This window comes from Tateyamaria omphalii, from assembly GCF_001969365.1.
Taxonomy (GTDB): domain Bacteria; phylum Pseudomonadota; class Alphaproteobacteria; order Rhodobacterales; family Rhodobacteraceae; genus Tateyamaria; species Tateyamaria omphalii_A.
Genome location: NZ_CP019312.1, coordinates 1,131,994 through 1,188,568, shown reverse-complemented (window position 1 = coordinate 1,188,568; position 56,575 = coordinate 1,131,994). Strand labels below are relative to the sequence as shown.

Genomic DNA, 56,575 nt, shown 5'->3' with positions numbered 1-56,575 from the left:
CTCCGGCGCTCGCTTCGATCTGGGCCAGGCCTTCCTGCACACGCTGGGCTATACGGTCAGCTGGGCCGTCGCGCCGCTGCAGCTGGTTTCCATTGTGCTGATGGCCACGTCGAACCGCGGCCAGGGATTGACCGACATCGTCATGGGCAGCGCAGCGCTGAACCGTCGCGCGCGCGCTTGACGGAACGTTACACACTTGTCAGCACAATTGGCGCTGGTATCATCCGATCAAAGATATATTGGACCGAGATGCGCCACACGCTTCCCCTTGCTCCGCAGTTCTATGTGACTGCCCCACAGCCCTGCCCGTATCTTGACGGGCGGATGGAACGGAAGTTGTTTACTGCGCTTCAGGGCGAGAATGCCGAGAAACTGAATGACAGCCTGAGCCAACAGGGCTTTCGCCGCTCACAGAACGTGCTTTATCGCCCCTCCTGCGCGGATTGTTCGGCGTGCCTGTCGGCGCGCATAGATGTGTCGGCGTTCCAACCGTCGAAAAGCCAGAAGCGCACGATCAAGCGGAACGAAAACCTGGAGCGCCGCGCGACGTCGCCCTGGGCGACCGAGGATCAATACGCGCTCTTCCGCGACTATCTCGACAGCCGTCACGCCGATGGTGGGATGGCCGACATGGACGTGTTCGAGTTTGCCGCGATGATCGAGGAGACGCCGATCCGCAGCCGTGTGATCGAGTATCTGGACAAGACCTCGGGCGATCTGATCGGGGTGAGCCTCACGGACGTGCTCAGCGATGGGCTCAGCATGGTCTACAGTTTTTATGCCCCGGATATGCAGCGCCACTCGCTTGGGACCTACATGATCCTGGATCACGTTCAGATCGCGATCGAGGCGAACTTGCCCTATGTTTACCTGGGCTACTGGGTGCCGGGCAGTCAGAAGATGGGCTACAAATCCAAGTTTTCGGGGCTCGAAGTCTACCTCGGGGGGCGCTGGCAAAAGATGCGGGATCCGGAGAATTTCAGCCCGGATACGCACCCCCTGTCGACCGATCCGATTGCGGAGCAGGTGGCCAATATTTCGCTGCCCGATACACGGCCGACCCATAAGCCCTGAGGGGCTGTCCCACGCTGGGACAAGCGGTGATATCCGCGAAATCAATGGGTTATAGAAGCTTTTTTACGGGTTGTTAGGGATTTGCCCGGGCCGTTAAGCGGTCTGGGGCTCCGCCCATTCGGACCTCAAATGCCGCCCGTTCGGCAGGCAAACGCCCCACCGGGGCCTTTGCTGATCCGCCTCACCATTTGCCGCTGCGCGGACCGGTCTGGGGCTCCGCCCATTCTCAGGCGAAACTCTCCCCCGGAGAGTTTCCGGGACGCTTTTAGGGCTCCGCCCATTCGGACCTCAAATGCCGCCCCACGGCATTTGCCGCTGCGCGGACCGGTCCGAATTCTCTGGTTCAAAAAAATCCTGGGGGAGGCGCCAAAGGCGACGGGGGCAAAGCCCCCTCATAATGTCGTAAGGGCGGCCCCCGGGCCGCCCTTTCCGTTGGATCAGTTCGGGATCAGGTCCGGGATCAAGGTCACGATGCCAGGGAAGGTCCACAAGAGAGCCAAGCCCGCCACCTGGATCAGAACAAAGGGGATGATCCCGCGATAGATGTGGCCGGTCGTGACCTCTTTGGGTGCCACACCGCGTAAGTAGAACAGCGCAAAGCCAAACGGCGGCGTCAGGAAGGACGTTTGCAGGTTCACCGCGATCATGATCGTCACCCATTTCGGGTCGAACGTGCCGCCGTAGATCACCGGGCCCACGATCGGGATCACGATGTAGATGATCTCGAGGAAATCCAGAACGAAGCCCAGGATGAACAGCACCAGCATCACGATCAGGAAGACCGTGAATTCGTTGTCGAAGCTTTTCAGGAACTGCTGGATGTAATGCTCGCCCCCGAAGGAGATCACCACCAGGTTCAAAAGCTGCGAGCCGATCAGGATGGTAAAGACCATGGAAGTGACCTTGGCCGTTTCGCGTACCACCGGCGACAGAACGCCCGAGGTATACAGGATCCAGCACGAGAACAGCAGACCGAACACCGCGTAGAGATAGGCGCCATAGGCCACGAAGAAGGCGAACCAACTTTGGGCCGACACATCGTTCTGGTTGATCCGCAGGTCAAAGTTTACACCCACGAGGATACAGACAACGATGGCCAGGGTGGACCAGATGATCACCTTGGGGCTGCGGTCCATATCCGTCAGCTTGCGGTAGGCGGCGAGCATGATTGCCCCACCTGCCCCCAATGCGGCGGCGGGTGTCGGGTTGGTGATGCCGCCCAGGATCGAGCCGAGCACGGCGATGATCAGGATCAGCGGCGGGAACACGACGCGCACCAGTTCGTTCTTGGCGCAGCGTTTTACCCCTTCGACCACGCCGTAGAGGATCAGCGCAAACGGGATCACCATGATGAACACGTAGTAGCCCGCGCTGTTGAGCGGCCCGATCAGGATGATATCGGCCAGCAGCGCCAGCACGACCCCGATCCCGCCGATGATGAGCGGCTGGCTTTCACGGCTGGGCGCGATGCCCTTGGCCGTGGTCAGGATCAGGCCCAGCAGGATCAGCAGGATCGCCGTGCCCGTGCCGATGGGTGCGGCCCCGTCGACCTTGGCCTGAATGGCGTCTGTGATCTGCTCTTCCGAGAGCGCCTCGCTTTGCGTGGACACGCCCGAGGCGTCAATTTCGGCCTGTTGGGTGATGGCGGCATCCCACGCCTCTTGCCCGTGCAGTTCGATCATCGACGCCTGGCATTCCGGGCCCACATTGGTGCGCAAGTTGGCCGATGCCCCGACATCCGAGAAGGACGACACCGTGGTGGATTGGCTGCCCACGATGTTGAGGTTGCCCAGCAGGATGGTGCCCACGATGATCAGGACGGGCGCGCCCAGGAACCAGGTGAAGGCTTCGTTCCGGGTGATGGGTTCGGCGTTGGTGGCCCCCATTTCGACCGCCGGTGCCTTGTCCGGGTTCAGAAGGGCAAAGCCAAAGGCATAGAGCGCGTAGAGCAGCGCCAGCAGGATGCCCGGCAACAGCGCCGCCTGGAACAGGGTGCCCACGGACAGGACCGCAGGTTCCCCCAGATAGGTCAGCGCGTCGGTACAGCCCGCAAGCTGCGCGCGGTTTTCCTGTGCCGCGGAATAGAGATCACCCGCGAGCGTGCCCAGAAGCACGATCACGATGGAGGGCGGAATGATCTGCCCCAGCGTGCCCGATGCCGCGATCACGCCTGTCGCAATCTCGGGCGAGTAGTTGTTGCGCAACATGGTGGGCAGCGCGAGCAGCCCCATGGTCACGACCGTCGCGCCCACGATGCCCGTGGAGGCCGCAAGGAACGCGCCCACGACCACGATGGACACAGCCAGGCCCCCCGGCAGCGGGCCAAAGACCCGCGCCATGGTCGTCAGCAGGTCGTTGGCGATTTTCGACCGTTCCAGCGTGATCCCCATCAGGACGAACATCAGCACCGCCAGCAGCGTTTCAATCGACTGGCCCGCCAGCACCCGTTCGTTCATCCGGTTCACAACAAAGGAGACGTTCCGGTCCAGCGCCGTTTCCCAGCCCTGCGGAAACACCGGTTCGCCGATGCGCGGCAATTCGGGGTATCGGAAGATACTGATCGTATCTGGCCTGACCCCGGAATTCACCAGATCGCGGTAGGCTTGCGCGCTTTCGTCGATCGCCTGGTGGATCAGCAGCCCCGCACTGTCGAGTGCGGCGATGATCCCGAAGGAGATGACCCCGGCCCCCGCGATGGCGAACGCCACCGGAAAGCCGGAAAGAATGCCGCCGAAGAGGCAGATAAAGACGATGATCAGGCCGATCTCTACGCCATCAAGTCCAAACAACATGGGTCAGCCCTTACTTTAGGTCTTGGGCGTGCGGCGCACGCGTCTTGGGTGTGTGGGGGTGCAGATTGGTCATCAGTGCGTCCCCTCATAGGCTTCTTCGCCCTCGCCCAGCGTGTCGCGGTCGAGATACTTTCCTTCGCTTTCCTCGCCTTCCTTCCATTCCAGGTAGGAGCGGTAGAAGAACGCGATGGCGTGCAGGAAGACGAGCCCGGCAAAGGCCACCAGCAGGATCTTGAACAGGAAATAGCCGTTGAAGCCGTTGGGGCTGAACCCGATGGTTTCGACGTTCCAGCGCACCGCGCGGGCCGAGCGTTCTGCCCGCTCGAGGTCCCAGCTGGCCGCCGGTTTCGGTGTGACCAGGTGCCGCCAGAGGAAGTACCAGCCATACATCCAGATCAGCGTGGCCGAGGGTGCCATGAAGATGATGCAGCCGACCATGTCGATCACCCGCTTGGTCCGGTGCTTGACCGCCGAATAGACCAGGTCGACGCGGACGTGTCCGCCCTGCACAAACGTGTAGGTCACGCACATGCAGACCACGAGCGCGTTGTAGAGCTTGAGTTCCTCGGCGAACCACGAGATGTCGAATTGCAGCGGGATGCCGAAGCCGATGGAGATGTCGGGCCGGGTAAAGATCCGCTGCATGAAGACGATGATGATCTGCTGGATCACCATCAGGAGCCCTGCCCAGGCGAAGAAGCGCCCGGAGGTGTTGGCGATCCCCTCCATCACCCGCACGCAGCCCCACATGAATTCGTTGCGCCACAGACCGATGGCGGTGACCACCACGAGGACCGCGAGAATAGCAAAGAAGAACTCGACCGACCCGCCGTAGTAGACGAATTTCATCAGCGACAGCTTGTCTTCGTCCGTGTTGGCCCAGGTGACCCAGTCCAGCCATGACCCTGGATGCGTGATCGCGTAGGCGATGTTGTAGAAGGCCAGTGCGAGGTTCTGAAAGAACCACAGAACGCCGTCTACAATCGTTGCAAAGGTGCCCGCGGCGTCTGCCCCGTTCTCGTTTTCCATGGATGTGCCCCCTGCGAACCTGGCCGTTTGCGGGCCCGGGATCGCCTCAGTTCCTCACGTGGACCAGGGGCCCCGATCATCGGGGCCCCTGGTGGTTTTGGGTCGTGTCGGCTTAGCCGCCCAGCACGCGCACGCGCTGTTGGACGTAGTAGCCGTCGGATTTATTGATCCAGCTGGCCGAGGTGGCGAGGCTTTCTTCGAACGAGCCACGGATCTTGGCGAAAAGCTCGTCGCCCATGTTCTCGTCCATGACTTCGGCGGACGCGGTGCCGAACGCATCCCAGACGTCGTCGGAGAATTGCAGCGTCTTGACGCCCTGCTGTTGCAGACGGGCCAGGGCCGCACCGTTGTTGGCCAGTGTTTCGGCCAGCTGGAAGTACGTGGTCGCCTGGGCGGCGTGGCGCAGGATGGCCTGGTGCTGCGGCGTCAGGTCGTTCCAGACATCAAGGTTGACGTTGGCGGCCAGCGCCGAGCCCGGCTCGTGGAAGCCGGCGGTGTAGTAGACCTTGGCCACTTCCTGGAAGCCCGCGCGTTCGTCCGCCATGGGGCCAACCCACTCGAGCCCGTCGAGGGCACCGGAGGACAGCGCCTGATAGAGCTCGCCGCCGGGGATGTTCTGGACGGAGGCGCCCAGCTTGCCCAGCACCTTGCCGCCCAGGCCCGGCATACGGAACTTGAGGCCGTTGAAGTCGGCGGCCGAGTTGATCTCGTTGCGGAACCAGCCACCGGATTGCGACCCGGAGTTACCGGCCAGCAGACCCTTGAGGTTGAAGATCTCGCCCAGCTCGTCGTGCAGCTCCTGGCCGCCGCCGTGCTCGTACCAGTTGGTCACTTCCTGCGCGGTGCCACCGAAGGGCACGGCGGTGAAGTAGGCGTAGCCGGGGTGCTGACCGATGAAGTAGTAGTCGGCCGAGTGATACATGTCCGCCTGGCCCGACGACACGGCGTCGAACACTTCGAAGGCGCCCACAAGCTCACCGGGGGCTTTCTTCTCGATGGTCAGCTGACCATCGGACATTTCGCCCACGAATTGCTCCAGATAGCTGGCCGCGTCATCCAGAACCGCGAAGCCGCGGGGCCAGGATGTGACCATGGTCAGCGTGCGCTTGCCTTGCGCGTAGGCCGGTGCGGCCAGCGTCGTGGCGGCAGCGGCCGAACCACCCAATGCCGATGTCTTTAGAAAAGAACGACGATCCATAGAGATACTCCTCCCAATTATGATGCCCGTCCCCTCCCAGGGCGGGCGGATCGTTTCGAGTGCGGCCACACTAGCGATGGCGTCCGCGATGAAAATACCTAGTACTGCGTAGAAAGCTGGCAATTTGCCAATTTTGGTCAGGATTTTTCACCAATTTCACCCAAGCTTCACACGCGCATCGTGGCGCTGTCATCGTGTTAGCGCGACCAAAACGTGCCCTGCCCCTTTGATTCGAGCGTCATTCCGCGTATCGAATCATACTGTGCGTACTGCTTTTTCCCATATGCGCCTCAGCTATGCGCAAAAGCTGTCCCTTGTGGCGGCTGTGCCGCTGATCCTTGCGGTGGCGGCGATTGCCCTGCTTGTGGCCGGTCAGTCCCGGGCGCTGGCCGAACGGGAGATCCAGGCGTTGGAATCCCAGCTGATCGAGGCCAAGAAGCGCGAATTGCGCAATTACGTCACCCAGGCCCGCAACGGGTTCTACTTTATCTATGGCTCTGCCGCGCCCAACGATCAGGCCGCCAAGGACCAGGTGGCCCAGATCCTGTCGGCGATGATTTACGGGGATGAGGGGTTCTTTTTCGTCTATGATTATGACGGCACCAACCTTGTGAACCCGCGCCAGACCGGCATGATCAACCGCAACCACATGGACCTGACCGACAGCGACGGCACGCCCGTCGTGGCCCGGTTGATCGAGATTGCGCGTCAGGGCGACGGGTATCTGACCCATCTGTGGCCCAAGCCATCGAGCGGGCAAGAGGCCGAGATGATCACCTATGTCACGTCCTTCCCGTCCTGGCGGTGGGCCGTGGGGACGGGCGTGTTCATTGACGATGTCCTGACGTCGGTCGCCGAGGCGCGCGCGGATGTGGAGACGCGGGTGCAGCGCACCTTCTACTATATATCCGGCATTACCCTGGCCGCTCTGCTTATGGTGTTCGGGTCCGGCATGGCGCTGAACATCCGCGAGCGGCGGCTGGCGGATGCCAAGCTGAAGAAGCTGACCCAGCGCGTGTTCGACGCACAGGAAGAAGAGCGCGGGCGTGTGGCGCGCGAGTTGCATGACGGGATCAGCCAGATCCTTGTGGGCGTCCGCTATGCGCTCGACAGCGCGCGCCGCCGTCTGGACAAGGGCAGCGGCGACCCGACCACGCCGCTGACCCAAGGCATCGAGAACCTGGGCACCGCCATTTCCGAGGTGCGCCGGATCAGCCGCGACCTGCGCCCCGGCGCGCTGGATGATCTGGGCCTTGGCCCTGCGCTGAAGGCGCTGGTCGAGGATTTCGCGGCGCGCACCGGGGTGGAGACCGAGTTTAACACGGTCGTCTTCCGCAACCGTCTGGATCAGGACGCCAAGACTGCGCTGTACCGTATCGCGCAGGAGGCGCTGACCAATATCGAGCGCCACGCGGCAGCGAGCCACGTGTCCGTCGACATTCGCGGCCACAAGCGCGGTGCGACCTTGCGCATTTCGGACAATGGTGTGGGCGTGGACCAGACGCTGAGCCGCCGATCCTCTGGCATCGGGTTGCGCAACATGCAGGAGCGTGTCGAACAGCTGGACGGTGCCTTGCGCATTCTGTCGGGTGCCGGCCCTGCTGGCGGCACCGTGATCGAGGCGACTGTCCCCCTGACCCACCTGTTGCCGCCCGAAGCCACGACGACCAAGAAGGAGCGCGTGCGCGCATGACCAATACGATCCGTGTTCTGATTGTCGATGATCATCCGATGGTGGCCCAGGGCATCCAGTCGGTGCTGGAAGATCAGGACGGCATTTCCGTTGTCGGCACGCTGAGCAATGGCCGCATGGTGATTGACCAGCTGGACCGGTTTGACCCGGACGTGATCCTGATGGATCTGAACATGCCGGAAATGGGCGGGCTGACCGCCACCGAACTGGTGCTGGAGAAGCGCCCCGGCACGCGGATTTTGATCCTGTCGATGCATGACAGTCCGGAATACATCTCGTCCGCGTTGAGCCATGGGGCGATGGGATATGTTTTGAAGGACGTCCCCACCGAGGAGATTGCGGAAGCCGTCGAGACGGTGATGAAGGGCGAGCGGTATCTGTGCACCGGCGCCGAGGGCGCGATTGCGCCCAAGCGGTCGGACACGGCGGGCGCGCTGACGGGGCGTGAGCAGACGATCCTGTTGCAACTGGCGCAGGGTCTGTCCAACAAGGAGGTGGCAAATGCGCTGGATATTTCCGTTCGGACGGTCGAGACGCATCGCAAGAACATCAAGCGCAAGCTGGGCATTTCATCGACCGCCGGTCTGACCCGCTATGCGCTGGAGCATGGGGTGTTGCAGGGCACGGGAAACGCGCTGTGACGCGGTGAAGATAACCATTTCTACATCTCTGGCTGGCAAAGGGAATGTATGGTGTATCCCTTGCCTCAGACGACGCGCGCCGTTGAAACGGATGCGGAGCGTTTTGCCCAACGCAGGTTGGCGATTGATCTGATTGCCACGACACGCGCCCGTGCGATCCGCGCCGCGCTGTTCGGCAGCTACCTGTTTCGGGTCAATCCGCTGGGTCCGGAGGATGCGGAGAGGCGCGCGCAATGGCGCGTCATATTGCGCGAACAGTATGATGCGATGGCCCGCTCTGCGGCGCTGGTGCAGGGCAGCGACCCGCTGCATGTCATTCCGGACTGGGTGTGCACATGGATCGGCCAGCACGGGACCCAGAACCCGGAATGCGTAGCCGCGTTTGTCGAGATGCGCGACCTGACCCATGACGTGGTTCTGGCGGCAGACGGCGATGATGTTCGACAGATGCGCGACGCATTGGCGGAACATCTGCGTGTGGGCCGCGGTGGTTTCTTTGAAAATGTGACCGAGTTTTGCGACGGGCTGTGGGCCAATCTGGATGCCACCCGACATCAGGAGGTGGAACATGCCGCCGCCGCCGGTCGGGCCATCACCCAGACGCTGGGCCGCCTGGAGCAGATCGGCAAGCATGTGCGGCTGGTGTCGCTGAATGCGTCCGTGGAGGCGGCGCGCGTCGGGGATGCGGGCCGTGGGCTGGGCGTGATCGCCGTCGAGTTCAAGACGCTGGCAGAAGAGATTCAGGTGCTTGCCACCACCGCCCGCCGCGACATTGCCGCGATGACCGGTCAAAGGGACGCCACCGGGATGGGCGAGCGTCGCTGAATTCAGTTCGTTTCGATGGGGCACCCTGTGGCGCAAGATAATTGCGCATTTTTCCAATCTCAGGACAGTTTTTTCTGGGATTCGGCTGTTGACGCCCTTTCGGACCACGCATAATGTCCGCCCACGCATTCAAGGACCTTTGGCTATGACAAACCTAGTCGTCATCGTAGTGGACACGCGCATGGGCCGGTAACGGAACTCCAGACCGAGACCCATGCGCCCCCGAAACCCGGGGGTTTTTTTATGCGCAACGACAAACCGCAACATCGGAGCACGCGGAACATGACACGTCAAATGACCGGAGCGAAAATGGTCGTCCAAGCCCTGATTGATCAGGGTGTGGACACGGTATTCGGATATCCCGGTGGCGCGGTGCTACCGATCTACGACGAGATCTTTCAGCAGAACGCGATCAAGCACATCCTGGTGCGCCATGAACAGGGTGCCGTGCACGCCGCCGAAGGGTATGCGCGCGCCACGGGCAAGCCGGGCGTATGCCTTGTGACCTCCGGTCCCGGTGCGACGAATGCGGTGACGGGGCTGACGGATGCGCTGATGGATTCGATCCCGATCATCGTTCTGACGGGCCAGGTGCCCACGTTCATGATCGGGTCGGACGCCTTTCAGGAGGCCGACACCGTTGGCATCACCCGCCCCTGCACCAAGCACAACTGGCTGGTGAAGGAAACCGACCGGCTGCCCGGCGTCATGCACGAGGCGTTTCACGTCGCAACCGCGGGCCGTCCCGGCCCCGTGCTGGTCGACATTCCGAAGGACGTGCAGTTCGCCACCGGGACGTATCAGGCGCCCAAGCCGTCGACCTCGCATTACCAGCCGCAGGTCAAGGGCGACATGGAGGCGATCACCGAACTGGTCGCGGCCATCGAGACGGCCAAGCGCCCGATCTTCTATACTGGTGGCGGCGTGATCAACTCCGGGCCGGGCGCCAGCCAGCTTTTGCGCGAATTGGTGGATGCGACAGGCTTTCCCATCACCTCGACCCTGATGGGTCTGGGCAGCTACCCCGCGTCGGGCAAGCATTGGATGGGCATGCTGGGTATGCACGGGCTGTATGAAGCCAACATGGCGATGCATGACTGCGATCTGATGATCAATATCGGCGCGCGCTTTGATGACCGGATCACGGGGCGCATCGACGCGTTCAGCCCGAAGTCGAAGAAAGCGCATATCGACATCGACCCGTCCTCGATCAACAAGGTGATCAAGGCGGATATCCCCATCGTGGGTGATGTGGGTCACGTGCTGGAAGACATCCTGAAGGTCTGGAAGTCGCGCGGGCGCAAGACCAATCAGGCGGCGCTGGCGCAGTGGTGGTCGAAGATCGAGGAATGGAAGGCTGTCGATTGCCTGAAGTTCGAACAGACCGGCAAGACCATCAAGCCGCAACACGCGCTGGCAAGGCTTGAGGCGCTGACCAAGGATCACGACCGTTACATCTGTACCGAGGTGGGCCAGCACCAGATGTGGGCGGCGCAATATCTGGGATTTGAGGATCCGAACCGCTGGATGACATCCGGGGGCTTGGGCACGATGGGCTATGGCTTTCCCGCATCCATCGGGGTGCAAATGGGCCACCCGGAGGCGTTGGTGATCAACGTGGCGGGCGAGGCGTCGTGGCTGATGAACATGCAGGAGCTTGGCACGGCGATGCAGTTCAACCTGCCGGTCAAACAGTTCATCCTGAACAACGAACGGCTGGGTATGGTGCGCCAGTGGCAGGAATTGCTGCACGGCGAGCGCTATTCGCATTCCTGGTCTGAAAGCCTGCCCGATTTTGTGAAATTGGCCGAAGCGTTTGGGGCCAAGGGCATATTGTGTTCGGACCCCGATGATCTGGATGACGCGATCATGGAGATGATCAACCATGACGGTCCGGTTCTGTTCGACTGTCTGGTGGAAAAGCACGAGAACTGCTTCCCCATGATCCCGTCGGGCAAGGCCCATAACGAGATGCTGCTGGGCGAAGCCGAGACGCAGGGTGTGATTGATGCTAAGGGAAGTGTGTTGGTATGAAACGCGCGCTTTTTCTGTGTGCTGTAACCGCAAGCGTCGTTCTAGCTGCTTGCGAAGCTCCGGTGACAGAACCAGCGATGCAAATCGAACGCTTAGCCAGCGTAAATCTCAGCGATGAAGGCCAGCGGAAGTACCAGGAATTCCGGGAAATCGCGACGGTTTACAGCGCAATGTATGTAACGACGGATGGAGTTGGCGGAGGCCGCGCTTGGGGACGTTTGAGCCTTGAAGAAAGCAAGCAACTGGCACTTGAACAATGCCGCAAGTTCAATTCAGGACGCTCTTGTATATTGTACGCTGTCGCCGTTCCAACGAATGAGTAAAAGCGCTTCACGCAAGCAGCCACGGCACCCAATAGCTCTCGCCAGAGCAGACCAGCCAAAAGCTCTCAATTTTGAAAGACCAGTGATATGTCCGCTCTAAAAATCAAAAAAGGCTCCACCAGCCACTCCGCCTATAACCTACGACCCACGTTCTCGGACGTTGAGGAACGGCATACGCTGGCCGTTCTGGTCGAGAATGAACCGGGTGTCCTGGCGCGGGTCATCGGCCTGTTTTCGGGTCGTGGCTACAATATCGAAAGCCTGACCGTGGCGGAGGTGGACCACACCGGCCACCTGTCGCGCATCACCATCGTGACCGTCGGCACGCCGCAGGTGATCGAGCAGATCAAGGCGCAGCTGGGCCGGATCGTGTCGGTGCATGAGGTCCACGACCTGACGGTCGAGGGGCCGTCGGTCGAGCGCGAGTTGGCGATGTTCAAAGTGGCCGGTCAGGGTGACAAGCGGGTCGAGGCGCTGCGCCTGGCGGACATCTTCCGCGCCAACGTGGTCGACAGCACGCTGGAAAGTTTCGTGTTCGAGATCACCGGCGCGCCCGACAAGATCGACGCCTTTGCCGATCTGATGCGCCCCCTGGGCCTGGTGGAAGTGGCGCGCACGGGCGTGGCCGCCCTGCCCCGCGGCGACTAGGTCCCGGGACCGTCACGCCCCCAAAAGCCTAGGCGAAGGGTTCACCCACCTTGAGCAGGCGCCGTTCGAACGGCGCCAATTCGTCGGCTGTGCAGTATCCAGCGCGACGCGCAGCCTCCTTTGCAGCGCCGAAACCGGTCCCAAGATATTCGTAGACCATGCGAACGATTCGGTCGTCGCCGATGGATTCCTTGATCGTGCGGGTCACGTAGCCGACCCAGAAGTTGTTTTCGAAGGACGTGACGCGGCTGAGATAATTGAACGACGCCGTATGGGCGCCGCGCCGCGAGATAAGCACGCTGACCCCGTCCTCCTGTTGCAGCACAAGGCCGCGAAACTCGCGCGCCTGCCGTGTGACCGACATGCCCTGGGTGCTGAGTGCGGCCCGCGTTTCGTAGCCGCGCAGCACGGTCGCGCCATTGTCGCGGAACACGCGGACCAGTCCGGTGACGTATTGGTCCTGTTCCAGAAAGCTACGCCGCGAAAAGCGGTAAAAGCCGGTCGGGAACATATCCTCGTCCACGGATTTGACGCCAACCCCCACATATTCCTTGAGAAATGGGCCTGTGAGCGGGTCGGCCCCTGATGCGATGTTTTGCACCGGTTCAAGCAGCACACGCGCATCGACGTCAAAGAAGTCACAAATTCGGGACAGCACATCAGGTCTGGGGAAGCTCTCTCCAGACAGATAGCGATTGAACTGTGTTCGATTGATGCCGAGCTGTCGAGACAGTTCGGAGATGGAGGGGTAGGCTTCGGCAAGAATCCGCAGATTTTCCCCGAACATGCTGCGCAATTCCGCCGGTGATCTGCGCATTTCGGGCATGGTCGTCTCTTCGTTCGTTCTGTGTCTGGAATGCTAATCGTTAATGTGACGCCATCCCGCGACTAGTACGTCGCTATCTGACGCCATTCAACGTCAACAGTGACGCTAAATTGCAACCACACGATACTGTTGCAGACACAAAATGCAAGCGGACGTTGCTGACTTAACCATGTTCGAAATGTCCAGAATTGAGTTTGATAAAGGGCGTCCAACTCTGGGTAGAACAATGATTGGTGTCATATTGTGGAGCGATCCTGCAACCGAGAAAGCAGTGATCTGGTGCGAGGATCAAGGCGACCTTGCATTTCTGTCCCGTGCAGATTGCGCGGATTTGCCTGACGTGTTTTTTGACGTTGGCGATGTCGTGCAATTTGGTGTGGTTACGAAAAAAACGGTGCGCCGGGTCAATCACGTCGCGCGCTTGCAACACAGTTTTGGCAAGCCGCTGGTTGACAGCCTGGCCAAGGCGCCCGCCCCGCAGCAGCCGCAGGTGGATGTGTCGGATTCGGCCGAGATCATTCCGTTTCGGCTGAACCCTGCCGCGCGGCCGATGCGCGCCACACAGCCCCAGCAGCGTCGCCGCGGCTAGTCCGCGCCAATGTCGGAGACAGCAAAGTGCTGTCGAAAACCTACGCGTTTCGTGTCTGAACCTGCGCTAGCCTGACCGGGTATCGCAGAGGGGGGACATGCATGGACATCACCGACATGGACGCAGTGCGCCAGCCTATTGCGTCGGCCCACGGGCTGCCGAATGCCCACTACATCGACCCAGGCGTTTTTGAAGAGGAACGGTCGGCGCTTTTGATGGCGGGCTGGTCCGGCTTGGCTGTTGCGTCGGATGTGGCGGAGCCGGGCGATGCCGTGCCCCTCACCTTTCTGGGCATGCCCCTTTTGCTGCTGCGGGACCGCACGGGTCAGGTCCGCGTCTTTTACAACATCTGCCGTCATCGCGGCATGATCCTGGTGGATGCGCCCCGCAAGATCGAGGGCGCCATTCGCTGCCCCTATCACAGCTGGTGCTATTCCACCGAAGGCCGCCTTGTGTCCACGCCGCATGTGGGCGGGCCGGGGCAAAACACGGTCGAGGGGATCGACAAGGCGCTTTTGGGCCTCAGAGAGGTGCGCAGCCATGTGTGGATGGATGTGGTATGGATCAATGTGTCAGGCACGGCCCCCGCATTTGAAGACGCCCATGCCGATCTGCTGGCGCGGTGGGCGGAGTTTGACAGGCCGCTACATCATGGTGGGGTGGACAGCCGGTTCGCACTGGCCGTCAACTGCAACTGGAAGCTTGCTGTCGAGAATTATTGCGAGAGCTATCACCTGCCTTGGGTGCATCCGGATCTGAACACCTATTCCCGGCTAGAGGATCATTATCATATCGAGGCGCCGGGCCGATACTCCGGTCAGGGCACGCTGGTCTATCGTCAGCTCAAGGACGGCGCGGGGCGGACATTTCCCGATTTCGAGGGGCTGAATGCGAAGTGGGACAGCGCGGCAGAGTACATCACGGCCTATCCCAATGTCCTGTTGGGTGTGCATCGGGACCATGTCTTTGCGATTATTCTGGTGCCTGAGAATGAGCGGCAGACCACGGAACATGTGCATCTTTACTACGCGCGGGCCGACACGGATCCGGACCTGCGCGAGCGTAACACCGCGCAGTGGAAACAGGTGTTCGAGGAAGACATCTTTGTCGTGGAAGGTATGCAGCGCGGACGCCATGCGCCGGGGTTTGACGGCGGGCGCTTCTCGCCCGCGATGGACGGGCCCACGCATCTCTTTCATGCTTGGGTTGCCGACCGGATGATCGCCCATCGCGCACAGGAGCAGGCAGCGGAATGAGCACGCTGGAGGCGCGGTTGCTGGCCGCCCATGCGGACGGCGACGGCATGGCGATGGTCGCGCTTTACAGGGAAGCGGCGGAGACTGCGCCGACGGAGGCGGAGCGCGCGTTTTTTCTGACCCAAGCGCATGTGTTCGCGATGGAGGTGGCGCATCCCGATGCCCGGACGCTTCGTGACACGCTGGTGCGCATGGGGCGCGAAACGCCGCTTTAGCGCTCGCCTGCGGCCATCTGGGCGTAGATGTGCCAGGAGGCGTGGCCGAGCCACGGCAGCACCACGATCAGGCCCAGAAGCCCCGGCAGCATGGCCAGAAATATCAGAATGACGATTACGGCGGCCCAGCTGAGCATCGGCACCATATGCGCCTGCACATGGCCCCAACTGGCGAGGATGGCGGTCATATAGTCCACTTCGCGCGCCAACAGCAGCGGCAGGCCAAGAACGCACATCGCGAAGAAGATGAAGGCAAAGATGCCCCCCACCACGGTGCCGAGCGCCATCATCATCAGGCCGTCGGGGGTCAGGAACACCTCGAACGAGGAAGTGACGTTGACCATGGGCCGCAAGCCCAGAAACAGCGCAAAGATCATGTGGCCGAGGAAGAACCAGAACAGGAGCGCAACCACCATCAGCATCGACAGCCACGGCATCTGGCGCCCGCGTTCGCGCCGCAGCCGCGACAGGACATCACCGATGCCCGCGCGTTCGCCGCGCCCGATCCGGCGCGAGACCTCGTATGTGCCAAGCGCACAGAGCGGTGCGACCAGCGGGAAACCAAAGACGGCAAGGATCAGCCAGAAGGTGTGCCCGGCCCACAGCGTCAGGCCCAAGAGCGCCCAACCGGCCAGCACAGCGCCCAGCCCCGTGAGGATGCCGAAGCCGGGGGCCGCCCGGAAATCCGCCCAGCCCGCGGCGAGTGCGGCGCGGATAAAACCGGGCTGCGGGGCCTGAAAGGGCGGAACACCGGCGGGCAATGCGGGGTATGGGTCGGCGGCTTGGGTCATCGTCACATCCCAGATGGCGGGCGGCGCGCGGGCCAGTTTGTCGCATCGTGCCACGTCTGCGCCAGCCGAAGCAACATCGCGTCACTGCCCCGCCGCCCGATCAGTTGCAGGCCCATGGGCAGATCATGCGGCCCGCCAAAGCCCGCGGGCACGCAGATCGCGGGCAGACCAAGGAGGCTGGCGGGGATCACCACCTCCATCCAGCGGTGGTAGGTGTCCATCGCCTGTCCCGCGATGCTGCGCGGCCAGTCGAGCGTCACGTCAAAGGGCCACATCTGTGCCGATGGCAGGGCGAGAACGTCGAACTGTTCGAAGAGCGTGGCGGCGGTTTTGAACCATTCCGAGCGGGTCACGCTGGCGCGATGCACCTCCATGGCCGACAGGGCGAGGCCGCGCTCGACCTCCCATATGGCGGTGTCCTTGAGGTGGGTCCGTTTGGTCGGGTCGGCATGGAGCACCCCAAGCCCGCCTGCGACGGCCCAACTGCGCAGCGTGATCCAGGAGTGCCACAGCGCGTCGCGGTCGAAGGGGGCGTTCAGCGCGTCGGTCGTGACGCCGAGGGTTTCCATTTGCGCAAGGGCGTCGGCGCAGAGGTCAAGGATCCCCTCTTCCATCGTCAGCGCGCCGCCCCAATCGCCAAGCCACCCGATCCGCATGCCGTCGGCCCCGCCGCTGATCTGCGGCAAGGTTGGGGGCGCATCGACGCCGTGCGGTTGGCGGGGGTCTGCGCCTGCCATCGTGTCAAGAAGGGCCGCGAGGTCGGCTGGGGTGCGGGCCATGGGGCCGTTGGTGGAGAGTTGGTGCAGGAAGCTGTCGCCTTGCGGTTCTGATGGGACCAGCCCCCAGCTTGGCCGCATGCCGTAGACGTTGTTCCAACCCGCCGGGTTGCGCAGGCTGCCCATCATGTCGGAGCCGTCCGCGACGCTGAGCATGGAGGTGGCCAGCGCCACCCCTGCCCCGCCCGAAGAACCGCCCGCGCTGCGCGATGTATCGTAAGGATTGCGCGTGGGACCGAAGACCGGGTTGATGCTGTGCGAGCCGAGACCAAACTCGGGTGTGTTCGTCTTGCCGATGATGATGGCACCTGCGGCCCGTAGCCGGGCCACCATGATGTCGTCGGACGCCGCAACCTGCCCGGCAAAGAGCGGTGAGCCCATGGAGGTTGGAAGGCCTGCGGCGTTGGCGAGGTCCTTGATTGCCATCGGGATGCCGTGCAACCAGCCGGTGTTGGGGGCGGCATCGGCGGCGCGCGCTTCCGCCATGAGCGTGTCCGGATCGCGCAGGGAGACGATGGCGTTGACGGCCGGATTGACCGCGTCGATCCGCGTCAACGTTTCGGCCATCAGGTCACTGGCCGACATCTCGCCCGCGTCCATCCGCGCCCGAAGCGCCAGTGCGCCTTGTTCGATCATCTGGTGGCCTCCCTCTGGTTTGGCAGGCCGGGGGCGTTAGTCGCCCTGCGCCTCTGCCCGGGACTTGCCCGACACGTCCAAGGCTAGCGTGGCCGCCATGAGCCCATCAAGGTCGCCGTCAAGCACGCCCTTGGTATCGGATGTCTCGAAGTTGGTGCGCAGGTCCTTGACCATCTGGTAGGGTTGCAGAACGTAAGAGCGGATCTGGTTGCCCCAGCCTGCATCCCCCTTGTTCTCGTGCATCTCGTTCACGGCGGCGTTGCGGCGGTCAAGTTCCATCTGGTAGAGACGGCTTTTGAGCGCCTTCATCGCGATGTCGCGGTTCTGGTGCTGCGACTTTTCCGAGCTGGTCACGACGATACCCGTGGGGGCGTGCGTGATCCGTACGGCGGAGTCGGTGGTGTTCACGTGCTGGCCGCCTGCGCCCGAGGACCGGTAGGTGTCGATGCGGATGTCGGCGGGGTTCACCTCGATCTCGATATTGTCGTCCACGACCGGGTAGACGCCCACGGAGGTGAAGCTGGTGTGCCGTTTGGCGGCGCTGTCGAAGGGGCTGATGCGGACCAGCCGGTGCACGCCGCTTTCGGATTTCAGCCAGCCATATGCGTTGGTGCCGCTGATCTTATAGGTGGCGGATTTGATCCCCGCCTCTTCACCCGCGGATTCGGATTGCAGTTCGACCTTGTAGCCCTTTTTTTCGGCCCAGCGGACATACATGCGGGCGAGCATGGCGGCCCAGTCGCAGCTTTCGGTGCCGCCCGCGCCCGAGTTGATCTCGAGGAAGGTGTCGTTGCCGTCCGCCTCGCCGTCCAGGAGCGCCTCCAGCTCTTTCTGCACGGCGGTTTCAGCAAGCGACTTGATCGCGACTTCGGCGTCGGCGACGACCTCGGCGTCTTCTTCCATCTCGCCCAACTCGATCAGTTCGATGTTGTCGGCGAGGTCCTGTTTGATCTTGTTATGGGTGTCCATGGCGTCGACCAGCATCTGGCGGTCGCGCATCAGCTTCTGTGCCGCGTCGGGATCGTCCCAGAGATTGGGGTCCTCGACCCGCGCGTTGAACTCTTCGAGCCGGTGCTGGGCCGTCTCGACATCGAGCCGTTGGGCCAGCAAAGCCACTGACTTTTCAATCTCTTCGACGACGTTCTGAATCTCGGCCCGCATGTCCAACCCTTCCTGGCAGAGCCTTGGGATAGCTCATGCCGGACGGGCCTACAAGATCAGTTGGCGCATGGCGATCAGTAGAGGCCGCCCGAGCTGAGCGTGCCGAAGTTTGCCTTGGGTCCGACGACCGCCTTTTTGCCAGTGGAGGTGGTCACCTCGCGGCCGCCGCCACCCGCTTCCTCAAAGAGCGGCAGGTCCGCGCCCATCGCGAAACCGCCGTCGAAGGTGATGCCGAATGTGGGCTCGAACCCGTCGCGGAAGCATTCGCTGACGACGTTGGGGCCTGATGCGTCATTGCTGAGACGGGCGCCGGTGAAGCGGTCGATCTTGATGAACATGCACTCGTCGGGCACGTCAAAGGCACCGCCGCCGTATTTGGCGATCGCCTCTTGCATGAAGATGTTGAACACCGGGCCGCACATGCCACCGCCCGAGGCGCCACGGCCGAGGCTGCGGGGCTGGTCGTAGCCGATGTAGCAGCCCGCGACGATGTCGCTGGAAAAGCCCACGAACCACACGTCCTTGGCGTCGTTGGTGGTGCCCGTCTTGCCCGCGATGGGCACGGGCAGCTTGACCGTGCCGGAGGCCGTGCCGCGGTCCACCACACCCTTCATCATCGAGGTGAGCTGGTAGGCTGTGACAGGGTCCATGATCTGTTCGCGGTTCGACACAACGCGCGGCGCGAACCCGGGATCAAGGCTGGCCAGCTGGGTGCAATCGCGGCATTCGCGCTGGTCATGGCGATAGACGGTGCGGCCAAAACGGTCCTGGACGCGGTCAACCAGCGTCGGCTCCACCCGCTCGCCACCATTGGCGAACATCGCGTAGGCCGACACCATCTGGTAGAGCGTCGTTTCCTCGGACCCGAGCGAGTTGGCAAGAAAACGGTTCATGTTGTCGTAGACGCCGAACCGTTCGGCGTAGTCGGCGACGATGTCCATGCCCACCTCTTCGGCGAGACGGATGGTCATCAGGTTCCGCGACCGTTCGATGCCCGTGCGGAGGGGCGTCGGGCCGTAGAACTTGTTGGACGAGTTGCGGGGGCGCCAGAGGCCCTGAGGCGTATTGATCTCAATGGGCGCGTCCACGACGATGGTTGCGGGCGAGTAGCCGCTGTCGAGGGCCGCGGCATAGACAAACGGCTTGAAGGACGAACCGGGCTGGCGCTTGGCCTGTGTGGCGCGGTTGAAGACGGAGTTCTGGTAGCTGAACCCGCCCTGCATCGCGATCACGCGGCCCGTGTTGACGTCCATCGCGACAAAGCCGCCTTGTGCGCGGGGCACCTGGCGCAAGGTCCAGCGGATGAAGGACCCGTCACTGTCCCCTGTCATGGCGCGCACATGCACCACGTCGCCCACTTCGAAATTGTCAAAGAAGTTGCCAGCGATCCACTGGATGTCCTCGCGCGGGACAACCGGTGCCGGATCGCCGTCCGCCCACCCTTCGATGCCGAGGCGCAGTTGCTGATCCTCGATTTCGAGCACGACGGCGGGCCGCCAGACACCGTTCAGGTCGATGTCGCGGGCCACGGGCAAGCTGCGCAAGGCCGCTTCCCATTCGCCAAGCTGGTCTGCTTCGATGCTCTTGCCGGTGCCACGCCACTGACCCAGTCCGCGATCATAGGTTTCCAACTGACGGCGCAGCGCATAGGCGGCGACGGGCTGCATTTCTGCGTCGATGGTGGCCCGGACGGTGTAGCCGCCGGTAAAGAATTCGCCCTCACCGAAATCCTCGCTCAGCTGGCGCCGGATTTCGTCGGTGAAGTAGTCGCGCGGGGGCAGTTCGGCCTTGAAGCTTTCAAAGTCGCCGTTCTGGACCGAGCGCAGGGGCATCGCGACTTCGGTCTCGTAGGTTGCCTCGTCCAGATAGCCGTTTTCCATCATCTCCTTGAGCACGAAGTTGCGGCGGTTCATCAGCCGGTCCTTGCGGCGCACGGGGTGATAGTCCGACGGCGCCTTGGGCAAGGAGGCGAGGAATGCCGCCTCGTGCGGGTCCAACTCGGTCAGCGTCTTGTTGAAATAGGTCTGGCTGGCGGCGGCCACGCCATAGGAGTTCTGGCCGAGGAAAATTTCGTTCAGGTACAGTTCGAGGATCTTTTCCTTGCTCAGCGCCTCTTCGACGCGAGCCGCGAGGATGATCTCCTTGATCTTGCGTTCGGCCTGGCGGTCGCCGGACAGAAGGAAGTTCTTCATAACCTGCTGGGTGATGGTCGAGGCGCCGCGCACGTCTTGGCCGCGGCTGCGCACCGCATCATAGGCCGCCGCACCGATCCCGCGCAGGTCATAGCCGTCATGTGTGTAGAAATTCTTGTCCTCGGCAGAGATGAACGCCTGTTTCACCAGATCGGGAATCGTATCGGCAGGGGCAAACAGGCGCCGTTCCTGCGCAAACTCGTCGATGATCTGCCCCTCACCGGAATAGATGCGGCTGATCGTGGCGGGCTGGTATTGGGCCAGCGACTCGTGGCTGGGCAGGTCGCGGCCATACATCCAGAACACGGCACCAACAGACAGCGCGACCATCGCGATACCCATCGTCACCGTGGTGAAGATGCCGCCAAAGAAGGAAAGAATGAACCGAAACATGACCGCTCGCACCTGTTATCTACGGTTGCTTTTATCAGGGTATACGCGAGGCGGCGAACAGGGTCAAAAGCAACGCCGCGCGATCCCGCCGATGTGAACGGCTATTGCCGGATCAGCGGCTGCATGGCCAGGTCATCGTCGCGCCATTGCAGGATACCGGTGGCCAGCGCCTCGACCATCACGGCGCGCCAGACGGGGTCGCGCAGATTGGCAAGGTCGCGCGCGTCCGACAGGAACCCCACCTCGACCAGGACCGAGGGGATGTCGGCGCTTTTGAGCACCGAGAACGCAGCCTCCCGCCGGGGGCGTCGGTTCATGGGCCCGCCTGCGGTGTCCATCGCGCCAATCAGCGCGCTTGCGAGCGTGTCGGTGCGTGGCATGGTTTCGGTGCGCGCCAGGTCCATGAGGACCGCGGCCACCTGATCATCGGTGCCGCTGAGATCGACACCGGCGAGGATGTCCGCCCGATCATGTTGTGCCGCCAATTGGGCGGAGGCCGCATCGCTCGCCTCTTCCGACAGGGTGTAGACGGTCGCACCCCGCGCCTGCCCCTGGCTGAGCGCGTCGGCATGGAGCGAGATGAACGCATCGGCCCCCACCTGGTGGGCCAGCGCGACCCGCCCGGTCAGCGACACGAATGTATCGGTGTCGCGGGTCAGCACAACCTCGACCCCGCCTGCCCGCCGCAGGGCGTCCCGGAGGGCGATCCCGATATCGAGCATCAGTTCCTTTTCACTGGTCGTCTCGCGCACGGCGCCGGGGTCAATGCCGCCATGGCCGGGGTCGATCACCACGACGAAACTGTCGTCCTGGAGGGCCTGTGGCGGGGCCGCGGCCTGCACCCCCCAATCGGCGTCACCGGGTGGGCCGGCCTGCGCGGCGAACGCGGTCATGTCCGCGCCGCGCAGCGTGATCTGCAGATCGGCGCGGCCCGAGGCAGGATCGACCGGCATGGCAATCGTTTCGGGCACCATGGGTTCGGCGAGGTCCATGACCAAGCGCGACCAGCCCGGTTTGAACGCGCCAAAGCGCAGGGCCGCGATGCGTCCGGCTTCGGGCAGCAGCGTGTCGGGTGTGATGCCGGTGAAATCGACCTCGCGGAAATCGACGACCAGCCGCGGTGGCTCGGCCAAGGTGAAGACACGGAAGGGCACGCCCTGGCTGAGGCCAAGAGTGATCTCGGCCCCGCCAAACCACCCGTCTGCGATATCGCTGCGCGCCGGGTCGACGCGCGCAAGACCCGACAGGTCCTGCGCTGGGACCGCCGCCGCGCATAACCACATCATCACCGCGATCAGGATTGCCCGCATCACCACTGCCCTTTTTGTTTTAAGGGCAGTCTACCGGGTTCACGCGGCGCCGGGAATCCCCCTTCAGCGGCTTGCCATGAATTCCTTGAGCCTGCGCAGCCCTTCGGCGATGTCCTCGGTTGTGCGTGCATAGGAAAAGCGCAGCGTCTGGTGCCCGCGCACCGGGTCGAAATCGAGCCCCGGTGTGACGGCGACACCCGCCTTGTCGAGGATCTCGGCGGCAAAGGCGCGGCTGTCCTGCGTCAGATCGGACACGTCGGCGTAGACGTAGAAGGCCCCGTCGGGCGGCGCGATCCTGTCAAAGCCTGCCTGCTGCAACCCATCCAGCATCAGCGCCCGGTTGGCCCGATAGACGTCGAGATTGGCCTCGAGTTCTTCGCCGGCGTCCATGGCGGCGAGCGCTGCGACCTGGCTGGCGTGCGGGGGCAGATGAACATGTTCTGCGCCAGCCGTTCGACCACACGCACGTGATCCTCGGGCACAACCATCCAGCCGATACGCCAGCCGGTCATCGAGAAGTACTTGGAGAACGAGTTGATCACGTAAACGTCGTCGCTGACATTCAGGGCGCTGACGGCCTGCGCCTCGTATTCGATGCCGTGATAGATCTCGTCGCTGATGAAGCTGGCCCCTGCCCCTTGGGTCGCACCGATCAGGTCTGACATCGCTGCGTGGTCCAGCATTGTGCCTGTGGGATTGGCGGGCGACGCAACGAGCAGCCCTTGCAGGTCCAGCCCGTTGAAATCACCTGGCACCGGTTGGTAGCGATTTGCGGCGCTCGTCGGCAGATCGACCGGTGTCAGGCCCAGCCCCGTCAGGATCTGGCGGTAGCTTGGATAGCCGGGCGCGCCGATACCCACACGGTCGCCGCTGTCAAAGAGCGCGTTGAAGGCAAGGACGAAGCCGCCCGACGCGCCGGAGGTGACGATGACCCGGTCGGGGTTCAGGTCGATGTCGTACCAGTCGCCATAAAGCCGGGCGATGCGCGCCCGCAGCGCAGGCAGACCCAGCGCCACGGTGTAGCCCAATGGCCCCGCGTCCATTGCCGCGGCCAATGCGCGAATGGCCGCCTGCGGTGCACCGGTGCCCGGTTGGCCCACTTCCATATGAATGATGTGCCGCCCGGCGTCCTCGGCTGCCCGTGCGGCCTCCATCACGTCCATCACAATGAAGGGATCGACATCGCTGCGTCTTGAGGTTCGCATGGGGTCTCCTATGATCCGGGCCATGACCTTTCATACCCTGACGCGGGTGGCGTCAATCCTGATCGTATCGCTCGCGCTTGCCTTGCCCGCGCGCGCGGTCACTCTGTTGCGCGACGCGGACATGGAATACGCGCTTGCGCAGGTCGCAGCGCCCGTCCTCAAAGCGGCGGGCCTGAGTGCATCCCGCACCAAGATCCTGGTGGTCGATGACAGTTCGCTCAACGCTTTTGTGATCAGCAACGACGCCATCTACATCCACTCCGGCCTCATCAGCCGCATGGACCGGGCCGCGATGCTACAGGCGGTGATCGCGCATGAAGCGGCCCATATCGCGAACGGGCACATCACGCGGCGGATGACAAATATCGGCAATGCGCGCACCGCTGCGGGGCTGGGCCAGGCGCTGGCCATTCTGGCAGCGGCGGCGGGCGCTGGCGAAGGGGCCGTGGCCATCGGGATCGGCACGCAGAGTGCGGCCGAGCGCGCCTTTCTGCGGCACACGCGGGCCGAGGAAAGCTCGGCCGACCAATCGGGCGCGCGGTATCTGCGCAGCGCCGGGATCGACGTGACGGGTATGCTGGACGTGTTTCGCCTGTTTCGCGGTCAGGAAGCGCTGAGCGAGAGCCGGCAGGACCCCTATGTGCGGTCACACCCGCTGAGCCGTGATAGATTGCGCGCGATTGAAGGGTTTGCGGCAGCCTATGGCACTGGCGGTGCGAGCGATGCGGCGGCCTGGGATTACTGGTTCATGCGCGCCAAGGGCAAGCTGACCGCCTACAGCCGCAGGCCAAGCTGGACGCTGAACCGCTTAGGTGAGACCGGATATCAGGACATCGCCCTTATGCGCGAAGCAATGGCGCGGCACCGCAACTCGGACACAAGGCGCGCGCTTTCCGCCATCGACAGGGCCATCGCCCTGCGCCCCACCGACCCGTTTCTATATGACCTGAAGGGCCAAATCCTGATGGAGACCCAGCAGTTTGCGGCGGCAGCCAACACCCATGCGCGCGCGGTGCAATTGCGCCCCAATGACGGGCTGTTGCAGGCCGGTTACGGGCGGGCCCTGCTGGCGGCGGGCAATGCGCGCGCGGCCCTGCCCGCGCTTGAGCAGGCGCGTCGCATCGACTTTCGCGACGGCTCCATGCTGCGGGATCTGAGCGTGGCCTATGCCCGGTCCGGCCAGCGCGGCATGGCATCGCTGATCACGGCCGAACGATACGCCCTGCGCGGGCGCCTCGAAGATGCCGGGATCCATGCCAAACGCGCCACCGGGCTGCTGGCTGTCGGGTCCGGCCCTTGGCAACGGGCGCAGGATGTGCTCCTTGCCTCTGAACGCGCCGAAAAGCGCAACAAACGGAGATAGCCGATGTTCCTTCGCACTCTTGCCTCTGCCGCGCTGGCGGCCTCGCTTGCGCTCCCTGCTTTTGCGCTGGACCTCAACAACATGACGGATGAAGAGCGCCAGATTTTCCGCGAGGAGGTGCGCGCCTACCTGATGGACAATCCGCAGGTGATCATGGACGCGGTGCAGGTGTTGGAAGAACGGCAAGCAACGGCGCAGGCGCAAGCGGACCTGTCACTGGTGGCCGACAATGCCGAGGATATCTTTAACGACGGGTTCAGCTATGTGGGCGGCAATCCCGAGGGGGACATCACGCTGGTCGAGTTTCTGGACTATCGCTGCGGGTTCTGCAAACGCGCCCATGGCGAAGTGGCCAAGCTTTTGGAAACGGACGGCAATATCCGCCTGATCGTCAAGGAGTTCCCCATTCTCGGCGAGCAATCCCTGCTGGCCTCCCGCTTTGCCGTTGCCACGAAACAGATCGCGGGGTCCGAGGCGTACAAGGGCGTCACGGACGCGCTGATGGAGATGTCGGGCGATGTGTCCATGCGCACATTGCGCCGTATGGCGTCGACCTTCGGCCTCGATGCCGATGCGATCGAGGCGCATATGGACAGCGAAGAGGTCACGGACGAGATCCGACAGACGCGCGCCCTGGCCCAACGGCTGCAGATCACCGGCACGCCCACCTTCGTTTTGCAGGACGAGTTGCTGCGCGGCTTCCTGCCCTTTGACGAGATGCAGGCGCTGGTCGACGAAAAACGCGGCTGACCCGTTCAGCGGTGGACCGGAATTTTTTGAACAAATTCCGGTCCGTTTTCTTTCCAAAAAAAACGCCGCCCTACTCTGCCGCTTGCGCCCCTGCCGCACTGGCAGCATCCAATTCCGCAGCTTTCTTCTCGACCTCTTCCACGATGTGATCGACCATCTGGTCGTTGTCCATCCTGTGGCTTTGCTTGCCCGCCAGATAGACCATGCCGTGCCCGGCCCCACCGCCGGTAAAGCCCACATCGGTCATCAGCGCCTCGCCCGGCCCGTTCACCACGCAACCTATGATCGACAGGCTCATGGGCGTCTTGATATGGGCCAGCCGTTCTTCGAGCACCTCAACCGTCTTGATCACGTCAAAGCCCTGCCGCGCGCAAGACGGACAGGAGATGATATTCACACCGCGGTGGCGCAGGCCCAAGGATTTGAGGATCTCATAGCCAACCTTTACCTCTTCCACCGGATCGGCGGACAGGGACACGCGGATTGTGTCGCCGATGCCCATCCAAAGCAGGTTGCCCAACCCGATGGCCGACTTGATGGTGCCAGTGGTCAACCCGCCCGCTTCGGTGATGCCAAGGTGGATGGGGGCGTCCGTCGCCTCCGCCAGCTTTTGGTAGGCTGCGGCGGCCATGAACACATCGGACGCCTTGCAGCTGATCTTGAATTCGTGAAAGTCGTTGTCCTGCAGGATCTTGATGTGGTCGAGACCGGATTCGACCATCGCGTCGGGCGTCGGCTCGCCATATTTCTCAAGCAGGTGCTTTTCGAGTGACCCGGCATTCACACCGATGCGGATAGAACAATTGTGGTCGCGGGCGGCCTTGATGACCTCCTTGACGCGGTCCTCGGACCCGATGTTGCCGGGGTTGATGCGCAGGCAGGCGGCCCCGGCCTCTGCCGCTTCGATCCCGCGTTTGTAGTGGAAATGGATGTCAGCGACGATGGGCACGGGGCTTTCGGCGACGATCTCCTTCAGCGCCTTCGACGATCCCTCGTCCGGGACAGAGACGCGGACGATATCGGCCCCGGCCTCTGCCGCGGCTTGCACCTGCGCGATAGTGGCTGCGGCATCGGTGGTCAGCGTGTTTGTCATCGTCTGCACCGTAATCGGCGCGTCGCCCCCGACGGGCACATTGCCAACCATGATCTGACGGCTGGTCCGGCGATAGATATTGCGCCACGGACGGATGTGGTTCAGCGACATGAGGGACCCCGTTCGCATCTGCAGTTGTCAGGAAAGATAGACAGCTCAAGGCACCCCGGCAATGGGGCAGCGGTGACTATTCGGTGTCTTGCGTCGGTGCCGCAGCCAGGGCTTCGGCATAACGGACCAGACCCTGGTCCGAGTTCACGTCGACCGGAAGGTACGTTTCCTTCAGCCCCGCGATCTCAAGCGGAAGATTAGAGGTCACGGCACCCGTTTGGCCCACGGGGCCATAGAACTTGTCGTTCATGGCAAAATAGATGGCTCCGCTTTCGCCGGTCCGCAGCGTTGGCGGTTCTTCTGTCAGGGGCGCTTCCCAGCTGTCTCCGGCTTGCATCGTCGCCTCAAAGATCACCGTGCCGTCGGCGGACCGGACCCGGACCCAGGAAGGACGCACGGCAACCATGGTCAGGGCGGGCGCCGCCTCTTCCACGACCTGCGGAACGGTCGGCGCCACGGCTTCGGCCAAGGCGCGGTCGATGCCGGTGATGGTCGAGCCACCGAAGGACGGGACGCTGTCCACGGGTTCAGGGGCGGCAAAGGTGCCGAATTCACGGGGATCCAGCGTTGCGATGGGCGCATCGCGCGCCACCAGAACCGGCACGTCAAGGGCCTGCGGCCGGTAAAGCCGGTCAAGCGCGTCCGCGCGCGGTGTTTCGATGGAAGGCCCCTGCTCTGGCTGTGCCGGGGTCGCACTGCTCAGCGGATCGAGGTCGGACAGCACAACGGGGGTTTGGTCAACGGGCGCAACCTGCACGCGCTGCACCTCTTGCAGCACAGAATAGCCGCCAAAGCCAATGCCACCGATCAAGGCGAGCAGCACGAGCGACGACCCGATGGCCCGCGGTTCGATATGCGACCACACCGCATCGCCGGCCGGCACAAACGGCGTGGCCGGGGCTGCAAAGATGTCCGCCCCGTGCGGTTTTTGCAGGCGATCCTCGCGCGCGGCCTTTTTGACGACTGACGCCTCGGCGGACATGCCATGCGCCACGGCAAAGCCACTCTCGGCGCAGAACGTGTTGAACGCGCGGTCGGGATCCATGTCCAGATAGCGCGCGTAAGAGCGGACATAGCCCGCGATAAAACCTGGCGTGTCGAAGGCGTCGGGGTCGCAGGCCTCAATGGCCGCAATGTAGCTGGCCTTGATCCGAAGCTCGCGCTGCACATCCAACAGCGACTTGCCCATCGTGGCACGTTCGCCGCGCATGATGTCACCAAGACGCAATTCAAAATCGTCAAAGCCCTTTGGCTCGACGTTTTCTTCAATTTTGGTGATGTCGGATTTGCGCCCGATCATAACGCTGCCCCGTTGTCCCACGAATTCACGAACCGATCCCACTCGATTCGTCCCGCCTCTGTTGTTGAACAGACGGTACCACATGGCAACGCAATTTGCGAATTTTAGTGAATTATCCCGCACTCTCGGCGCGATTCAGCGCACAGTGAGACCACAATTTATCCATTGCGTGCACCAGCGCATCTATCTCCGTAGGGCCGTGGACCGGTGATGGGGTAAAGCGCAATCGCTCTGTTCCGCGCGGCACCGTCGGGAAGTTGATGGGCTGCACGTAAATGCCGTGGTCTTCCAGCAGCATGTCGCTCAGCATCTTGGTGTGGACCGGGTTGCCCACCATGACCGGCACGATGTGGCTGCCATGGTCGATGATCGGCAGGCCCATCCCCTTGAGCCGCAGCTTCAGCGCCTTGGCCTGTGCCTGATGATCCGCGCGCAGGTTCTCCGCCGTCTTGAGAAAGGCGACCGAAGCCGCAGCGCCGGCAGCGATCGCGGGTGGAAGCGACGTGGTGAAGATGAAGCCCGGCGCATAAGATCTTATGGCATCACACATTTTCTCTGATGCCGCAATGTATCCACCCATGACGCCATACGCTTTTGCCAGCGTCCCATTGATGATGTCGATGCGGTGCATCAAACCGTCACGCTCGGCCACACCCGCGCCGCGGGGACCGTACATACCCACGGCATGCACTTCGTCGATGTATGTCAGCGCACCAAACTCGTCGGCCAGATTGCAAATCTCTTCAATGGGGCCGAAATCACCGTCCATGGAGTAGATCGATTCAAACGCGATCACCTTCGGCGCGTCGGGGTCATCAGCGGCCAGCAACTCGCGCAGGTGTTCCACGTCATTGTGACGGAAGATGCGCTTCGCCCCGCCGTTGCGGCGCACACCTTCGATCATCGAGGCGTGGTTCAGCGCATCGGAATAGATGATGAGCCCCGGGAACAGTTTGGGCAGCGTGCTGAGCGTCGCGTCATTGGCAATATAGGCGCTAGTGAACAGTAGCGCAGCATCCTTGCCATGCAGGTCGGCCAGTTCCGCCTCAAGACGCTTGTGATACACTGTGGTGCCAGAGATGTTGCGTGTCCCGCCGGAGCCAGCGCCCGTGGCATCAATCGCCTCGTGCATGGCACGAAGGACAATCGGGTTCTGCCCCATGCCAAGATAGTCGTTGCCACACCACACAGTGATCGGTGCCTTGGAGCCATCAGGCCGTGTCCACTCCGCATGGGGAAACTGGCCCTTTTGCCGCTCGATGTCGATGAAGGTCCGGTAGCGGCCCTCGTCATGCAGGCGTTGCAGGGCGTCGTCCAATTTGGCGGTGTAGTCCACGCGAGGCTCCATTTTGGTCTTGATGCGGCGCACTTACACCGCGTTTTAGAACGAATATAGATTGCGAGTATGCGCTTCAATGCTAATCAAATGCGCGTCATGTCGCAGGTCCGGTATTCCCGACCCGCGCCCCGATTGCCTTGACCCAGATCAAGCTCTGGACACCGGCCCGCCGCGCCGTACTGTGACCGCAACACGCGAACCAAAAGGACATGCCATGACCCTCGACGCCGTTCTGTCCCGCATCGACAGCGATCTGCCACACGCCACCGAACGGCTGATGGAACTTTTGCGCATTCCGTCGATCTCGACCGACCCGGCATTTGCCGGGCATTGCCAGACGGCGGCGGATTGGCTTGTCGCCGATCTGCAAAGCATCGGAGTTGATGTCGAAAAGCGCGACACGCCCGGCCATCCGATGGTCGTCGGCCATGTGGCGGGCGACGGCCCACATCTGCTGTTTTACGGCCATTACGACGTGCAACCGGTGGATCCCCTGGACCTTTGGGACCGCGACCCGTTCGATCCGCAGGTGGAGGACACGCCAGCAGGCAAGGTCATCCGAGGGCGCGGCTCGTCAGATGACAAGGGGCAGCTGATGACGTTCGTTGAAGCGTGTCGCGCCTGGAAGGCCGAACACGGCACCCTGCCCTGTCGCATCACTTTCTTCTTCGAGGGGGAGGAGGAATCCGGCTCGCCTTCCCTGGTCCCGTTCATGCAGGAAAACGCGGCGGAGCTGAAATCCGACCTCGCCCTGATCTGTGACACCGGCCTGTTCGAAAGCCGCGTGCCCGCCATCGTCACCATGTTGCGTGGCCTTCTGGGCGAAGAGATCACGATCACTGCCCCCGACAAGGACCTGCATTCCGGCATGTATGGCGGCGTGTCGATGAACCCGATCCGCGTGCTGACACGCATCCTGGCCTCGCTGCATGACGATCAGGGCCGCGTCACAGTGCCAGGCTTTTACGACGGTGTACCCGAACTGCCCGACGATATTCGCAGCCAGTGGCAGGGCCTTGCCTTCGATCACGCCAGGTTCTTGAGCGACGTGGGCCTGTCCGAGCCCGCAGGCGAAAAGGACCGCACCCCGATCGAGATGATCTGGTCCCGCCCCACCTGCGACGTGAACGGCATCTGGGGTGGCTACACCGGCGCAGGGTTCAAGACGGTGCTGCCCTCGCAGGCCCATGCCAAGGTCAGCTTCCGCCTCGTCGGTGATCAGGACCCCCACACGATCCGCGACAACTTCCGCCAAATGGTGACGGACGCCCTGCCCTCCGACTGCACGGTTGATTTCACCGGCCACGGTGCCGGTCGCGCGTCAGTCACCGAAACAACTGACCCGGTATTTGAGGCCGCACGCAGGGCCCTGACCGATGAATGGAACATCCCCGCCGCCTATATCGGCTGCGGCGGCTCCATCCCCATCGCGGGCCATTTCCAGAACATCCTCGGCACCACACCGATGCTGATAGGCTTCGGCAGGGACGACGACCAGATCCACTCGCCCAATGAGAAATACAACATGGAGAGCTTCCACAAAGGCATCCGCAGCTGGGCTCGCATCCTCGACGCGCTGACCTGATCCCTTTCACTGAGCCACAGAAACTCCGGGGGGTGAACGGCGTCTCGCAAACGCTCTGGGAGAGCGTTTGAGCCGTGAACGACCAAAGCTCCGGAGGGCGCAAGCTCGAGGGGGCTGACCCCCTGCCTCCGCCCGCAATCAGGACCAACACTATGGCAGAATTTTCAACCCAAGACGGCATCACCATAGCCTACGATGTGACCGGCAAAGGCCCCCCCGTCTTGCTGCTCCACGGTTTCCCGCAAACCCGCGCCATGTGGCACGCCATAGCACCCCCCTTGGCGGAAGACTTCACAGTCATCACGGCCGACCTGCGCGGCTACGGCGCCAGCACCAAACCTGCGCGGATAGAGGACATGAGCTTTCGCCACATGGCAACCGACCAACGCGCGCTGATGACACATCTGGGTTTCGACCAATTCCACCTCGTGGGCCACGACAGGGGTGGGCGCACCGCACACCGCATGGCGCTCGACGCGCCGGAAGCCATCCTGTCGCTGACGGTGATGGACATCGTGCCCACCCACCACCTGCTGAATCAGCTTTCACAACAGGTCGCAACGGCATATTATCACTGGTTTTTCCTCGCCCAACCCGCGCCGCTGCCTGAAACCATGATCGGCCACGACCCGGACGCCTTCTTCGAAAGCTGCCTTGCCGGATGGGGCGGCGGCATGGGCGGGTTCGACGTGGATGCCCTGAGCGCCTACCGCAGATCCTGGCGCAATCCCGACTGCATCCGCACCATGTGCAATGACTACCGCGCCGCCATCGCGGTTGACTTCGACCTCGACGCCGCCGATCTGGACCGGACCGTCACCTGCCCCGCGCTTGTCCTTTACGGATCAGATGGGATCATGGGCCGCGCCTATGACGTACCGGCCACGTGGGCCGACAGGCTCGGCAGGATGCAGGCGCAAGGGCTGCCGGGCGGCCACTTCTTTCCGGACACACATCCCTGCGAAACGGCGCACGCACTCTCGACATTCCTGAAGGCGCAATCGTAAGGCGCAGACACCCTGCGCCATGCGCGTCAGATCACCCCGACAAACCGATCAGGCAGAATGTATTGCGTGCCATAGTCGGGCCGGTCGAAATGGTAATATCCGGTGTCACCCCGCGGCTTGAAGGTGCGCTGCATCTTGCGGCGCAGCGGACGCATATCGAAGCCGTTCACCATCTCCAACTTCGCAAAATCGTCAAAAACAGCCCGGTCCTCTCCCCGCGATGCTGCAAACCAATGGCGCCCGATAGACGCCTCCTTGACCGAGGCATTCAGGTCATCCGTGACGGCATTGCGGTGATCCATAACGCCGACATAGGCCCCGAAATCACAGAATTTCAGATGCAGTAGATACAACTCATCCGGCGTGAACAGCTTGTCGGCCTGCGTAAAATGCCCCCCGCGCGCAATCTTGACCGGGGCGGATATGATGCAGGGTTTCGAATAATGCGGCGCCGGGCGCACGTGACGGCGCGGGCCGATGATCTGGCCGGTGATCTCGTCCTGTTCGATGTCGATGCGGTGAATGACCTCAAGGCCCAGGGGCGTGAGCACGCGGCCCTCCGGCGCACCCTCCAGAAGATCGAGCAAGCTGCCGCCAGCCTCCGGGTCGCGCACCACCAACTCATCCACGTCTCCGACGATGACGTGGCGGTAATAGCGCCGTAAACCGCCCACTAGGTTGTTCAAAAGCCCCCAACGCTTGACGTCGAAGTTCTTGTGCGGATCACCCGGAATGCCAATCACATTGCATCCCTCCGCCAGTGTTGCCACCTCGGCCCCGTGGCCATGGTTGACGACATAGCAGTTCTCGCGCCCGAACATCTCACCGTAGTGGCGCAGCCACGCCTTTAGGAAAAACGCGTCATCGCGCACCATCGTCACAGCGGCCACTGTCTGCATCTGCTAAGGTCCTGCCAAAAGGGTTCTTTTTGCGCACCCTACCGCAAGGACCCTCACAAGAGAATCGCTAATTTCCTGCAAAGGCCGCGCATGACCCTGCCCCCAGATTTCGCTCAGACCGGACTGCACGTGGTGCGCACGGGCAGCACACCGATCACGCGCTACCAGGTCATCGGCGAACGGTCGTCAGGCACCAATTTCGTAAAACGACTGCTCGGCCGCAACACCGAGTTAAAACCGATCGAAGCGCTCGGATGGAAGCACGGCTTTCCCCACATGATGGCGGTGCCTGCGGACATGGCTGTGATCATCTCGGTCCGCCGCGCTGATACATGGGCGCGGTCGATGTTCTCCAAACCATGGCACACGACGCCCGCGATGCAGGCCATGACATTCTCGGACTTCATCCGCGCACCCTGGGACACGATCATCGACCGCCCCCGCTATTTCGAAGGGTTGATTGCCGAACACAGCATCGGCGCCCCTTTGCAACACGACCGTCACCCCATGACCGGCGCACGCTTTGACACGCTGTTCGCCTTGCGCACGGCCAAGCTGCAAGCCATGCTGTCCCTGCTCAACCGCGATTGCACCTGCACCGTGATCCGCATGGAAGACGCGCAAGCACAGCCCCAGGCAACACTTGCCGCCCTCACCAGCGCTTTGGGCACCACGGCCCCGCGCCCGGACTACCGCCCTGTCATCAAACGGCTCGGCTCGAGATTCAAAGCGGCTGTACCCGATCGCCCGGCCCTACCAGACACATGGCGCGCGGCGGATGTGGACCACCTGCGCAGCCAGATCAACACCGATCTGGAAGCACAGCTCGGCTACACCTACTGATCCGACTTCATTTCGCCAGTTAAACCGCGGGGAGCGCGAGGGGCTGGCCCCTCGTTCCGACACAAACCATCCAACGATGTGGGGAAAAGTGGCGCGGTTGACGGGGCTCGAACCCGCGACCCCCGGCGTGACAGGCCGGTACTCTAACCAACTGAGCTACAACCGCGCATGTGCCTTTCGGCGCGCCCGTTTCTCCGGGACCAGAGGGCAGCAGTGGCGCGGTTGACGGGGCTCGAACCCGCGACCCCCGGCGTGACAGGCCGGTACTCTAACCAACTGAGCTACAACCGCCCGCTGCGTTTGGCGGGTTTATGATCAGCCCCCCGCCCCGTCAAGCGTCTTTTCCCGCTTGATCGTCGAAATCTGCGGCCAGGGCGTCAAAGGCGGCACCCGACCAGCGGAATGGCACCATGCGCAAGGTGGCACCCAACAGCGTATCGTCGAATGATGGCCCTTCATGCCCGCCCATGCGCACATAAAACTGATAGGCGCGCGTGTTGTCGGCAATGACGATCAAACGCAACGCCGATGCGCCCTCTTCCGCGAGGCACGCCGCCATCATCCGCAGCAAACGCGCCCCGATCCCACCGCTGCGCGCATCAGGATCCACATGCAGATTGTCGAGCAACGGGACATCTCCCCGCTCCGCGGCGGCAAATCCCAGCACGTCGCCCTCCTCCTCTGCCAACAAGATCAAACGATCGGCGGGCCACACGTCCCACCGCGCACACATATTTGCCTCAAGCGGCGCGCCCAAGGCCTCGGCCGGAACATAGGGTGCGTAGGACGCTCGCCAGCTTCGCGCGTGCAAGGCGGCCAGCGCGGGTGCGTCCTCTGGCACCGCGTGGCGCAAGCGCAGGGTCATGTCTCGGGCAGCGGGATGAACTCATCCTCATCTCCGGGCGGCAGTTGGAACCGCCCATGGGCCCAGTCGCCTGCGCGCCACGCTTCCTTGGCTGCGTCGATGCGGTCCTGCGAGGACGCCACGAAGTTCCACCAGATGTAACGCGACCCTTCCAGCGTCGCCCCGCCCAGCAGCATCAACCGCGCGCCCTGATCACCCGCGGTCAAAGACATCGCATCGCCCGGCCGGAACACCATCATCTGACCCGCGTCATAGACCTGACCCGCAACTGTAACCGAGCCGTCCACCACATAGACACCGCGGTCCTCGTGGTTGTCGGGCAGCGGAATGCGCGCGCCCGCCTCAAGCACGGCATCGGCATAGAACATCTCGGAAAATGTTTGCACCGGCGCGTGCTCCCCCCAGGCATCCCCAAGGATCAGGCGCACCTCTTTCCCCTCGCCCTCCAACACGGGCAGCGTGTCCTTGGGCGCGTGCTGAAAGTCGGCCGGGTTGTCCTCGTGATCCTTTGGCAGTGCGACCCAAGTCTGGATACCGAACAGACTATGCGGCTTCTGCCGAACCTCGCCATCAGCGCGTTCGGAATGGGTGATGCCATGGCCTGCCACCATCCAGTTGACGGCGCCGGGTTCAATCCACTGATCGGTGCCCAGACTGTCGCGGTGATGGATCTTGCCCCTGTACAGATAGGTGACGGTGGCCAGCCCGATATGCGGGTGCGGGCGCACATCAATGCCGGTGCCGGTCACGAACTCGGCGGGACCCATCTGGTCGAAGAAGATGAAAGGGCCCACCATCTGGCGGCGCGGCGCAGGCAGCGCGCGGCGGACCTCAAACCCGCCAAGATCACGCGCACGCGGCACGATCACGGTTTCGATGGCGTCAACCGCGTCACCTTTTGGGCAGTGCGGATCAAGCGCAGGGTTCCAGCTCATCCTGTTTCTCCTTGGGCGTGTCAGCCTCAAAGATAAGTCGCGTCACCTTGCACACAACCGCCATGCGGTCACCAGCCCTGTGCGCCATTTAACAGATCTGCGCCAGCGCTGTGCCGTGTCAGTGCGGCTCGGATGATTTTGGCGTGCCACGCAAATCCCGTGCCGTACTTTCCATGTCCGCGGCCAACAGGATAAGGCGGGCAACCTGCCGCGCCTCGTCCGACTGCGCCATCTCATAGGCCGCGTATTCCAGCAGGCTTGCTGTGATGGCGAGGGCCGCGCTACTGCGATCCGTCTGCGGCATCGCATCCAATTCCTGCAACAGCTGCTGCACATAACCGTCAAGTATGGCGTTCTGGGCGATGGGACTGGGTATCACAGGCAAACACTCCGCACTAAAATACTGGGCGTTGTGTATGCAAGATGGGACAGCGCTGTCATGTCACGCGCTTACGTGACATCGCCCTTCGGTCACAGCAGGATCAACCCCGCACCCACGCCCTGAATTGCGGCTGTTGTCCGGTCGGAAACGCCCAATTTGCCAAAGATGCGACGCACAAGCGTGTCGACCGTGTGCGGGGACAACAGAAGAATATCGGCGATGCTGCTGTTCGATTTGCCGCGCGCGATCCAGCGCAGGATCTGACGCTCGCGCGGGGACAGATCACCGGGGGACAGTGTCGGCGGATTAAGCTCGCAATACCGGATGTGCCCGGCCTGTGCCACAACCTGAAAGTCCAGCACGCCCGCGTCGCTTGGAAAATCCTGCGGTCGATCGACGCCAAGCCCGACATACCCGTTGCGTAGCCCGGGACCAAAGACCTGAAAGGCAATCCCGTCACCGACACCAGCCTCTCGCATCTCATTCAGATAGCGCATCTGCGCCGGCGTCAGGCGCATCAGATCGCGGATGTGCGACCATCGGAAGGGGCTCGTGACGCTTTGGGCTAGTTCCGTGATGGGATCGACGACATACAGCTTCTGGTCAATGTAGTGACAGACCCATTCGTCGGAAAACCCGGATGCGTTCACATTGACCGCACGTTCGGCCTGCACATTGCCGGAAAAGTGGTGGTAGCTGATCTTGGTGACGCCGCGGTCGCGGAAATAGGTCTGCATCAATGCCCATAGAGCACTGGTATCCGTTTCGGCCCGAATGGCTTCCAGCGCTTCATGTGCCATGTCCATCCCCCAATGGGCCATTGTTTATCACAACAATACACGCAGACCGATGAAGTTTCCACGCCGGCGCCAACAATGGCGCAGGCCGGTGCAGCGCGAAAAAGGTTCGCAGTCCGAGTAACAATTGGCCAGGGCCAGTACCCTCAAATACAGCACGCGCCATCAAGCCTCCGAGACAGGTCACGGCAGCTGTCGTCGAACAGAACGTAAGGTGTATGGTGGGTCGTGAGAGGCTCGAACTCCCGACATCTTCGGTGTAAACGAAGCGCTCTACCAACTGAGCTAACGACCCGTCCGACGCGCTTTTAGGACAAGGGGCACCCGGTTCGCAAGTGCAATGTCACAGGCGCCGATGCACCCCGTCTTCGACCACATAAACCATGCCCTGCCCCCCCGGCAGATCACCCAAATTAGCCGAAGGCTGGCCCAAAGCAACCGCACGCACCATGCGCGACGTGATCCCATGGGTCACGCACAAAGTAGGCGCCGTAAGACTGCCAAGGAAATCCTGGCACCGGGCACGCAGGGCTGCAAAGCCTTCGCCCTCCGGCGCATGTTCATAAAGGGCAAGCGGGCCGTCCGGCGTGTCGTCCTGCGCGGCGCCGACAGGTGCGACCTCGCTTCTCAACTTACCGGACCAAAGCCCCACGCCGATTTCGCGCAAGCGCGCATCAGTATGCAGTTCCAACACCTGCCGTGCCAGCGCGATCGCCGCCGTTTCAAAGGCGCGGCCCTGTGGGCTGACGCGCACATCGAACCCGCTTAGGTCATGGCCCGCCAGAATATCGGCGAGTTGCTGCGCCTGCGCCCGGCCCGTCTTGGTCAAAGGGGAGTTAAGCGCGCCCTGAAACCGCGCTTCGGCGTTCCAGACAGTCTCTCCGTGGCGCATCACGTAAATCGGTTGAAAGGCCAAGATCAAGTCCCCTGAAACGACCAAAGCACACTGCGCAGTGTGCTTTGGATGGTGGGTGATAAGAGAGTTGAACTCCTGACCCAGAGTGCCGCCAGAGGCGGCGCGCGTCGGTCAGGCTCACAAAACTCGGCCCGGTGTCATGCAGCACGGCAGGTGTAAATGGTGGGTGATAAGAGATTCGAACTCCTGACATCTTCGATGTGAACGAAGCGCTCTACCACTGAGCTAATCACCCAAGCTTGCGCGTCTTAGCCAATGGCGCAGGACCATGCAAGAGCGCTGCGCCAAAAACTATTCCGCGCTGGTGTCTGGCGACGCTGCGGTGTCCGTCGCCTCTGTTGCATCATGGGGCTGTGGATCACGTTGGCGAATGCGCGCGACCATCATGCGGCCTGATGCCAGCATCTTTTCGCGGTTGATCTTGACCTTGCCCATGGGTTCCAGGTTCAGCGTGCGCCCCTCTTTCAATGCATCCCCCAGCACCGCCAGGGTCGCCTCGACCGCCGGTTTGACGTCTTTTTTCTTCAAACCGCTGCGCGCGACAACCGCCTCGACCAATTCCTTCTTGCGCATCATCGGCCCGGACACGACCGGCGTCGGCGCATCGACAACAACCGTCGTTTTGGACGTGGTTGTCGTTCTGGTGGTGGATGTCGGGGATTTCGCCGCCGTCTTGGTTGTCGTCGACGTCGCACGCGGCTTGCGCGTGCTGGTGCCTGTCGTCTTGGTCGTGGATTTCGTGGTGCGGGTTGCCATTTTCGGCCTCATGTCGTTGGACTGCTTGGCGTTGACCTTAACTTGAAACTCTTGCTGGTTCCACAACCGTGAAATTCAGTCGCCATTTGGTGCTGCTTTGACACGGTACCGCCCATTGCCTTTGCAACCAGATCGTAAAAAAGGCGCGCAAGCACCGGCTTGCGCGCCTTTCTGTGTGAGTGATCTATCGCTTAGTGCGCCGTGGCGCCGGTGCCCGTGTCTCGCGCCGCCGCCGCTGCAGCAGCTGCTGCTTCCTCGGCCGCCTCGTCCCACTCGATGGCATCCGGTTTCGACACCAGTGCACGCTTCAGCACCTCTCTCACGTGTTCGACAGGAATGATCTCCAACCCCTCTTTCACGTTGTCAGGAATATCGGCCAGATCCTTCTCGTTCTCTTCAGGAATGAGAACGGTCTTGATCCCGCCGCGCAGCGCCGCCAGCAGCTTCTCTTTCAGACCACCGATGGGCATCGCGTTCCCACGCAAGCTCACCTCGCCCGTCATCGCGATGTCTTTGCGCACCGGAATACCGGTCAGCACCGACACGATGGACGTCACCATGGCCAGACCTGCGCTGGGTCCGTCTTTGGGCGTCGCCCCATCGGGGACGTGCACGTGGATATCGGTCTTGTCAAAGAGCGGCGGCTTTACCCCGATCTCCGGACTGATCGACCGGACATAGGAACTGGCCGCGTCGATGGATTCCTTCATCACATCACCCAGCTTGCCGGTGGTCTTCATCCGACCCTTGCCCGGCAGCTTCAGCGCCTCGATATGCAGCAGGTCGCCACCTACCGACGTCCATGCCAATCCGGTCACGACACCAATCTGATCATCCTGTTCCGCAAGACCATAACGATGCTTGCGAACCCCAAGAAAATCGTCGAGATTTTCTGAGGTTACAGCGACCTCTTCAACCTCTTTCTTGATGATCTTGGTCAGCGATTTCCGCGCCACCTTGGCAATCTCGCGCTCCAGATTCCGCACGCCCGCCTCGCGGGTGTAGTACCGGATGATGTCGGACAGCGCATCGTCCTGCAGTTCGAACTCCTTGCCCTTCAGACCGTGGTTTTTGACCTGCTTGGCAATGAGATGCTGCTTGGCAATCTCGCGCTTTTCATCTTCCGTGTAACCCGCGAGCGGAATGATCTCCATCCGATCCAAAAGTGGGCCCGGCATGTTGTACGAGTTCGACGTGGTCAGGAACATCACATTCGACAGGTCGTATTCCACCTCCAGATAGTGGTCCACAAACGTGCCATTCTGCTCCGGGTCCAACACCTCAAGCATGGCCGACGCCGGGTCGCCGCGGAAATCCTGCCCCATCTTGTCGATCTCATCCAGCAGGATCAGCGGGTTCGTCGTCTTGGCCTTTTTCAGCGCCTGAATGATCTTGCCAGGCATGGACCCGATATAGGTTCGACGGTGCCCGCGAATTTCGCTTTCGTCGCGCACGCCGCCAAGCGAGATACGGATAAACTCACGTCCCGTGGCCTTGGCAACCGATTTCCCAAGCGACGTTTTGCCCACACCGGGAGGGCCAACCAGACACATGATCGGGCCCTTCATCTTCTTCGAACGCTGCTGCACCGCCAGATACTCGACGATCCGCTCCTTGACCTTCTCAAGGCCATAATGGTCGTCATCCAGCACCTTCTGCGCGCGACCAAGATCTTTCTTCACGCGGGATTTCACGCCCCACGGGATCGACAGCATCCAGTCCAGATAGTTGCGCACAACCGTGGCTTCGGCGCTCATCGGCGACATGTTCTTGAGCTTTTTCAGCTCTGCTTCCGCCTTCTCGCGCGCCTCTTTCGACAGCTTGGTCTCGGCGATTTTCGCTTCAAGTTCAGCAACTTCGTTCTTGCCGTCCTCGCCGTCGCCCAGCTCTTGCTGGATCGCCTTCATCTGTTCGTTGAGGTAGTATTCGCGTTGCGTCCGCTCCATCTGGGACTTCACGCGGGTCTTGATCTTCTTTTCGACCTGCAAGACAGACATCTCGCCCTGCATCAGGCCATAGACCTTCTCAAGTCGCTCGCTCACCGCCAGCGTCTCAAGCAGGTCCTGTTTCTGGTCAACTTCGATGCCCAGATGCCCGGCCACCAGATCGGCCAGCTTCGCAGGCTCGGTTGTCTCCCCCACGGCGGCCAGCGCCTCTTCGGGGATGTTCTTCTTGACCTTGGCATAGCGCTCGAACTCGTCGGCGACGGACCGCAACAGCGCCTCGGTCGTGGCGATATCGCCCGGCATCTCGGTCAGATACTCGGCACGCGCCTCAAAGAAATTGTCGTTGTCCAGATATTCGGTGATGCGCACCCGCGCCTGCCCCTCGACCAGCACCTTCACGGTGCCATCGGGCAGCTTCAGCAGTTGCAGCACATTGGCCAGCACGCCGGCCTTGTAGATGCCGGTGGCTTCGGGATCATCCTCGGACGGGTCGACCTGGCTTGACAGCAGGATCTGCTTGTCGTCGGCCATGACCTCTTCCAGCGCACGGACAGATTTGTCGCGGCCCACAAAAAGCGGCACGATCATGTGGGGGAAGACCACGATATCGCGCAACGGCAGCACCGGGTAAGAGGCGTTGAGTGGCTCTTGCATGCTCAAAAGTTCCTTATCATTGGCAAGACAGCGCAGTCCCGCTTTGCGGCAACCAATGGCTGTCTCCGTGTGTCGGACTGCTTGATCTGTGATCGCGGCCCATGGGTTTCAAGGTGCATCCTGACGCGGGTGGGGCAAGGGTGCAATGGGGCCGGGCAAACTGTCCCCAGTTTTTTGGCACAAATTGTCGTGGTCAGACACGAAAAAACATCAAGATAGCGGGTATGCGCAAACATCATGCGGCAATCTGCGCGGATCAAACCTGCTTGATCCATGGGCAGACGGCCTAAGTGCCACCGCTCAGGAGGATTTGACACATGACCACGCTCGCCTTGCTGCTCGCTGCCCTGCTTTTTGGCGGGATGACCCTGTTTTCCTTCGGATTTGCCGCTGTGCTCTTTGCCGTTTACGGCCCGGACGACGCGCGGCGCGGCATCCGCAACACATTCCCGCACTATTACCTCTGGGTGATCGGCACGGCTGCCGTAACGGGGGCGGTCGCCTACACCGTCAGCACATTGGCCGCCTGGCTGCTGATCGGCATTGCACTCAGCACGGCCTATGCGCGCCAAATGCTGATGCTCCAGATCAACGCGGCGACCGACGCGGGAAATGCCGGGAGGTTCAAGATGCTGCATGGGCTGAGCGTCGTCATCCAACTTGCACAGATCGGCATGGCGGGATGGGCGCTGGCGCTGATTGCGGCCTGACTTCGGCCGGACCGAGGGCTGGCGCGCACGAAGCGCACCAACCCCGTCACTCATACCAGAGTGAAGACCGCCAAAGCAGATACTGAAAACCAGACAAACGAAAACACGGCAAATTGCATGGCGGTCCCCCCCAGGGTGCGTGACTGAAGTGACAATAGCAGCGCAACACCTACCGCACGATGGGGGTATTCCTGACCCTGACCTGCCGTCCCGGCAGTCAGGCCTTGCGCAGAATGACCGCGCGCTGGCCGCAGATATCGCGCCCCTGATCATACAGCTCCAGTCCTTCGTCCCGTTCGCATTGCACAAAGAAGTCTCGGCTCATCTCGCGTGCCCCTCATCGGTTCGTCCGCCTGATCTCTCGGCACCTCCTTGATCGCGTAAAGCGCCAGATCAACAGTCTCATCGTCAGCGGGAAACTGGTACTCGGTCACGGGGGTCGTGCCGCTAGGGTTGTAGAATTTCGAAATGCCTTCGACATGCATGAACTAAAACCGCTTGCCCACAACCGGCGAAAAGGCATCGTTCGCCCAGTCGATGGCCGGTTTGAAGATGTCGAAGCCGATATAGTTGATCCGGGGATCAAGAGTCAGGAAACGCGCCGTCTTTCCAACACGCCATCCGACATCCAGTACGTTGAAGCGCGACCCCGGCAGGCCCTGCAAAAGCTGTGAAACAACCACGGACCAGCTTTAACCGATGAAGTGAAACCCACCAAGGTCAGGCCGGCTGGCCGTTTGGCGCAACACTTCGTTGGGGATCGGGATCTGGCCCGACGTATACTTGAACGCCTCTTCGTGGCCCATAGGAAACACGCCGCTTTTCAACATATCCAGCCAGGGCGCTTCGGCGCGGGGCCGCCCGAACGCATCGCCCAGCTTTAACAGCACTCGTTTCAAGATCATGACGCACCTCTCAATTCCAATGGGCTCAAATATTTCAAGACCCTGCGCTCTGACGCAGTGCTATAGCGGGTCTATATCCCCCTGCGCCCGGGTTGCATGAAACACCTTTTGCCATGTGTCGAAGGTGTCTGCCGCGATCGCGTCGCGCATCCCCTGCATAATTTCCTGATAGTAATGCAGATTATGCCAGGTCAGCAGCATTCCCGAGATCATTTCCTGCGCCCGGAACACATGATGCAGATACGCCCGCGAATAGTTGGAACAGGCTGGACAGGTGCAATACTCGTCCAGGGGGCGCGGATCATCGGAATGGCGGGCGTTCTTGATGTTCACAACACCGCGGCGGGTGAACACCTGCCCCGTGCGCCCCGACCGCGACGGCAGAACGCAATCCATCATGTCTATGCCGCGCGCAACGGCACCCACGATATCATCGGGCTTGCCCACGCCCATCAAGTAGCGCGGCTTGTCCCCGGGCAGCTGCTCGGGCGCATAATCCAGACAACTGAACATCGCCTCCTGCCCCTCGCCCACGGCCAGACCACCCACGGCATAGCCTTCGAACCCGATCTCCTTCAACGCCTCGGCACTCTCCTCCCGCAAATCCTGCTCAAGCCCGCCCTGCTGGATGCCAAACAGCGCATGGCCCGGCCTGTCACCAAAGGCATCGCGCGACCGCCGCGCCCAACGCATCGACAGGCGCATGCTCTCGGCAATACGGTCCCGGTCGGCAGGCAGCGCGGGGCACTCGTCAAAACACATCACGATGTCCGAGCCCAAGAGGCGCTGGATCTCCATCGACCGCTCAGGCGTCAGCGCATGTTTGGATCCGTCAATGTGGGATTTGAAAGTCACGCCCTCCTCGGTCAGCTTGCGCAGACCCGCCAGGCTCATCACCTGAAACCCGCCGCTGTCGGTCAGAATGGGCCGGTCCCAGTTCATGAACCGATGCAACCCGCCCAAGCGGTCAATGCGTTCCGCCGTCGGGCGCAGCATCAGGTGATACGTGTTGCCCAGCAGGACATCCGCGCCCGTGGCGCGCACGCTGTCCGGCATCATCGCCTTGACGGTCGCAGCGGTGCCGACAGGCATGAAGGCGGGCGTGCGGATCTCTCCCCGCGGGGTCGAAATCACGCCCGTGCGCGCGCGGCCGTCCGTGGCTTGAAGATCAAAGGAAAAGCTACTCATGGCCCCTCATGCCGCGCGGACACCCAAATGCCAAGCCCCTGCGATGCGGTTGCGGATTGGGTGAAACGGCAAGTGTTTGCGCCTCATCTTAACCCGCCGGTGTCGGCGACTGGGCGCGGTTCCTTCGCTGTTAACCACACGCTGTCAGACGCTGGTGCGGATCCCACCCAACCTGCCACACCAACCAAAAGCCACCGAATTGGAGTTAAAAAGGTCGCGCGACAGCCAAGATTGCGGCGGCGTGCACATCGCGATTACATCCACATTGGCCTCACCTGCGCACGGACCACCTGATCCGGCAAACACCCGGTCTGCACAATAAACAGGCACAACTGCCATCTTTGCAGCGGCGCTTTGCGCATCAAATGCCAAGCGCCCACCCATTTTCCCGCAACAAAGGCACAGTTCGGCAAAGCCCCGCCGCCACACAGGCAAGGCTTCGCCAGCCTCACGCTCCCGGGCTTGCTGACGCAAGGGCAAGCCACGACGCTAAACCTGTGTTCCGACGCGAAACTTTTTTGAAGACCATTTCAGGAGGCGTGACCATGTCCAACAGATGGGACAATCACATACAGCGCATTTCAGCTGCGGTCACACGCCCGCCCAAGGCGAAAGGCGGGGTCCCCGGCAGCACACCCCTGTCCAAGACGGTCTACGTCCTGATCAACAGCATCGACACCGTCTTCGGAAGACCGGATCACATCATCAGGGCAGGCGCTTGCGCCACCGCCTTGAGCCGCCCCGCATCTCGATCATCGGTCAGGGGCGCACCCGGTTACCGGTTCTCTACCCGCCAACAGTTCGGCAAGCACAGCATCCTGGCCACGGGGATACAGGTCAAGGTGTACTGACGACCCTTTGCTACACTCACGGAGGGCGGGCGCATCCACACCGGGTGCGCCCATTTTTTCAGCGTTTCAATCAACACTGGTTAAGACGAAGGGCCAAGTGCTACCGCAGCCAACACTCTATCGAAACCGATCCGGCCGTGCGGTGACGATCTCGCGCTTGACCTCCACAAGATGCGCCGCCAGTCGCAGGCAATCATCTTCAAGCGGAGAGGTCTTGCGCCACAAAAGCGCGATGTCGTGGCGCGCGTCTGCGTGATCAATGCGCCGCACCACGAATTCCGGGTCCCGCACCGCCTCGGCCAACGCGTATAGCGACGGCAAAACGGCCACCCCCGCGCCCATGACCGCCATCTGACGAACAGCATCCAGACTGCCGCCCTGATAGTCCCGGCTGATATGGGTGCCTGCCTCGCGGGCCAGCCCCGCCACAATCGTGGCCAGCTGAAATTCTGAACTTAGGGACAACATCGGCTTGCCTGCCAAGTCCGGCAGCTTGATCGGCCCCTCTGCGGCCGACAAGGGATCGTCCGCCGCAGCACACGCCCACAAGGTCTCGGAAAAGAGCGGCGCACTGGACACATCCGGATCCGCCACAGGCGACCCGATCACCGCGTCGAGCCGCCCCTCCCGCAGCATATCAAGCAATTGCACAGTTGCCCCCTCGCGCACAGCCAGACGCAGGCGCGGGTACAGCTGGTGCAGACGACGGTTGGCGATGGGCATGAAATAGGCACCAATGGACGGCAGGACACCAATGGCAAGTTTATCGCCGAACGGTCCACTGGCCCCCCGCGCGATGGCAGTGAAATCCTGCATCTCCTTCAAGATCTCGCGCGCCCGCGGCAGCAGGCGTTCACCCACCGCCGTCAGCCTGACCTTGCGTGACGTGCGCTCGAACAACACCACGCCCAACGCATGTTCCATGGTGGCCAGCTGCTTGGACAGGCTGGGTTGGCTGACAGCCAGGGCACGCGCAGCACGGCCAAAGGCGGCGTGATCTGCCACGGCCACGAAATACTGCAACTGCCGCAGGCTGGGGCGTCGGGAGGCTTGTTGATCCATGCATAAAAGCTATGGCTGGCTGAACTTCTTTCAATTGGTAGTATCGGTCGCCGGTGCCCACCTCTAGGTCATCGCGCCCCGAAAACGGGCGCCCTCAACCCAAGGAGAGCCCAATGCTGAAGACACTGACCCTCACCTCCGCGCTCGCCATCGCCGCAACCGCAGGCCTTGCCGGATCCGCTGACAAAACCGCCCTGACGCCCGAAAAGGTGACCGCCTTCAAAACCGCCTGGGGCGAAGGGATCGTCAACATCGGCCAGATCCACACCGATGGCGGCGACTACGAAGCCGCCGCGCGCACACATATCGAGACGTTCTATGCCTACGGCCAAGAGGACGTGCTCTTCAAACCAACCCTCGCAAGCGAAGACCAGTTCCGCGGCACATTTGACGAGGCGCTGTCCTATTTCGTCGGCGGCAGCATCGAGGAAGACGGCGGCTTTGCCATCGCGCCCTACACCGACGTGCGTTGGGAAAACGAGGGCACACTGATCAGCGGCGACACAGCCATGGCGATGGGCAACTACTTCTTCACCACGACCGATGGGTCAGAGATCAAGGTCGAATACAGCTTCGGCCTCCAGCAAATGGACGACGGCGATCTCAAGATCGTGCTGCACCATTCGTCGATCCCGTTCGTTCCCGCAGACCCCGCAGACGCGTAACCACGCCCCCGGCAGGCGTGCCGGGGCATAGCGCCGACTGGACGGTTCCCGACCCGGTCCAGTCGGCATCCAACCCTTTACCCTCCGCCCCCCTTTCCCTATATAAACGGTCAGGAACCAGTGCGGGGATACCATGAACCAACCCACAGAACAGATGGAAGGCACGCCGCTGATCGCGCCCTCCTCCACCGACCATCCGCTGCACGAGGCGATCGTCGAAGCGTGCCGCACGGTCTATGACCCCGAGATCCCGGTGAATATCTACGAACTCGGCCTAATCTACACGATTGACATCTCCCCCGAGAACGAGGTGAAGGTGATCATGTCACTCACCGCCCCCGGCTGCCCCGTCGCGGGCGAAATGCCCGGCTGGGTCGCCGACGCGGTCGAACCCCTGCCCGGCGTCAAGCAGGTTGATGTCGAACTGACATGGGAACCGCCCTGGGGCATGGAAATGATGTCAGACGAGGCGCGCCTCGAACTGGGCTTCATGTAAGAAAGGCGGATCATGGTCCGCTGTCGCACCTCTACCGGGCGGCATTTTATCGTTGCAGCAGTCTCGTAAGGCGGATCCTGATCCGCCCACCTCTGGCGTCGTCACAAAACCATCATCAACGCATTGAGAAACCGTCACACGGGCGCGGCATGCTGCGCGGGTCAAGACCCTTTCAAGGAAAATATCAATGCGTTTCACCGCTGCCTGCCTGCTGCTCGCGTCGGCCCCTGCCGCACTTCTGGCCGAAGCCCACACTCCTGTCGCAATCGACTACGGCCCCCGCCCCGCCTACCTGATCGACAAGCTCCCCGAGGGTGAGCTGAAGTCCAAGCTGCAAAGCTGCGAGGGCCAGACCCCGGCCAGGTCCGACTTTTCCATCGGCCACCGTGGCGCGCCGATGATGTTCCCGGAACACACCGTGGAGTCGAACGTGGCAGCAGCCCGCATGGGCGCAGGCATCCTGGAATGCGACGTGACCTTTACAGAAGATCACGAACTGGTCTGCCGCCACGCGCAGAACGACCTGCACACCACGACCAACATCCTGCTGACGGATCTGGCCAGCACCTGCGTCACGCCCTTCTCGCCCGCCAGCGGTGACACCGATGCCGTGGCCGAGTGCCGGACATCCGAACTGACCCTGGCCGAGTTTGAAACGCTGACGCCCAAGATGGACAGCGCCGACGCCTCCGCCACCACCGCAGAGGAATATCAGGGCGGGATCGCAGGCTGGCGCACCGACCTCTACACCGATGGCGCGCAGCTGATGACGCACGCAGAATCCATCGAACTCTTCGCCTCCCTCGGCGCCAAGTTCACGCCCGAATTGAAGTCCCCTTCGGTCGAGATGCCCCATAACGGCTTCTCGCAGCAGGACTACGCCCAAAAGCTGGTCGATGAATACAAGGCCGCAGGCATCCCCGCCTCGGACGTCTGGCTGCAATCCTTCAACCTCGAGGACGTGCTCTACTGGATCGAGGCCGAGCCCGACTTCGGCGCGCAGGCCGTCTATCTCGACGACAGCTACAATATCGACGGCTTCGACGCCAACGACCCGGCGACCTACCCCGACAGCATGGCCAGCCTCTATGAGCGCGGCGTGCGCTACGTGGCCCCACCGCTTTGGATGCTGGTCACTATGGAAAACGGCCAAATCGTCCCATCGGCCTACGCCAACGAAGCCAAGGCCGCCGGTCTGAACATCATCACCTGGACGCTCGAGCGCTCCGGCCCGCTGGGTTCGGGCGGCGGCTGGTACTTCCAGTCCATCGCGGACGCGACCACCCATGATGGTGTCTATTACGAGTTGCTGGATGTGCTGGCACAGGATGTGGGCGTGGTCGGCGTCTTCTCCGACTGGCCCGCCACGGTCACCTACTACGCGAACTGCATGGGCCTGTAACCCCGTACCCCCGCGCCATCCCCGCGCGCACCACAGGCCTGATCAAGGGCCGCCGAATTACCGGCGGCCCTTTTTCGTTGTGCGGCTCACAAGCGGCGCAAAACCCACATCAACGCCCGACGGCGGCGCTGCCTGCGCTTGCGGATCTGCTCTTCGGCTTGCAATTTTGCAAATATGCGCTGCTCTTGCGCGTAAACACTGTTCATTTCCAGAGACTTGTAAGGATGTTGCATGGAGTGTCCTTTCCTTCTCAGCCCTATATGGCGCAGGCCGATACCGATTGTCAGACCCCGCTTCCGCACCTAGACTTGCAATCATGCAAATCACCGACTGGACAGATTACGGGCTCTTCGCCGCCGTGGCCCGGCACGGATCGCTCGCCCGCGCCGCCCACGAAACCGGGCTCAGCCAGGCGACGCTCTCGCGCCGCATGACAGCGCTGGAACAGCGCACGGGCCGCAGGCTCTTCGCCCACGGCGCTGCGGGCTACACCCCCACGACCGAAGGGCGCGCCCTGCTCGAACAGGCCAAAAAAATGGAGGCGGCGGCCCGCGGCATCGCCCACTGGTCTGCCGCCCAGTCGGGCCCGCCCCGCGTGCGCATCTCGGCGGGCACCTGGACCATGCTCTATCTCGCGCGGAACCTGTCGACCTACTGGCGCACCGGCGACCGCTGGACGCCTGAATTCGTAAGCTGCAATCTCGACATGGACATCGAACGGCGCGAGGTCGACATCGGCATTCGCAACCGCCGCCCGGATCATGACTGGCTGGCGGGCCGCCGCACCGGCTACGTCGAACACGCCATTTACGCCGTGTCAGACGATGTCAAAGGCTGGATTGGCCCCAGCGACGACACCGCTACCCTGCCGTCAGAGGCATGGACCATCGCCCATCACGGCGACGACATGGTCGCCGTCTCCAACGATCCGCAAGTGCGCATGGCGCTCGCCCAAAGCGGCGTGGGCCGCGTCGTCCTGCCCACATTCGCCGCCGACACGGCTCCGGGCCTGATCCGCGTGTCCGACATCGTCGACGCGCTCACATCCGAGGAATGGCTCGTCTGCCACCAGGACACCCGACACGACCCTGCCATCCGCGCCGCCCTCGACGCACTCAGCAGCTTTCTCAAACGCCCGCGCCCCTTGCGTGCGGCGCTCCAAAGCCCTACCTTATCTGTCGGATAACCCCGGAGGTTCCCATGTTCTCCATCCCCGGCAAACAAGCCGTTTCGATCACCGACCGCGCCGCCGCGCAAATCTCCAAACTGATGGAGAAGGAGGGCCATACCGGCCTCCGCATCGGCGTGAAAAAAGGCGGTTGCGCAGGCATGGAATACACCATGGAATACGTGGACGAGGCCGACCCCAACGACGAAACCGTCGAACAGGACGGCGCGCGCGTGATGATCGCGCCCATGGCGCAGATGTTCCTCTTCGGCACGGAAATCGACTACGAAACCTCGCTGCTGGAGTCGGGGTTCAAATTCAACAACCCCAACGTGACCGACGCCTGCGGCTGCGGCGAAAGCATCTCGTTCAAGGACGTCGAAGAGCTGCAAGCCGAACAGAACGCAGGCTGACATGGCCGTCACGCAAGACGAGATCGAACACGTCCTCGACCTCTTTTCGGGCGTAAATGATCTCAGCACCCGCAAGATGTTCGGCGGGATAGGTGTCTATTCCAGTGGCACGATCTTTGCCGTGATGATGCGCGACGGCCGTCTGATGCTGAAAGGCCGCGGCGACATGATCGACCGCCTGGACGCGCTCGGGATGGAGCGTTGGACCTACGAGCGCCCCGGCAAGGCCGAGACGGCGATGCCCTACTGGGTCATGCCGGACAGCGCGCTTGAGGACAGCGAAGAGGCCTCCGCCCTCGCCCGCGAAGCTCTCACGCACTTGTAGGGTGGGCAATCTGCCCACCAAACGTCAACAACCCTATGACTTCCCCTGCAAATGCACATAGGTCTCCTCAAACCGCGCGCTCAGATGGTCCCCGGCCAGCATTACCTGCCCCGACCTCTCCGGCGCCACGTTCACGTCATAGCTCGGATTGAAAAACAGCGGGATCGAAATCCGCTCGTCCAAGCCTCCAACCACCCGATGCGGCGTCGCCTTCACGCGCCCTCCCGTCCAAAACTCCAGCATCTCGCCAAAATTGATAATGAAATCCCCAGGCGGCGCGCTGACCGGAATCCACCCGCCCCCACGCTTCCGAACCTCCAGGCCCGGCGACCCATCGGTCGCCAGCAGGGTCAAACACCCGTAATCCGTATGGGTCGCAATCCCGAAATCCTTGGCCCCGGCCCAATCAGGCCGCGCCGGATAAAAATTGCCGCGCAGCAGGGCCATGGGCGCCTCAAACGCCCCATCAAAATGCGCCGCATCCGCTCCGATGGCCTTCGCAATCGCCGAAAGCAACCCTGTGGCGACCTCCACCGCATCATCGTAATACGCTGAAATCACCCGCTTAAACTCAGGATCATCCGGCCACAAGTTCGGCGCATAAAACCGCTTGTCCCCAAGGGGATGACCGGCGGGCACCTGATACCCCACATCAAAGAACTGCTTGTAATCCGGGTTCGCCTCCGGATCGACCTGCTCGGACCCCGCAGCCCCCCAGCCCCGGTTCGACCCGGTCCGCGCCATGTCCACCACGCGCTTCTCCGCCTCCGGCAAATGAAAAAACGCACGATACGTCCCAATCGCCGCGTCCACCCGCTCCGCCGACAGCGCGGTATTGAAAACAGTGGCAAAGCCCACCCCGGTCGCCGCCGCGCCCAAGGCCGCAAGGCTTGGCCCATCGCCAACTGCCAAAGCGGCAGCATCCAACCGTGGGATCATGTCACGCACTCCATTTTGGCGCAGCCCTAGCGCAAGGCGCACCCCAATGCTAGGACCACCGCGACCACCAAAAGCGGAGAGTGACATGCGGCGCAAACTGGCAGCAGGCAACTGGAAGATGAACGGCACGCCCGAGATGCTGGCCGAACTGTCGACGCTCACCGGCGGCGAGGACGGCCCGCAAATCCTGATCTGCCCCCCTGCACCGCTCCTGACCCGCGCCGCCGATGTCACACTCGGCAGCAAGGTCGAAATCGGCGGCCAGGACTGCCACGCCAATACCTCAGGCGCGCACACAGGCGACATCGCCGCCTCCATGCTCAAGGACGCAGGCGCCACAGCCGTCATCGTCGGCCACTCCGAACGTCGCGCCGACCACGCAGAGACTGACGCACACGTCCGCGCCAAGGCCGAAGCGGCATACGCCGCAGGCCTCACCGCCATCATCTGTATCGGCGAAAGCGAAGAAGAACGGCTCGGCCCCGACTGCCTCGACATCATCGCCGCCCAACTTGACGGCTCCACCCCCGACACGGCCACGGCCGACAATACGGTCATCGCCTACGAACCCATCTGGGCCATCGGCACGGGCCGCGTCCCGACCATGGCACAGATCGTTGAGACCCACGACATGATCCGCGCCAACCTCACCGCCCGCTTCGGTGACGCCGGCGCACACATGCGCGTCCTCTACGGTGGCTCCGTCAAACCCACCAACGCGGCCGAGATCTTCCAGGCCGAAAACGTCGACGGCGCCCTCGTCGGCGGTGCCTCCCTGAAAGCGTCCGACTTCCAACCCATCATCGACGCCCTCGCAGCCTCTTGATCTTCTTCTCTTTTCAAATACGGTCGGGGGAGCTCGAGGGGGCAGACAGCCCCCTCGTCAGAAAAAGTGAATCGCGTCGCGCAGCGTCATCCGGATCCGTGACGCGTCACTGGATGATCACCTCCGGCCCCATCATCAACGTGGGCAACCACGTCGAAATGGCCGGAATATAGGTCACCATGATCAGAAACACGAACAGCACCGCCAAAAACGGCAACGCCGCCCGCACCACCCGCATCATCGGCATCCCCGCAACGCCAGAGGTGACGAACAGGTTCAGCCCGACAGGCGGCGTGATCATCCCGATCTCCATGTTCACCACCATGATGATGCCCAGGTGAATCGGATCGATCCCCAGCTCGATGGCAATGGGAAAGACCAGCGGCGCCACGATGACCAGCAGGCCCGACGGCTCCATGAACTGCCCGCCGATCAGCAGGATGACATTCACGATGATCAGGAACACAACGGGGCCAAACCCCGCATCCAGCATCGCCCCGGCAATCTGCTGCGGGATCTGCTCATCGGTCAGAACATGCTTCAAAATCAACGCATTGGCGATGATGAACATCAAGGTGACAGTCAGCTTGCCCGCCTCGAACAGCGCGTTCTTGGTATCCCGGTGCACAAGGGCAGTCACGATGACCCAGGGCTTGGCAAAGAGAGAATGGTTCCGCTCCCCCTCCGGCGTCGCCAGCGGCCCCATATCGCGATAGACAAACACGGCAATCAGAAACGCATAGACGGCGGCCACGGCAGCGGCCTCGGTCGGCGTAAAGATACCGCCGTAAATACCGCCCAGAATGATGACGATCAGGAACAGCCCACCGCTGGCGTGCAGCCCCGATTGCCAGACCTCACCCCAGCCCAGCCACTCACCCTTTGGCAGGTCCTTGACCTTCGCCATCACGTAAATGGTGACCATCAACATGGTCCCGGCCATCAGACCCGGAATGACGCCCGCCAGAAACATCCGCCCTACGGACACGTCTGTTGCCGCGGCATAGACCACCATCACGATGGACGGCGGGATCAGGATGCCCAAGGTGCCCGCATTGGCGATGACCCCGGCGGCAAAATCCTTGGTATACCCAACCTGTCGCATCCCCGCGATCACGATGGACCCGATGGCCACGACAGTGGCAGGCGATGAGCCGCTGAGCGCGGCAAAGAGCATACAGGCAAACACCCCCGCAATCGCCAGCCCACCGGGAAAATGCCCCACGATCGCAATGGAAAACCGAATGATCCGCTTCGCCACCCCGCCCGTCGACATAAACGTCGAGGCAAGGATGAAGAACGGGATCGCCAGCAGCGTGTAATGCCCCGCCATTGCCTGAAACAATGTCTGCGCGATGGACGCAAGCGACGTGTCACTCAGCACCAGCAGGAACAGGATCGACGAGATGCCAAGGCTCACAGCAATCGGCACACCAATCAGCATAAGCCCGATCACAAGCCCAAAAAGAATTGCAACTTCCATGGCTTAATCTCCGGCGTTCATGTGGCGGACGTCTTCGATGGCGTCTTCGGCTTCATGGCTGACGATCAGCGAGCTGTTCTGCCCCGTCCATACGCGCACGAACGCCTGAATAAACCGGAAGAGCAGCAGCGCCATGCCAAACGGCAGGATGAAATACGGGATAAAGCGCGGAATTTTCTCGTATTCCTCGCCCTCATTCATGATCGGTTCGATCCAGCGCAGCCACTCGGGCATGGGGATGTCCACAACCTCGTACCAGCCCCGGAAGGACGTGCGCTTCATCTCCTCAAAACCGGTTGGGAACCAGCGCCCGGTGGTCTGCGGCAGGTTGGCGAAGTTGGCCCAATAATCCCACGCGCCCTTCAACAGCAAGAAGGCGTAAATGATGCAGATGGCGCCCGCGATCAGCGCAAGGATGCGGCGGACGGGTTTGGAAAAGAGGTTCGTGACGGCGTCCACGCCAAGGTTCGCGGTGATCTTCACCGCGTAGGACACGCCGAACAGGATCAGCCAGGAAAACAGGAACGTCACCATCTCGAGGCCCCAAATGAGCCCGGTGTTGAAGCCGTAGCGCAGCACGACGTTGATGAAGGTCACGATGGTCATGCCAGCGAGCAGCAGGGCGATCATCGTCTCTTCGAATTCATGGACAAAGCGACCCACAGGCCCTTTGGGAACATACGCCCCGGACATCACGAAACCCTCAGATTTTAAGTGAGAAAGTCGCGCCCCGGGGGAACAGCCCCGAGGCGCGGGAACGTCAGGCGAAAGTCTTAGTTCGTAGCGGCGTTGAACGCCTGTGCTGCGTCGATGTTCTCTTGACCGACGTCATCTTTGAACTCGTCCCAGACGGGCTTCATCACGGCCACCCACTCTTCGCGCTGTGCGGCGTCGAGGCTGCGGACCACGCCACCGGCGTCGATGATGGCCTGCTTGGCCTCTTCGTTGACGCGGGTGGATTCGCCATTCCGCATTTGGGTGACTTCCGACAGGATCGTGCCCAGTTGGTCGCGCACATCGTCGGGCAGACCATCCCAGAAGTCAGTACCGGTCACGACGAGATAGTCGATGATGCCGTGGTTGGTCTCGGTGATACCGTCCTGCACCTCAAAGAATTTCTGTCCGTAGATGTTGGACCAGGTGTTCTCCTGCCCGTCCACAACGCCGGTTTGCAGCGCGCCGTAAACTTCCTTGAATGCCATCGGCTGGGGCGAGCCACCAAGGGCTGCCATCTGTGCCTTGAGCACGTCGGAGTTCTGCACGCGGAACTTCAGCCCGCTGGCGTCGGCAGGCGAGTTCAGGGGCACGTTGGCCGACATCTGCTTCATGCCATTGTGCCAGAACTCAAGGCCCAAGAGACCGCGGCGGGTCATGGATTCCTTCATCGACTGGCCGGTTTCGGACGCCTGGAACGCGTCGACGGCGTTGATGTCCTTGAACATGAACGGCAGGTCGAAGATGCGGAATTGCTTGGTGAATTGTTCGAATTTCGAGAGGCTCGGGGCCGCCATCTGGACGTCGCCCTGCAGCAGTGCCTCGAGCACCTGGTCATCGTTGTAGAGGGTCGAGTTCGGGAACACCTCCATGCAGGCCTTGCCGTTCATTTCCTCGTTCACACGCTCTTGCAGAAGCGAGGCGGCGATGCCTTTGGGGTGCTTGTCGGTGTTGGTGACGTGGCTGAACTTGATGACGATTTCGCCATCGTCACAGGCGGCGGCCACGGCGCCTGCGCTGACGGTAAGGGCCAGTGCGGCGGCGGTCAGGAATTTCATGGTCTGTCTCCTCCCAGAGATCGTGTTGTTCTGACGTGTCCCCGCGGGGACAGCGACTTACAGAAAAGCAGAGCGTACGGTGGGGTACACGTGTTCTTTTTGTTGACGTTTCTTTCACCTTATATTCTGAATTAAATACAATGCTTTGCTTGATGAAATTAAAGTCTATCAGGTGTTGCGCGACGCATGCATGTGCGGATTTCCGCACCACCCCACGCAACACTGTGCGGATTTCCGCACAGTGTTAGCGCCGGTAATCCTCGGCCCGAATCCCGTATTTCTTGAGCTTGTCGTAGAAGGTCTTGCGCGGCAGCCTCAGGGCCTCCGCAGCGGCGGAGGCGTGACCATTCTGGCGGCCAAGGGCTGCGACAAGCAAAGACCGTTCGACGCGGGCCATCTGTTCGGACAGGCCGAGATCAACGGCCTTGGACGCATCCTCGGGCATGCCCAGCACAAAGCGCATGGCGGCGCTCATCAGCGAACGCGCATTGCCGGGCCAGTCCTGCGACATGAGCGCTGCCATGTGGTCGGGGGCCAGTTCAGGGGCGATTAGCCCCGCCTGTTCTGCGGCTTGGGCCACGTAGTGGCGGAAGAGGATGGGGATATCCTCGGGCCGTTCGCGCAAGCTGGGGATGCGGATCGGGAACATCTCGATCTTGTAGTAGAGATCGGCGTTCAGCGCGCCCTCTTCCACTGCGGCGCCCAGATCACGCGTGCTGCCCGCGATGAGGCGAGGGTCCTTGCCCGCCTCGAGTGCTTCGAGCAGCGCAAGCTGGCTGGCGTGCGGAAGCTGGGTGATTTCATCAAGGAACAGGCTGCCGCCCTTGGCGGTGTCCATCGCCTCGGCCAGCGCATTCGGACGCAGATCGGCGGCGGCGCGTTTGACGAAGGGGGCTTTGGAGCGGAGCGAAGAGAGGTGGATGACCTCGGCTACTTTTGAGATGCCGCAGCCGGGGGCACCTGTCACCAGCACTTCGGTTTCCAAAGGGGCCAGCAGGCGCACGCGGTCGCGCAAGCCTTCGGCAAGTTCGGATTCGCCGAAAAGCATCCGAGCAGCAGGATCGCCGCTTTCGACCAATTGGCGCAGGCGACGATTTTCGAGAACCAGCGCACGGGTTTTCAAAGCGCGTTCAAGTACGGCCAGCAACTCACTGGGCGCACATGGTTTTTCGAGGAACCCAAAGGCGCCGTCGCGCATGGCCTGGACGGCCATCGGGATGTC

54 protein-coding genes, 4 tRNA genes and 1 pseudogene (2 of these 59 running past the window's edge) are annotated in these 56,575 nt (G+C 62.2%); 25 read left to right on the top strand and 34 right to left on the bottom strand.

Annotated features, from left to right (window positions below; translation table 11 throughout):
* Both BWR18_RS05890 and BWR18_RS05885 read left to right on the top strand, forming a co-directional pair.
* Positions 1-181, top strand: the 3' portion of a protein-coding gene (locus BWR18_RS05890) for an RDD family protein (RefSeq protein ID WP_254684938.1). 254 nt of this gene lie to the left of the window's left edge; the window shows 181 of its 435 coding nt (coding positions 255-435); its start codon lies beyond the left edge, outside the window; it ends in the stop codon at positions 179-181.
* 68 nt (positions 182-249) lie between these two features.
* Positions 250-1,074, top strand: coding sequence for an arginyltransferase (locus BWR18_RS05885; RefSeq protein WP_076627127.1), 825 nt, complete (start codon positions 250-252; stop codon positions 1,072-1,074).
* Between the two features lie 437 nt (positions 1,075-1,511).
* Here BWR18_RS05885 and BWR18_RS05880 read toward each other — a convergent pair whose 3' ends face one another.
* From BWR18_RS05880 to BWR18_RS05870, 3 genes are all read right to left on the bottom strand, one after another.
* Positions 1,512-3,866: a TRAP transporter large permease subunit gene (locus tag BWR18_RS05880; protein WP_076627126.1), complete on the bottom strand. Its 2,355-nt coding sequence runs from the start codon at positions 3,864-3,866 to the stop codon at positions 1,512-1,514.
* A gap of 72 nt (positions 3,867-3,938) precedes the next feature.
* Positions 3,939-4,895 carry a TRAP transporter small permease subunit gene (locus BWR18_RS05875; protein ID WP_172839362.1) on the bottom strand — a complete coding sequence of 319 codons (957 nt, stop codon included), beginning with the start codon at positions 4,893-4,895 and terminating at the stop codon, positions 3,939-3,941.
* Between the two features lie 112 nt (positions 4,896-5,007).
* Positions 5,008-6,093, bottom strand: a complete 1,086-nt coding sequence (locus tag BWR18_RS05870) for a TRAP transporter substrate-binding protein (protein WP_076627125.1) — start codon at positions 6,091-6,093, stop codon at positions 5,008-5,010.
* A gap of 283 nt (positions 6,094-6,376) precedes the next feature.
* Here BWR18_RS05870 and BWR18_RS05865 point away from each other — a divergent pair, with 283 nt between their 5' ends.
* The 6 genes from BWR18_RS05865 to ilvN all read left to right on the top strand — a co-directional run bounded on the left by BWR18_RS05865 (position 6,377) and on the right by ilvN (position 12,257).
* Complete coding sequence (locus BWR18_RS05865) at positions 6,377-7,786, top strand: cache domain-containing protein (RefSeq protein ID WP_076627124.1); 1,410 nt, start codon at positions 6,377-6,379, stop codon at positions 7,784-7,786.
* Positions 7,783-8,427 carry a response regulator transcription factor gene (locus BWR18_RS05860; protein ID WP_076627123.1) on the top strand — a complete coding sequence of 215 codons (645 nt, stop codon included), beginning with the start codon at positions 7,783-7,785 and terminating at the stop codon, positions 8,425-8,427. The genes BWR18_RS05865 and BWR18_RS05860 overlap by 4 nt, the downstream gene beginning before the upstream one ends.
* A gap of 60 nt (positions 8,428-8,487) precedes the next feature.
* Positions 8,488-9,252, top strand: coding sequence for a methyl-accepting chemotaxis protein (locus tag BWR18_RS22250; RefSeq protein ID WP_172839361.1), 765 nt, complete (start codon positions 8,488-8,490; stop codon positions 9,250-9,252).
* A 282-nt stretch (positions 9,253-9,534) separates the two neighbouring features.
* Positions 9,535-11,286, top strand: a complete 1,752-nt coding sequence (locus BWR18_RS05850) for an acetolactate synthase 3 large subunit (protein ID WP_076630151.1) — start codon at positions 9,535-9,537, stop codon at positions 11,284-11,286.
* A complete protein-coding gene (locus BWR18_RS21585; protein WP_157598663.1) occupies positions 11,283-11,609 on the top strand; it encodes a hypothetical protein in 327 nt (108 codons plus the stop codon). The genes BWR18_RS05850 and BWR18_RS21585 overlap by 4 nt, the downstream gene beginning before the upstream one ends.
* An 87-nt stretch (positions 11,610-11,696) precedes the next feature.
* On the top strand, positions 11,697-12,257 hold the full coding sequence (gene ilvN, locus BWR18_RS05845) for an acetolactate synthase small subunit (RefSeq protein WP_039687338.1): 561 nt from the start codon (positions 11,697-11,699) through the stop codon (positions 12,255-12,257).
* A gap of 28 nt (positions 12,258-12,285) precedes the next feature.
* Here the strand turns inward: ilvN and BWR18_RS05840 are convergent, their stop codons facing one another.
* A complete protein-coding gene (locus BWR18_RS05840) occupies positions 12,286-13,083 on the bottom strand; it encodes a helix-turn-helix domain-containing protein (RefSeq protein WP_076627121.1) in 798 nt (265 codons plus the stop codon).
* Between the two features lie 142 nt (positions 13,084-13,225).
* Between BWR18_RS05840 and BWR18_RS05835 the strand changes: the two genes are divergently transcribed.
* From BWR18_RS05835 to BWR18_RS05825, 3 genes are all read left to right on the top strand, one after another.
* Entirely contained in the window at positions 13,226-13,672 is a 447-nt protein-coding gene (locus BWR18_RS05835; protein WP_157598662.1) for a hypothetical protein, read from the top strand.
* 101 nt (positions 13,673-13,773) lie between these two features.
* Positions 13,774-14,928, top strand: a complete 1,155-nt coding sequence (locus BWR18_RS05830) for an aromatic ring-hydroxylating oxygenase subunit alpha (protein WP_076627119.1) — start codon at positions 13,774-13,776, stop codon at positions 14,926-14,928.
* Positions 14,925-15,143 carry a hypothetical protein gene (locus BWR18_RS05825; RefSeq protein WP_076627118.1) on the top strand — a complete coding sequence of 73 codons (219 nt, stop codon included), beginning with the start codon at positions 14,925-14,927 and terminating at the stop codon, positions 15,141-15,143. The genes BWR18_RS05830 and BWR18_RS05825 overlap by 4 nt, the downstream gene beginning before the upstream one ends.
* Here BWR18_RS05825 and BWR18_RS05820 read toward each other — a convergent pair.
* The 6 genes and pseudogenes from BWR18_RS05820 to BWR18_RS05795 form a co-directional block, all read right to left on the bottom strand.
* On the bottom strand, positions 15,140-15,934 hold the full coding sequence (locus tag BWR18_RS05820) for a DUF2189 domain-containing protein (RefSeq protein ID WP_076630150.1): 795 nt from the start codon (positions 15,932-15,934) through the stop codon (positions 15,140-15,142). The two genes, BWR18_RS05825 and BWR18_RS05820, sit on opposite strands and share 4 nt — an antisense overlap.
* Positions 15,935-15,936: 2 nt before the next feature.
* A complete protein-coding gene (locus BWR18_RS05815) occupies positions 15,937-17,346 on the bottom strand; it encodes an amidase (protein ID WP_076627117.1) in 1,410 nt (469 codons plus the stop codon).
* Positions 17,347-17,382: 36 nt separating this feature from the next.
* Complete coding sequence (gene prfB, locus BWR18_RS05810; RefSeq protein WP_076627116.1) at positions 17,383-18,507, bottom strand: peptide chain release factor 2; 1,125 nt, start codon at positions 18,505-18,507, stop codon at positions 17,383-17,385.
* Positions 18,508-18,581: 74 nt separating this feature from the next.
* The gene (locus BWR18_RS05805; RefSeq protein ID WP_076627115.1) at positions 18,582-21,092 is read right to left on the bottom strand and encodes a penicillin-binding protein 1A; all 2,511 of its coding nucleotides are present in this window, start codon (positions 21,090-21,092) and stop codon (positions 18,582-18,584) included.
* 101 nt (positions 21,093-21,193) lie between these two features.
* Entirely contained in the window at positions 21,194-22,402 is a 1,209-nt protein-coding gene (locus BWR18_RS05800) for an N-acetylmuramoyl-L-alanine amidase (RefSeq protein WP_076627114.1), read from the bottom strand.
* Between the two features lie 63 nt (positions 22,403-22,465).
* Positions 22,466-23,607, bottom strand: a pseudogene (locus BWR18_RS05795) (pyridoxal phosphate-dependent aminotransferase).
* A 22-nt stretch (positions 23,608-23,629) separates the two neighbouring features.
* Here BWR18_RS05795 and BWR18_RS05790 point away from each other — a divergent pair.
* Both BWR18_RS05790 and BWR18_RS05785 read left to right on the top strand, forming a co-directional pair.
* Positions 23,630-24,970, top strand: a complete 1,341-nt coding sequence (locus BWR18_RS05790) for a M48 family metalloprotease (protein WP_157598661.1) — start codon at positions 23,630-23,632, stop codon at positions 24,968-24,970.
* Between the two features lie 3 nt (positions 24,971-24,973).
* Complete coding sequence (locus BWR18_RS05785) at positions 24,974-25,720, top strand: DsbA family protein (RefSeq protein WP_076627112.1); 747 nt, start codon at positions 24,974-24,976, stop codon at positions 25,718-25,720.
* 70 nt (positions 25,721-25,790) lie between these two features.
* Here BWR18_RS05785 and ispG read toward each other — a convergent pair whose 3' ends face one another.
* The 3 genes from ispG to hemA all read right to left on the bottom strand — a co-directional run bounded on the left by ispG (position 25,791) and on the right by hemA (position 29,572).
* Positions 25,791-26,924 (bottom strand): flavodoxin-dependent (E)-4-hydroxy-3-methylbut-2-enyl-diphosphate synthase, encoded by a 1,134-nt coding sequence (ispG, locus tag BWR18_RS05780; RefSeq protein WP_076627111.1) that lies wholly within the window; start codon positions 26,922-26,924, stop codon positions 25,791-25,793.
* A gap of 76 nt (positions 26,925-27,000) precedes the next feature.
* Entirely contained in the window at positions 27,001-28,224 is a 1,224-nt protein-coding gene (locus BWR18_RS05775) for a helix-turn-helix domain-containing protein (RefSeq protein WP_076627110.1), read from the bottom strand.
* Positions 28,225-28,336: 112 nt separating this feature from the next.
* On the bottom strand, positions 28,337-29,572 hold the full coding sequence (hemA, locus tag BWR18_RS05770; RefSeq protein WP_076630149.1) for a 5-aminolevulinate synthase: 1,236 nt from the start codon (positions 29,570-29,572) through the stop codon (positions 28,337-28,339).
* Positions 29,573-29,777: 205 nt separating this feature from the next.
* Here hemA and BWR18_RS05765 point away from each other — a divergent pair, with 205 nt between their 5' ends.
* Entirely contained in the window at positions 29,778-31,148 is a 1,371-nt protein-coding gene (locus BWR18_RS05765; RefSeq protein ID WP_076627109.1) for a M20/M25/M40 family metallo-hydrolase, read from the top strand.
* A 152-nt stretch (positions 31,149-31,300) separates the two neighbouring features.
* Positions 31,301-32,155: an alpha/beta fold hydrolase gene (locus BWR18_RS05760; protein ID WP_076627108.1), complete on the top strand. Its 855-nt coding sequence runs from the start codon at positions 31,301-31,303 to the stop codon at positions 32,153-32,155.
* A gap of 26 nt (positions 32,156-32,181) precedes the next feature.
* Here the strand turns inward: BWR18_RS05760 and BWR18_RS05755 are convergent, their stop codons facing one another.
* Positions 32,182-33,054: a glycosyltransferase family 2 protein gene (locus BWR18_RS05755; protein ID WP_076627107.1), complete on the bottom strand. Its 873-nt coding sequence runs from the start codon at positions 33,052-33,054 to the stop codon at positions 32,182-32,184.
* Between the two features lie 90 nt (positions 33,055-33,144).
* On the opposite strand from BWR18_RS05755, the gene BWR18_RS05750 reads away from it, so the two are divergent.
* Positions 33,145-33,897: a hypothetical protein gene (locus BWR18_RS05750; protein ID WP_076627106.1), complete on the top strand. Its 753-nt coding sequence runs from the start codon at positions 33,145-33,147 to the stop codon at positions 33,895-33,897.
* 89 nt (positions 33,898-33,986) lie between these two features.
* Here BWR18_RS05750 and BWR18_RS05745 read toward each other — a convergent pair.
* The 11 genes from BWR18_RS05745 to lon all read right to left on the bottom strand — a co-directional run bounded on the left by BWR18_RS05745 (position 33,987) and on the right by lon (position 41,148).
* Positions 33,987-34,063: transfer RNA gene (locus BWR18_RS05745), tRNA-Asp, on the bottom strand.
* Between the two features lie 48 nt (positions 34,064-34,111).
* Positions 34,112-34,188: transfer RNA gene (locus BWR18_RS05740), tRNA-Asp, on the bottom strand.
* Between the two features lie 40 nt (positions 34,189-34,228).
* Complete coding sequence (locus tag BWR18_RS05735; RefSeq protein WP_076627105.1) at positions 34,229-34,762, bottom strand: GNAT family N-acetyltransferase; 534 nt, start codon at positions 34,760-34,762, stop codon at positions 34,229-34,231.
* On the bottom strand, positions 34,759-35,697 hold the full coding sequence (locus BWR18_RS05730; RefSeq protein ID WP_076627104.1) for a pirin family protein: 939 nt from the start codon (positions 35,695-35,697) through the stop codon (positions 34,759-34,761). Before BWR18_RS05730 ends, BWR18_RS05735 begins: the two co-directional genes overlap by 4 nt.
* A gap of 118 nt (positions 35,698-35,815) precedes the next feature.
* Positions 35,816-36,076 carry a hypothetical protein gene (locus BWR18_RS05725; protein WP_076627103.1) on the bottom strand — a complete coding sequence of 87 codons (261 nt, stop codon included), beginning with the start codon at positions 36,074-36,076 and terminating at the stop codon, positions 35,816-35,818.
* A gap of 92 nt (positions 36,077-36,168) precedes the next feature.
* Complete coding sequence (locus BWR18_RS05720; protein ID WP_172839360.1) at positions 36,169-36,879, bottom strand: helix-turn-helix transcriptional regulator; 711 nt, start codon at positions 36,877-36,879, stop codon at positions 36,169-36,171.
* Positions 36,880-37,095: 216 nt separating this feature from the next.
* Positions 37,096-37,171 (bottom strand) — tRNA-Val (locus tag BWR18_RS05715).
* A 48-nt stretch (positions 37,172-37,219) separates the two neighbouring features.
* The gene (locus BWR18_RS05710; protein ID WP_076630148.1) at positions 37,220-37,792 is read right to left on the bottom strand and encodes a histidine phosphatase family protein; all 573 of its coding nucleotides are present in this window, start codon (positions 37,790-37,792) and stop codon (positions 37,220-37,222) included.
* 160 nt (positions 37,793-37,952) lie between these two features.
* Positions 37,953-38,027, bottom strand: a tRNA-Val gene (locus BWR18_RS05705).
* Between the two features lie 56 nt (positions 38,028-38,083).
* Positions 38,084-38,548 (bottom strand): HU family DNA-binding protein, encoded by a 465-nt coding sequence (locus tag BWR18_RS22030; protein WP_254684937.1) that lies wholly within the window; start codon positions 38,546-38,548, stop codon positions 38,084-38,086.
* A gap of 191 nt (positions 38,549-38,739) precedes the next feature.
* Positions 38,740-41,148, bottom strand: coding sequence for an endopeptidase La (gene lon, locus BWR18_RS05690; RefSeq protein ID WP_076627099.1), 2,409 nt, complete (start codon positions 41,146-41,148; stop codon positions 38,740-38,742).
* 317 nt (positions 41,149-41,465) lie between these two features.
* Here lon and BWR18_RS05685 point away from each other — a divergent pair, with 317 nt between their 5' ends.
* Complete coding sequence (locus tag BWR18_RS05685; protein ID WP_076627098.1) at positions 41,466-41,858, top strand: DUF4149 domain-containing protein; 393 nt, start codon at positions 41,466-41,468, stop codon at positions 41,856-41,858.
* A 488-nt stretch (positions 41,859-42,346) separates the two neighbouring features.
* Here the strand turns inward: BWR18_RS05685 and BWR18_RS05680 are convergent, their stop codons facing one another.
* The 3 genes from BWR18_RS05680 to tgt are packed head-to-tail and all read right to left on the bottom strand — an operon-like array spanning position 42,347 to position 43,951.
* Positions 42,347-42,541, bottom strand: coding sequence for a hypothetical protein (locus BWR18_RS05680; protein ID WP_076627097.1), 195 nt, complete (start codon positions 42,539-42,541; stop codon positions 42,347-42,349).
* 9 nt (positions 42,542-42,550) lie between these two features.
* Positions 42,551-42,763 (bottom strand): hypothetical protein, encoded by a 213-nt coding sequence (locus tag BWR18_RS05675; protein ID WP_076627096.1) that lies wholly within the window; start codon positions 42,761-42,763, stop codon positions 42,551-42,553.
* Positions 42,764-42,823: 60 nt separating this feature from the next.
* Positions 42,824-43,951: a tRNA guanosine(34) transglycosylase Tgt gene (tgt, locus tag BWR18_RS05670; protein ID WP_076627095.1), complete on the bottom strand. Its 1,128-nt coding sequence runs from the start codon at positions 43,949-43,951 to the stop codon at positions 42,824-42,826.
* A 545-nt stretch (positions 43,952-44,496) separates the two neighbouring features.
* Between tgt and BWR18_RS05660 the strand changes: the two genes are divergently transcribed.
* Positions 44,497-44,802 (top strand): hypothetical protein, encoded by a 306-nt coding sequence (locus BWR18_RS05660; RefSeq protein WP_076627093.1) that lies wholly within the window; start codon positions 44,497-44,499, stop codon positions 44,800-44,802.
* Between the two features lie 117 nt (positions 44,803-44,919).
* Here BWR18_RS05660 and BWR18_RS05655 read toward each other — a convergent pair whose 3' ends face one another.
* Complete coding sequence (locus BWR18_RS05655; RefSeq protein ID WP_076627092.1) at positions 44,920-45,864, bottom strand: LysR family transcriptional regulator; 945 nt, start codon at positions 45,862-45,864, stop codon at positions 44,920-44,922.
* A 113-nt stretch (positions 45,865-45,977) separates the two neighbouring features.
* Between BWR18_RS05655 and BWR18_RS05650 the strand changes: the two genes are divergently transcribed.
* The 6 genes from BWR18_RS05650 (at position 45,978) to BWR18_RS05625 (ending at position 50,333) form a co-directional block, all read left to right on the top strand.
* Positions 45,978-46,529 carry a phosphoribosyl-AMP cyclohydrolase gene (locus BWR18_RS05650; RefSeq protein WP_076627091.1) on the top strand — a complete coding sequence of 184 codons (552 nt, stop codon included), beginning with the start codon at positions 45,978-45,980 and terminating at the stop codon, positions 46,527-46,529.
* A gap of 133 nt (positions 46,530-46,662) precedes the next feature.
* Positions 46,663-47,025, top strand: a complete 363-nt coding sequence (locus BWR18_RS05645; protein ID WP_076627090.1) for an SUF system Fe-S cluster assembly protein — start codon at positions 46,663-46,665, stop codon at positions 47,023-47,025.
* A 187-nt stretch (positions 47,026-47,212) separates the two neighbouring features.
* A complete protein-coding gene (locus BWR18_RS05640) occupies positions 47,213-48,427 on the top strand; it encodes a glycerophosphodiester phosphodiesterase family protein (protein WP_076627089.1) in 1,215 nt (404 codons plus the stop codon).
* Between the two features lie 316 nt (positions 48,428-48,743).
* Positions 48,744-49,613 (top strand): LysR family transcriptional regulator, encoded by an 870-nt coding sequence (locus BWR18_RS05635; RefSeq protein WP_172839359.1) that lies wholly within the window; start codon positions 48,744-48,746, stop codon positions 49,611-49,613.
* Positions 49,614-49,627: 14 nt separating this feature from the next.
* Positions 49,628-50,008, top strand: coding sequence for a HesB/IscA family protein (locus BWR18_RS05630; protein ID WP_076627088.1), 381 nt, complete (start codon positions 49,628-49,630; stop codon positions 50,006-50,008).
* A gap of 1 nt (position 50,009) precedes the next feature.
* Positions 50,010-50,333, top strand: a complete 324-nt coding sequence (locus BWR18_RS05625; RefSeq protein WP_076627087.1) for a TfoX/Sxy family protein — start codon at positions 50,010-50,012, stop codon at positions 50,331-50,333.
* Positions 50,334-50,366: 33 nt separating this feature from the next.
* On the opposite strand, the gene BWR18_RS05620 is transcribed toward BWR18_RS05625, so the two are convergent.
* The gene (locus tag BWR18_RS05620) at positions 50,367-51,272 is read right to left on the bottom strand and encodes an isopenicillin N synthase family dioxygenase (RefSeq protein WP_076627086.1); all 906 of its coding nucleotides are present in this window, start codon (positions 51,270-51,272) and stop codon (positions 50,367-50,369) included.
* 85 nt (positions 51,273-51,357) lie between these two features.
* On the opposite strand from BWR18_RS05620, the gene tpiA reads away from it, so the two are divergent.
* Positions 51,358-52,098 (top strand): triose-phosphate isomerase, encoded by a 741-nt coding sequence (gene tpiA / locus BWR18_RS05615; RefSeq protein WP_076627085.1) that lies wholly within the window; start codon positions 51,358-51,360, stop codon positions 52,096-52,098.
* A gap of 106 nt (positions 52,099-52,204) precedes the next feature.
* Here the strand turns inward: tpiA and BWR18_RS05610 are convergent, their stop codons facing one another.
* The 4 genes from BWR18_RS05610 to BWR18_RS05595 all read right to left on the bottom strand — a co-directional run.
* Positions 52,205-53,581, bottom strand: coding sequence for a TRAP transporter large permease (locus tag BWR18_RS05610; protein ID WP_076627084.1), 1,377 nt, complete (start codon positions 53,579-53,581; stop codon positions 52,205-52,207).
* 3 nt (positions 53,582-53,584) lie between these two features.
* The gene (locus BWR18_RS05605) at positions 53,585-54,274 is read right to left on the bottom strand and encodes a TRAP transporter small permease (RefSeq protein WP_076627083.1); all 690 of its coding nucleotides are present in this window, start codon (positions 54,272-54,274) and stop codon (positions 53,585-53,587) included.
* A gap of 80 nt (positions 54,275-54,354) precedes the next feature.
* Positions 54,355-55,353, bottom strand: a complete 999-nt coding sequence (locus BWR18_RS05600) for a DctP family TRAP transporter solute-binding subunit (protein WP_076627082.1) — start codon at positions 55,351-55,353, stop codon at positions 54,355-54,357.
* A gap of 244 nt (positions 55,354-55,597) precedes the next feature.
* A protein-coding gene (locus tag BWR18_RS05595; RefSeq protein WP_076627081.1) for a sigma-54-dependent transcriptional regulator crosses the window boundary here: on the bottom strand, positions 55,598-56,575 show its 3' portion. 252 nt of this gene lie beyond the right edge of the window; 978 of the gene's 1,230 nt are visible here — the last part of the coding sequence; its start codon lies beyond the right edge, outside the window — the gene reads right to left on this strand; it ends in the stop codon at positions 55,598-55,600.

Coding starts and splice junctions, on each gene's coding strand:
- BWR18_RS05885 (WP_076627127.1), top strand. CDS start 250: ATGCGCCACACGCTTCCCCTTGCTCCGCAGTTCTATGTGACTGCCCCA.
- BWR18_RS05880 (WP_076627126.1), bottom strand. CDS start 3,866: ATGTTGTTTGGACTTGATGGCGTAGAGATCGGCCTGATCATCGTCTTT.
- BWR18_RS05875 (WP_172839362.1), bottom strand. CDS start 4,895: ATGGAAAACGAGAACGGGGCAGACGCCGCGGGCACCTTTGCAACGATT.
- BWR18_RS05870 (WP_076627125.1), bottom strand. CDS start 6,093: ATGGATCGTCGTTCTTTTCTAAAGACATCGGCATTGGGTGGTTCGGCC.
- BWR18_RS05865 (WP_076627124.1), top strand. CDS start 6,377: ATGCGCCTCAGCTATGCGCAAAAGCTGTCCCTTGTGGCGGCTGTGCCG.
- BWR18_RS05860 (WP_076627123.1), top strand. CDS start 7,783: ATGACCAATACGATCCGTGTTCTGATTGTCGATGATCATCCGATGGTG.
- BWR18_RS05850 (WP_076630151.1), top strand. CDS start 9,535: ATGACACGTCAAATGACCGGAGCGAAAATGGTCGTCCAAGCCCTGATT.
- BWR18_RS21585 (WP_157598663.1), top strand. CDS start 11,283: ATGAAACGCGCGCTTTTTCTGTGTGCTGTAACCGCAAGCGTCGTTCTA.
- ilvN (WP_039687338.1), top strand. CDS start 11,697: ATGTCCGCTCTAAAAATCAAAAAAGGCTCCACCAGCCACTCCGCCTAT.
- BWR18_RS05840 (WP_076627121.1), bottom strand. CDS start 13,083: ATGCCCGAAATGCGCAGATCACCGGCGGAATTGCGCAGCATGTTCGGG.
- BWR18_RS05835 (WP_157598662.1), top strand. CDS start 13,226: ATGCAAGCGGACGTTGCTGACTTAACCATGTTCGAAATGTCCAGAATT.
- BWR18_RS05830 (WP_076627119.1), top strand. CDS start 13,774: ATGGACATCACCGACATGGACGCAGTGCGCCAGCCTATTGCGTCGGCC.
- BWR18_RS05825 (WP_076627118.1), top strand. CDS start 14,925: ATGAGCACGCTGGAGGCGCGGTTGCTGGCCGCCCATGCGGACGGCGAC.
- BWR18_RS05820 (WP_076630150.1), bottom strand. CDS start 15,934: ATGACCCAAGCCGCCGACCCATACCCCGCATTGCCCGCCGGTGTTCCG.
- BWR18_RS05815 (WP_076627117.1), bottom strand. CDS start 17,346: ATGATCGAACAAGGCGCACTGGCGCTTCGGGCGCGGATGGACGCGGGC.
- prfB (WP_076627116.1), bottom strand. CDS start 18,507: ATGCGGGCCGAGATTCAGAACGTCGTCGAAGAGATTGAAAAGTCAGTG.
- BWR18_RS05805 (WP_076627115.1), bottom strand. CDS start 21,092: ATGTTTCGGTTCATTCTTTCCTTCTTTGGCGGCATCTTCACCACGGTG.
- BWR18_RS05800 (WP_076627114.1), bottom strand. CDS start 22,402: ATGCGGGCAATCCTGATCGCGGTGATGATGTGGTTATGCGCGGCGGCG.
- BWR18_RS05790 (WP_157598661.1), top strand. CDS start 23,630: ATGACCTTTCATACCCTGACGCGGGTGGCGTCAATCCTGATCGTATCG.
- BWR18_RS05785 (WP_076627112.1), top strand. CDS start 24,974: ATGTTCCTTCGCACTCTTGCCTCTGCCGCGCTGGCGGCCTCGCTTGCG.
- ispG (WP_076627111.1), bottom strand. CDS start 26,924: ATGTCGCTGAACCACATCCGTCCGTGGCGCAATATCTATCGCCGGACC.
- BWR18_RS05775 (WP_076627110.1), bottom strand. CDS start 28,224: ATGATCGGGCGCAAATCCGACATCACCAAAATTGAAGAAAACGTCGAG.
- hemA (WP_076630149.1), bottom strand. CDS start 29,572: ATGGAGCCTCGCGTGGACTACACCGCCAAATTGGACGACGCCCTGCAA.
- BWR18_RS05765 (WP_076627109.1), top strand. CDS start 29,778: ATGACCCTCGACGCCGTTCTGTCCCGCATCGACAGCGATCTGCCACAC.
- BWR18_RS05760 (WP_076627108.1), top strand. CDS start 31,301: ATGGCAGAATTTTCAACCCAAGACGGCATCACCATAGCCTACGATGTG.
- BWR18_RS05755 (WP_076627107.1), bottom strand. CDS start 33,054: ATGCAGACAGTGGCCGCTGTGACGATGGTGCGCGATGACGCGTTTTTC.
- BWR18_RS05750 (WP_076627106.1), top strand. CDS start 33,145: ATGACCCTGCCCCCAGATTTCGCTCAGACCGGACTGCACGTGGTGCGC.
- BWR18_RS05735 (WP_076627105.1), bottom strand. CDS start 34,762: ATGACCCTGCGCTTGCGCCACGCGGTGCCAGAGGACGCACCCGCGCTG.
- BWR18_RS05730 (WP_076627104.1), bottom strand. CDS start 35,697: ATGAGCTGGAACCCTGCGCTTGATCCGCACTGCCCAAAAGGTGACGCG.
- BWR18_RS05720 (WP_172839360.1), bottom strand. CDS start 36,879: ATGGCACATGAAGCGCTGGAAGCCATTCGGGCCGAAACGGATACCAGT.
- BWR18_RS22030 (WP_254684937.1), bottom strand. CDS start 38,548: ATGGCAACCCGCACCACGAAATCCACGACCAAGACGACAGGCACCAGC.
- lon (WP_076627099.1), bottom strand. CDS start 41,148: ATGCAAGAGCCACTCAACGCCTCTTACCCGGTGCTGCCGTTGCGCGAT.
- BWR18_RS05685 (WP_076627098.1), top strand. CDS start 41,466: ATGACCACGCTCGCCTTGCTGCTCGCTGCCCTGCTTTTTGGCGGGATG.
- BWR18_RS05675 (WP_076627096.1), bottom strand. CDS start 42,763: ATGATCTTGAAACGAGTGCTGTTAAAGCTGGGCGATGCGTTCGGGCGG.
- tgt (WP_076627095.1), bottom strand. CDS start 43,951: ATGAGTAGCTTTTCCTTTGATCTTCAAGCCACGGACGGCCGCGCGCGC.
- BWR18_RS05660 (WP_076627093.1), top strand. CDS start 44,497: ATGTCCAACAGATGGGACAATCACATACAGCGCATTTCAGCTGCGGTC.
- BWR18_RS05655 (WP_076627092.1), bottom strand. CDS start 45,864: ATGGATCAACAAGCCTCCCGACGCCCCAGCCTGCGGCAGTTGCAGTAT.
- BWR18_RS05650 (WP_076627091.1), top strand. CDS start 45,978: ATGCTGAAGACACTGACCCTCACCTCCGCGCTCGCCATCGCCGCAACC.
- BWR18_RS05645 (WP_076627090.1), top strand. CDS start 46,663: ATGAACCAACCCACAGAACAGATGGAAGGCACGCCGCTGATCGCGCCC.
- BWR18_RS05640 (WP_076627089.1), top strand. CDS start 47,213: ATGCGTTTCACCGCTGCCTGCCTGCTGCTCGCGTCGGCCCCTGCCGCA.
- BWR18_RS05635 (WP_172839359.1), top strand. CDS start 48,744: ATGCAAATCACCGACTGGACAGATTACGGGCTCTTCGCCGCCGTGGCC.
- BWR18_RS05630 (WP_076627088.1), top strand. CDS start 49,628: ATGTTCTCCATCCCCGGCAAACAAGCCGTTTCGATCACCGACCGCGCC.
- BWR18_RS05625 (WP_076627087.1), top strand. CDS start 50,010: ATGGCCGTCACGCAAGACGAGATCGAACACGTCCTCGACCTCTTTTCG.
- BWR18_RS05620 (WP_076627086.1), bottom strand. CDS start 51,272: ATGATCCCACGGTTGGATGCTGCCGCTTTGGCAGTTGGCGATGGGCCA.
- tpiA (WP_076627085.1), top strand. CDS start 51,358: ATGCGGCGCAAACTGGCAGCAGGCAACTGGAAGATGAACGGCACGCCC.
- BWR18_RS05610 (WP_076627084.1), bottom strand. CDS start 53,581: ATGGAAGTTGCAATTCTTTTTGGGCTTGTGATCGGGCTTATGCTGATT.
- BWR18_RS05605 (WP_076627083.1), bottom strand. CDS start 54,274: ATGTCCGGGGCGTATGTTCCCAAAGGGCCTGTGGGTCGCTTTGTCCAT.
- BWR18_RS05600 (WP_076627082.1), bottom strand. CDS start 55,353: ATGAAATTCCTGACCGCCGCCGCACTGGCCCTTACCGTCAGCGCAGGC.